The organism is Pseudomonas aestuarii (assembly GCF_027988105.1).
GTDB classification, from domain to species: domain Bacteria; phylum Pseudomonadota; class Gammaproteobacteria; order Pseudomonadales; family Pseudomonadaceae; genus Aquipseudomonas; species Aquipseudomonas aestuarii.
Window position 1 is genome coordinate 112,461 of the sequence record NZ_JAQJZJ010000010.1, and the last position, 57,671, is coordinate 170,131.

The window sequence follows — 57,671 nt, forward strand, 5'->3', positions numbered from 1 at the left end:
AGCTCGGCGCCTTCCTCCTGGGCGATCTGCAAGTAGCTGAGGATCTTGTCGTACTGCTGCTCGGAGGCCTGGGCGCCGACCATGGTCTCGGTGTCCAGCGGGTCGCCGCGCTTGATCACCTGGATCTTCTTCATCACCTCGACCATGAAGGCGTCGTAGATCGACTCCTGCACCAGCGCACGCGATGGGCAGGTGCACACCTCGCCCTGGTTGAAGAACGCCAGCACCAGGCCTTCGGCGGCTTTTTCGATAAAGGCCGGCTCGGCGTTCATGATGTCTTCGAAGAAGATGTTCGGCGACTTGCCGCCCAGCTCCACGGTCGACGGGATGATGTTCTCGGCAGCGCACTTGAGGATGTGCGAGCCCACCGGGGTGGAGCCGGTGAAGGCGATCTTGGCGATGCGCTTGCTGGTGGCCAGGGCCTCACCGGCTTCGCGGCCGAAGCCCTGGACCACGTTGAGCACGCCCGGCGGCAACAGGTCACCGATCAGTTCCATCAGCACGGTGATCGACAGCGGCGTCTGCTCGGCCGGCTTGAGCACGATGCAGTTACCGGCGGCCAGGGCCGGAGCTAGTTTCCAGGCGGCCATCAGCAGCGGGAAGTTCCACGGGATGATCTGCCCGACCACGCCCAGCGGCTCGTGGAAGTGATAGGCGGCGGTGTGCTCGTCGATCTCGGCGGCACTGCCTTCCTGGGCGCGGATGCAGCCGGCGTAGTAGCGGAAGTGGTCGGCGGCCAGGGGCACGTCGGCATTCAGGGTTTCGCGCACGGCCTTGCCGTTGTCCCAGGTTTCGGCCACGGCCAACAGCTCGAGGTTGGCTTCGATGCGATCGGCAATTTTCAGCAGCACCAGCGAGCGGTTCTGCACCGAGGTCTTGCCCCAAGCATCGGCAGCGGCGTGGGCGGCGTTCAGGGCCAGCTCGATATCTTCGGCGCTGGAACGGGGGAACTCACCGATCAGCGAGGCATCGACCGGGCTGGTGTTGCTGAAGTACGCGCCATTGACCGGGGCAACGAATTCGCCACCGATGAAGTTGCCGTAGCGCGGCTTGAGGGTGATAACAGCGCCTGGCGTGCCGGGTTTAGCGTAAATCATGATGATGACCTCTCTTCTCTTGTCGGAGCCTGTCCCCGGAAACGTGGAACAGGTCATGGTTCGATATTAGGAAGCTGCCGGCTCGACCGGTATGCGCCCATGGCACAGAACGTCTCGTTATTTGGTAGTAGATGCGCAGGTTGTCTATGCCCGGCGTTTGCCCGTCCAGTTGGAACTGCCGTTGGAAAATTCAGCGTAGCTGCTTCTGCTAGTGCATGCCGTCGATATCCGGCCAATGCAGCTGCACAGACGCGCTGGGCAGAGAGCGGCAATCCACACCTGCACAGCTGTATGGTGTTGGCAGCCAAGGCTGCATGAGGTTCGATCCTGCATGGATGGCTCGATCCCACCGCACCTGAGCGCTTGTGAAATAACGCTCGCCTACTGCGCTAGCCTGCAATCGCCCTCTGCCCCGGCCAATTAGCTCGAGCGATCCGCGACTCGCAGGGCTCACAGCCGCCGTGCCGCGGCATAGGCGACTGCTTGTGTTCGGCGACGTTTTTACATCAACAGAAACTTGCCGAGTACATTTCCCTTTCACTCAAGCGGGTAACCAAACACATCGGCCGAGAGAAAAAAGGCACTTATGTTACGGGCCAACTGCACATTCACCCTTGATTACAATCAACAACCGAACAGCTTACTGCAACTATTACAATCAGGTAGCAAACGTACTACCAACTGCCCGTACATTTAACCCTAAAGTTCTATTAGTGTACGCCAGGACCTGACTGTAGCCTCGACTTGCAACATCGCAAACAGTGAACTTACCGCCTAATAGGAGATAGACCATGCAGTGGATAGATCCGGACTTTTGTGACCTGCGTCTGGGCTTCGAAGTCACCGCGTACGTTTACGTACGCTAAGCCGTTAACCCGGCGGAGCGCCTGCGCTGGCGCCTCGCCGCACCAGACGCGAGGCAGGCCATGACAACTGTTCCGATAGACCTGGCAGACCGTTTCGAAATTCGCCCACCCTTCATGTTCCGCTGGGAACACTCGCAACATGCCCATGTTCTTCTGTACCCCGAAGGCATCGTCAAACTGAATAAAACTGGCGGCGACATTCTCAATTGCTGCGATGGTCACACTAACGTGGCCGAAGTGCTCGAGCAACTTGGCGCACTGTATGAAGTGGCCGATGCGAATGTCATTCGCAATGGTGTCCTGCGTTTTCTGGAGGTGTCCCGTGGCAAAGGCTGGATCCGAATTAAGACTTGATGGTAATGGCAACCCGGTCTGGTTGTTGCTGGAATTAACCTACCAGTGCCCGTTGCAGTGTGTGTTCTGCAGTAATCCGCGCAACTTTGCCGACTATCGCCGCAATGAATTGAACACGGCCGAGTGGATCGAGGTGATGCGCCAGGCCCGCGAACTTGGCGCCATGCAGATCGGTTTTTCCGGCGGCGAACCGACGTTGCGCAAGGATCTGGAAATCCTGGTGGCCGAAGCCGATCGCCTGGGCTACTACACCAACTTGATCACCTCCGGCATCGGCCTCACCGAGGCCCGCCTGCGCGCACTCAAAGACGCCGGCCTGCGGCATATCCAGCTCGGCTTCCAGTCTACCGACCGGGCCACGGCGCAACAGCTGGCCGGCGTCGATTGCCTGGAGCGCAAGCTCGGCATGGCCCGCGCGATCAAGGCGCAGGGCTTCCCGATGGTGCTCAACGTGCCCATCACCCGGCAGAACATCGGCCAGATCCCGCAGATCATCGACTTCGCCGCCGAACTCGGGGTGGACTACATGGAGCTGGCCAACGTGCAGTACTACAACTGGGCGCTGCTCAATCGCGAGCAATTGATGCCGACCCGTGAGGAACTGCAACGCGCCGAAGCTCAGGTGCAAGAAGCCCGCGAGCGCCTGGGTGATCGCCTGACCATCTTCTTCGTCATCCCCGATTATTACGAAGGCCGGCCCAAGGCCTGCATGAACGGCTGGGGCGCCATCCACCTGACCATCGCACCCAACGGCAACGTCCTGCCCTGCTCCCAGGCCAGCAGCTTCAAGGACCTGGATTTCCCCAATGTGCGCCAGCAGCGCCTGGGCGAAATCTGGCACGACTCGCCGGTATTCAACCTCTACCGCGGCGATGCCTGGATGCCGCAGCCGTGCCGCAGCTGCGACGAAAAGGAAAAGGACTTCGGCGGCTGCCGCTGCCAGGCGCTGCTGCTCACCGGCTCCGGCGCCAACACCGATCCGGCGTGCAGCAAGTCGCCCCATCACCAGCTGATCCAGCAGGCGGTGGCCCTGGCGCAGCAACCACACACCAATCGGCCGCTGATTGCGCGCCACGCCAGCCAGGGGGTGAACCTTGAAACTACCCCATGACTCCTTCGCCGGCAGCCTTGGCGCCGGCCTCATGCTGACCCTGGGCTGTTACTTGCTGCTCAGGTTCTGGCTGGTATAGGGGTTGCCCATGAGCGTTATCGACCTGCTGGCTCGCTACGCCCACCTGCTGTTCGCCCTGGTCTGGGTGGGCCACAACTATGCCAGCTTCATCCAGAACCCCAGGTTCGTGCCACTGCAGAACGGCATCGACACCAGCGCCCTGAACCGCGACCTGGAACAGCGGATGAAACGCGAGCACGGCATCTTCCGCTACGCCTCGCTGCTGGTCTGGCTCTCCGGCATGCTGATGCTCTGGCAACGCGGCTGGCTGGAAGACGCCCTGCTGCTGCAAGGCCCGCTGGCGGTGATCGGCCTCGGCGCCTGGATCGGCACCCTGATGCTGCTCAACCTGTGGCTGGTGCTCTGGCCACACCAGAAGAAGCTGCTGGGTTTCGTCCCGGCCAGCCTGGAGGAGCGGGTGCGCTGCTCACGGATTACCTTCCTCTCCTCGCGCAGCAACACCATCCTGTCGATGCCCTTGCTGTTTCTGATGGCGGCCGGTGGTCATGGCCTGCACCTGTTTTCCTGACGGCGCGCCCGTGGTTGATAGCGGCGAGCGCTACAACTTCGCCGCCGGGCCGGCGATGTTGCCGGCGGCGGTGCTCGCACAGATCCAGGACGAGTTGCCGGACTGGCGCGGCAGCGGCCAGTCCATGCTGGAACTGCCGTTCACCGGCGCGCCGTTCAAAGGCCTGATGCACGAGGCCGAACAGGACCTACGCGAACTGCTGGCGATCCCGTCAAACTACCGTGTGCTGTTCATGCATGGCGGCGCGACCTGCCAGTTCGGCCTGCTACCCCTCAACCTGCTCGCGCCCGGCCAGTCGGCAGACTACCTGAACAGCGGCTACTGGGCGGCCAAGGCGATTGCCGAGGCGCGCCGCCATGCGCCGCTGAACATCATCGCCAGCGCCAGCGAAGACTTGCGCGCGATTCCGCCCCCCGAGCAATGGCGCCTGGATCCGCGGGCCGGCTACTGCCACGTCACCAGCAACGAGACCGCCAACGGCCTTCAGCTGCAGCATTTCCCCGAATTGTCGGTGCCGCTGGTGGCGGACATGAGCTCGGACTTGCTCACCCGTCCGCTGCCGGTCGAACGCTTCGGCCTGATCTACGCCAGCGCGCAGAAGAACCTCGGCATCGCCGGTCTGTGCCTGCTGATCGTACGAGACGACCTGCTCAAGGCGCCCCGCGCCGGCTTGCCTTCGCCATTCAGCTACGCCCTGCAGGCCGAGCAGCAGAGTCGCCTGTGCACCCCGCCGACCTTCGCCACCTACTGCGCCGCCCTGATGCTGCGTTGGATTCGCCAACAGGGCGGGCTCGAAGTCATGGCCCGCGCCAACGAGCACAAGAGCCAACTGCTCTACCAGCACATCGATGCCAGCGACCTTTACCAGTGTCACCAGCAGCCGGCGGATCGCTCCGCCATCAACGTCTGCTTCCACCTGCGCGACCCACGCCTGCTGCCGGACTTCTTCAGGGAGGCCGCAGCGGCCGGCCTGCTCAACCTGCAGGGCCACGCGGCCAGCGGTGGCGTGCGCGCCAGCCTGTATAACGCCATGCCGCTGGCGGGGGTCGAGCGCCTACTGACGCTCATGCGCGACTTCGAGCGCCGGCATGGCTGAAGCCACGCTGAGCACCGGTCATAGGCTGACCCTGCAACTGGCCTGCATCGCCGCCCGTTGCCTGACGCCACCCGTCTTCGAGCGCCCCGTCGAGGTGATGGGCCTGCACTTCGCGGCACCGCTGAGCATCGCCGCCGGTTTCGACCGCTTTGGTCGACTCGGTCGGCGGGCCGGCGCACTGGGTTTCGGCTGCAACGAAATCGGCAGCCTCGATCTCGCCGCGATAGCCCAACTGTCGGCACGGACGCTCAGGCCCGGGACGGCGCGCCTGGGAATCAACCTCAGCCTGACCCCGGACATTAGCCTCACGGCGTTGCGCGCCGGCCTGGCCCGCGCCTGGCCGCTGGCCGACTACCTCACCCTGAACCTGATCGGCCCGCGCAGTACGGCGCTGCTCGGCGCCGAGCTGCGGCCTCGACTGCGCCAGCTGCTGGCCGCGGTGCGCAGCGAGCAGCAGCACCTGGACCGGCCCGAGCGCCGGGTACCGCTGGCGGTCAAACTGCGCTGCCTGCCCGGCCAGGTGCCGCTGGAGTTGGCCGAACTGCTGCTGGAGTTGGGCTACGATGGCCTGCTCGTCGCCCATGATCCCGGCCCACCGGCGACCCGCCAGCGCTACCACGCCTGGCAAACCGATGTCCGCCAGGCGCAAGCCTGCGCACAGATCGAGCAATTACGGCGCTTGTGCGGTGGGCAGATGGCGTTGATGTCGGTCGGCGGCATCCAGAGCGCCGAACACCTCCAAGCCCGACTTGCCGCCGGCGCCGAACTGCTACAGGTGCACAGCGTCCTGCTGCATGCCTGGCCCTGGCATGTGCAGCGTCTGCTCGACGGCGGCAAACCTGCCTAGGTTGTGCCGTGCCCACCACCGCTTCGGCGTGTAGCGGAGGAGAGCAGCGCGCAGCACAATGGATTGCGCCGGGCCTTATCCAGTGCACTATGTCGTGCGGGCCATTTGAGGGACCGCCCGACAGTGTAGGCCTTGCATATGCTCGTAGGCTCCAGGCAAGCGCGAAAACCTGGACGACAGATAGCACAAGGCCGGCTCATGAGCCGGCCTTGTGCCTCATTGGTACTTCAGGGGTAGCCGATCAGTGCTTGGCCACCAGATCCTTCGGCAGCTTGAAGGTCCAGAGCATGCCGCCCTGGTTGAAGTTCTTCACCCGCTTGGCCACTTCGCCGCCCCACAGCGGCACCGCGCCGCCCCAGCCGGACAGCACCGAGACATACTGCTCGCCGTCCATTTCCCAGGTGACCGGGGAGCCCAGCACGCCGGAACCGGTCTGGAATTCCCAGACCTTCTCGCCGGTCTTGGCGTTGAAGGCCTGCAGGAAGCCCTCGGGGTTGCCGGTGAACACCAGGTTACCCTTGGTGGTCATCACCCCGCCCCACAATGGCGCGTAGTTCTTCTGGCGCCAGACTTCCTTGCCGGTTTTCGGATCGATGGCACGCAATACGCCGATGTAATCCTCATTCAGCGGACGGATGGTGAAGCCAGCGCCGAGGTAAGCCGCGCCCTTCTTGTAGGCGATGCCTTCGTTCCAGATGTCCATGCCCCACTCATTCGATGGCACGTAGAACAGCCCGGTGTCCTTGCTGTAGGCCATGGGCATCCAGTTCTTCGCGCCGAGGAAGGCCGGGGCGGAGAACACGCTGCTGCCCTTGTCGGCACTACCCGGCGCGCCCGGACGGTTGCTGTCGTCGTAGATTGGCCGACCATTCTTGTCCAGGCCCTTGGCCCAGGTGATCTTGTCGACGAACGGGAAGCCACGGATGAACTTGCCATTGGTGCGATCGAGTACGTAGAAGAAGCCATTGCGGTCCGCGGTAGCCGCGGCCTTGATGGTCTTGCCGCCGTCCTGGTAGTTGAAGGACACCAGTTCATTGACGCCGTCGAAGTCCCAGCCGTCATGCGGGGTGGTCTGGAAGTGCCAGGTGATGGTGCCGTCGTCCGGATTCAGGGCCAGGCGCGAGGACGAGTACAGGTTGTCGCCAGGACGCAGGTGCGAGTTCCACGGCGCCGGGTTGCCGGTGCCGAACAGCAGCAGGTTGGTTTCCGGGTCGTAGTAGCCGCCCAGCCAAGGCGCCGCGCCGCCGGTCTTCCACAGATCGCCCGGCCAGGTCTTGCCGGCTTCGCCGCCGGAAATGCCGTTTTCGATCTTCTTGCCGTCCTTGTAGATGTAGCCCATGTGACCTTCGACGGTCGGCCGACTCCACAGCAGTTCACCGTTCTTCGGATCATAGGCTTCGATCTTGCCGACCACGCCGAATTCGCCACCGGAGACGCCGGTAATCAGCTTGCCGTTGACCACCAGCGGCGCCGCGGTGATCGAATAGCCGGCCTTGTGGTCGGCGACGTTCTTGCGCCACACCACCTTGCCGGTGTCCTTGTTCAGGGCGACCAGCTTGGCATCCAGGGTGCCGAAGATCACCAGGTCGCCATACAGCGCCACACCACGGTTGATCACGTCACAGCACGGACGGATATCGTCCGGCAGGCGTGCATCGTATTGCCAGAGTTCCTTGCCGGTGCGCGCATCCACGGCAAACACCCGCGAATAGGAGGCAGTGACATACATCACACCGTCCTTGATCATCGGCTGCGCTTGCTGGCCGCGCTGCTTCTCGCCACCGAAGGACATCGTCCAGACCGGGCGCAGATCCTTGATGTTGTCGGTATTGAGGATATCCAGGGTGCTATAGCGCTGACCTTGCAGGCCCATGCCGTTGGTCACGACCTGGTCAGTGGTGTTTACGTCGTTGAGGATTTCTTTATCGGTGACCGCCCACGCCGACACGGCGGGGAGGAGCATGGCGGCGCACAGTGCACTCAGCACGAAGGGCTTGCGTAGACCGGAGTGTTTCATTGCGGTTACCTCTGCGGGTTAATTGTTATCCCCGGGAAGTTTTCCCGGTCTGGCGTTAATTCTTCGCCGCAGGGCCTTACACAACAATTGCACGCAGTGCCGATTTAACTACTCCCTTGGTAGCAATACCCACAGTGAGAAAACGCCTGCATTCGGGCGACCGGCTCAAGGGTCGACTCAGCGTCGGCAACAGGCCGGCCTCTGGCATCAGCCGGCCGTTACAATCCTGAGAAAACCCTGCCAGGCAAGCCAGTCAGGGGCTGGCGACAGAGCAAGAGCACGCGAAGAGCAGCGAACTGCAGCTTGTAGAAATTGGCAAGGCCGTGATCATGCGCGTTCTGATCACCACTCAGCACAGGCATGGTGATGAAGGACGGCAGCACTTTCATCTCCTCCTACGCTCGTGGCAAGCGGCTCCAAAGCCGTGCTCGGCAGCGACCGGATAATCAATGGCTGGAATCAGGGTCGGATGGGCTGGCGGCAAGCGCAAGCTGTTCGTACCGGCGCACCTGGGCGATGAGGAGAGGAAGACCGGCGAACACATCAAGCCGCACTCCAACCTGACCATCGAGACCGAACGGCTGGAAGTGCTGACGCGCAACGATTGATCGCTGCGCGGATCTGACACCTAAGTCCTTGGCTGACGAGCGCCCCATGACTGGCAGCCCTGCGGCCTGCATGTACCGTTGGCCGCACCTGCCATGAACCCTGGAATGGTTCGATAGTGTAGATAAACCAATAAACTGCCCAGTTGACTACGCAGTCGATAGCCGGACGAGCGAGTACTTTAGCCAAAACCCGACTAAATCCTCCACAGCAATGCTTGCCCTTCGCGACCGGAGTCAAGTGTATTTGCCATGGCCAAACCCTCGAACTCCACCAACGGCATAGGCCGTCCAAACAGATAGCCCTGATAACGCTGGCAGCCAGTATCCCGCAAGGTCGAGAGCTGCACTTCGGTTTCCACGCCCTCGGCAATCACCTCCAGTTCGAGGCTGACTGCCAAGGCGCAGATGGCCCGGATGATCGCCAGGCTGCTGCCGTCCTCCGGCAACTTGCGCACGAAGGACTGGTCAATCTTCAGTTGATCCAGCGGCAACTGCTGAAGGTAGGCCATCGACGAATAGCCAGTACCGAAGTCGTCAATCGAGAAGCGAATGCCATGGCTCTTCAATGCCAACATGCAGGTACTGGCGCCTTGCAGATCGTCGAGCAGCAGCGATTCAGTCAGCTCCAGCTTGAGCCGACCCGGATTGGCACCCGTTTCCCGCAGTAGATCCAGCAAACGCTCGACAAAATCTACCTGGTAGAGCAGGCGAGCACTGATGTTCACCGCCAGGCTGAGCCGTTCCAGGGCCGGTTGCTGTCGCCACAAGGCCAATAACTCGCAGGCACCGCGCAGCATCTGAAAGTCCAGCTGCTCGACCAGCCCGGCGCGCTCGGCCACCTCGATAAAGCTTGCCGGCCCTAGCAGACCGCGCTGCGGATGCTGCCAGCGCGCCAGCACTTCAGCCCCCAGAAGGCCATGGGCTTCGTCCACCTGCGGCTGCAGATAGCCGATGAACTCTCCCGTCAGGAGACCGTGGCCAATTTCCTCCTCGAGGCGCAAGCGCGAACTGACCGCATCCTGCATTACTGGATCGAAGAAACGCACGGCGCTCTTACCCGCAGCCTTGGCCTCATACATCGACAAGTCGGCGCGCATCATCAGCTCTTCACAACTGCAAGACTCATCGTTGAACAACACCACGCCGACACTGACGCTGCTGCGCAGCTCCGCAGTGCCAATCCGGTAGGGTGCGGCGAGCGCCGCCAGTACCTTTTGCGCCGTATGCTCGGCCTGGGCCGCAGCTTCTTCGGGTAACCTCTCCAGGCTTTCCAGCATGACCACAAACTCATCCCCCCCCAGACGCGCGACCGTGTCACTGGCCCTGACCGCGTTGCCCAGACGCTCGGCCGCCAGGCACAACAGCCTGTCGCCGGCCTGATGCCCATAGCGATCGTTGACGTTCTTGAAATTGTCCAGATCGAGGAACATCAACGCGGCAAACTGGCCACTGCGCGCGCTGCTGGCCACGGCATGCTGCAATCGATCAAGCAACAGGCGACGGTTGGGCAGTGTCGTCAGCGCATCGTAGAATGCCAGTTGTTTGATCCGGTCCTCGGCCGCCTTGCGCTCGGTGCTGTCGGTCAGCGAGGCGACATAGTTGATGACCTGCCCCTGACCGTTGCGTACCGCACTGATAGACAACCACTCAGGAAACACTTCGCCGTTCTTGCGCCGGTTCCAGATCTCGCCTTGCCATCTATCCGTTTCGCTGAGGCTACGCCACATGTCCTGGTAGAACTCTGGGCCCTGGCGCCCCGAGCTAAGCATCCGGGTTTTCTGCCCAAGGACATCCTCCGCACTGTAGCCGGTGATCGCACTGAACGCCTTGTTGACCCTTAGAATGCGGCTGTCCAGGTCGCTGATGATCATGCCCTGCTGCGATTCGAAGGCGATGGCGGCGATGCGCAGCTCGCGCTCGGCACTCATCCGTTCGGTGATGTCGCGGGCCAGGAATACCACCGCCCGCTTGCCGTCGATAGGACCATCCAGCCGCTGCGCCCGCCCCTCAAGCACCATGAGACCTTGCGGTCCCTGAATCGAATATTCGATTTTCTGTGGGTAGTCGCTCGTCAAGGTATGTTGGATAAAATTCAGCAGGCGCCAGGCATCATTGTGCGGCAGCACCTCAAACAAAGACTGACCGACCCGCCTCGGGCAAAGGGAATGGAGCCGGTTGTCTTTGGGATAAACCACCTCCAGATAACGGCCATCCTGATCCAGCACTAGCAACAGATCTGGAATCGCTTCAGTGATTGCACGCTGGCGTGCCTCACTCATTTGCAGCACCAGATCCATACGCTTGCGATGCTCGATATGCTCAAGCATCGAGCCGAGCAGCACAGTGGCGACCGGCATCACCAACAGCATAGGCAACGCTGCCTGCGCCAGAAGGACTAGCACATATTCACTAGGCAGAAGCACCAAGAGCAACAGCCCCTGAGCCTGCACCAATAAACCGAAGAACCATAATGGCAACAATCTACGACTGACCTTGCCTTGCAGATAGAAAGACCGATAAGCCAACCCCAGCAGCACGGTCAGGACTATCTCGACCACCCCACCCATCGCCCCGGCGCCGCCAAGCCAGAGTCGGGAAGCGCCGGCTAGAAAGGCCGCAATAGCAGCGACTAACGGGCCGCCAAACAAACCGGCCATGCTGAGCACCACAGTGCGGGCGTCATAGATGATCCCGGGCTGTATGGTGGTCGCCATCAGCATGCCGATCACGCAGGCACCACCAAATATCAGGCCTGATACAAGCTGCGCGGTCAGCCCGCGCGAGCGTAGAAGATGTGCATTAACCGCCTGCAACCAACATAAGGACAGCAGCAGCGCAGCACTCTGGAATAGATTAATCATCATGTTGGAGTAGTTCCTTTACCTCGACAGCTGATCTGCCGCCTCTGTCTGCACACGCTACGATGTCGTCAGATCAGCGACATGCAACTGCACCAGTCGTGCAACAGTCCCCCATGGGAAGCTGTCATTGAACCAATCCTGATCCGGTTATCTTCACTCATGCTTGTCGATACGTTGCGCAGGTAACCGCCGTGAAGACTCACTTGGCGGCAGACAGTTTAGATACACGGCGGCCCCATGGCAGGGCCTTTTTCTTTTTTTTGGGGGGGTTGATGCGGCAAGCCACTCCTCACAGCCCGCAGGGGGAAACCGCTATCGATTGAACCGTTCAACCAGCGAGTGCAAGCCACGTGATGCACGCTCCAGTTCGCCGCCACGCAGCACTGCCGCATTGGCACTTTTGGCCGTTCCCTCAACTGTTCCTGCCACATTATTGATCTGCCTGGCGATATCCTCAGCCACATGGCTTTGCTCTTCGGAGGCGGCGGCCATTTGCTCACTCATGCCGCTGATCCGCTCAACCGCTTGACGAATACCTTGCAGCGCAAGCTGAGTCTCGACCACTTGCTGGACGCCGTGATCTGCTTCACTAATACCCAGCCTGGCAATACCCACCGCCTCATCAGCCCCCCGCTTGAGGGTTTCAATGATGCCTTGAATCTGTTGAGTGGATTCGCGCGTCTTGCTCGCTAAGGCGCGGACCTCATCGGCCACTACAGCAAAACCACGCCCCTGCTCACCCGCGCGTGCGGCCTCAATGGCGGCGTTTAGCGCCAAAAGATTGGTCTGCTCTGCAATGGACTGGATGATCCCAGCCGCACTCATGATTTGCTGGGTTTCGCCGGCCAGCTTATCGACCGCGCTACTGATATTACTTACCGTGCTGGCTAACACTTGAATCGCCTCACGGGACGCTTGCGCCACCTTGTCACCCTGCTGCGCCAGCTCATTTGCAGTGCGTGCCTCGGTGGCGGTCAATTGCACATGCCCCGCCACTTCGGCGATTGAAGCCGCCATCTCGGTCATGGCAGTCGCGGTCATGTCCGTTTCTGCACGCTGCTCCAGCAAGGCGTGCTCGGTGCGAGCGGAGAGTGCGGATGAGTCGGAGGCAGCTACAGCCACTTGGCCAGCCAAATCACTCAAACGCGTCAGAGCTGTCTTGAGACGCGCCTCCTCACTGATCAAAACCATTTCCAATTGTGCCGAGGTACCCCTTGCATCGCTGTAAGCAAGGGCACTAATCGGGTCGGCAAACGCATGGGATGCACTTTTAAGAATATTATTCGCATGGCTATCTTGGCGCGCATGCGACCACAGCCCAACGGCAATAAACAGCCCAACTGTTATTACTTGGGATGCCGTATCGGATAATAAAGCAGCTGCACCAAGCGCCACCCCGGCCGCCAGCACTATCGGCGCCAAACTTCCCAACACAGCGAAGTACTTACGCGCCATTGGTGCCGCTTGTTTTCCTGCCTTGATACGCCCATAAAGCGCTGTCGCGCGCTCCACCTGCTCGCGACTGGGCTTGACCCTGACCGACTCATAACCAACCAGGCGACCACCGTCCAGAATCGGCGTGACATAGGCACTGACCCAGTAATAATCGCCATTTTTGCAGCGATTCTTCACCACCCCCATCCAGCTCTTACCCGCCTTCAGGTAGCCCCACATCACCCCGAATACTGCGGCCGGCATATCGGGATGGCGAACCAGATTGTGCGGACTGCCGATCAACTCAGCCTGGGAAAAACCGCTTATCTTTGTGAACTCGTCGTTGCAATAAGTTATGTTTCCACTTGCATCGGTGGTGGAAATCAAACGCTGTTCGGCGGGAAATGTTCGTTCTACGGTGGTGATATTCCGATTCATGCGCATGCTGAACCTCCCTGTCTGTAAACCAATTACACAATGTTACATGACGGATTATTTCATTCGTTAGTTAATCTTGATCAACCATGACCACTGGGCCAGCACCACATACTACTTTTCTCCAGAACAAGAATACCTAATTACGACCAATAGCTTCTAAATACCGACCAATCCGACGCACACAAGAGCAACTGCGACGCTATGCAAGGACTTATTAGACCTTGGCTGTAAGTTGCATGTATTGAGCTACTTTAAACCGCCTGAGTTGACTGATCGTCCCGCACTCATTGCCCACCGCTCGTAGCGCGGATACAAGTGACTGACGCTGCGCATCTGCTCATTCAAGCAGCACTAACTCGAGATCATCCAGCACATGGCCGACGACCCGGCGGTGCGCAGCCTGGATGACTGGCAACAGGGCCTCGACGCGGCCCTGTACCGGCCATAAGCGGCTGTCACCAGCGCCCCACGAGAGCGACCGCCGCGTCTAGCGCGGCCGATCAGAAGCAGGTACAGATGGCCTGGACGCATTAATATCTGGTCTACTCTGTGGACAGTGCGGAGCGCATATAGGGGCAAGGGAATGTTAAGGGAATCGCTCGACCCAGCACCGGTGATACTGATCATCGATGACCAGGCCAGCAATATCAGGATACTTAGGGAAGCGGTTCGCGACTTGGGTGACGTGCATTTCGCCACAAACGGCGAAACGGCCTTGCAGATAGCGGCCAAGTGTCTGCCGGACGTTGTCCTGCTCGACATAGAAATGCCGGGAATGGATGGTTACGCCGTTTGCCGCGCGCTCAAGGCCGACCCGAAGCTGGCCGATGCGGCGATCATCTTCGTCACTTCGCACACCCGCAGCGAGCACGAACTGCAGGCCCTCGATCACGGTGGCGTCGATTTCGTGCAAAAGCCGCTCAATGTGCCTATCGTCCGCGCGCGGATCAAGACCCATATCGCCCTGCGCAGCGAGTCGAAGAAGCTCGCCCTGTCACAACGCAACCTGCAGGACGTCATCCACAACCTGCCCGCTTTCATCGGCTACTGGGGCGCCGACAGCTGCAGCGTGTTCTGCAACGACACCCGGGGCCAGTGGTTTGGCCTGACGGCCGACGCCATGCACGGCCAGCACCTGCGCCGCGTCATGGGCGAAGGCAACTTTCTCGCCGTCGAGCCCTACCTGGCGGCTGTACAGGCAGGCAGCTCGCCATCCTTCGACATCAAGCTGCGGCGCCGCGATGGCGACGTGCAGTATGGCCAGGTCACCCTGGTCTCGCGCCAAGCCGACGGCCGCTGCGTCGGCTTCCTGATGCTGATTACCGACATCACCGCGCGCAAGATCGCCGAATCGGCCCTGCACGACGAGAAGGAACGCATCCGCGTGACGCTCAACTCCATCGGCGACGCGGTGGTCGCCACCGACCCTCATGGCATTGTGACCTTCGTCAATCCCATCGCCGAGTCGCTGACCGGCTGGCTGGCCAGCGAGGCGGTGGGCCAGCCGATCGAGGCGATCATGCCGCTGAAAGATGGCGGCGATCAGCGCCCCCTGCAGAACCCCATCTACCTGGCCCTCAAGGAGGAACGGGTAGTCGGCATGGCACTCAACTGCCAGCTGCGTCGGCGCGACGGCCGCGATTTCGACGTGGAAGACTCGGCCGCGCCCATCCGCGACCAGGAGGGACGGATCACTGGCGCTATCGTGGTTTTCCACGACGTCAGCGAAGCTCGCGCCATGGCGATCAAGATGACCCACTTGGCCAACCATGACGCCCTGACCAACCTGCCCAACCGCATGCTCCTGCAAGATCGTATCCAGCAGGCGCTGCAGCAGGCCCGGCGCAAGCAGGAGCGGGTCGCCTTGCTACTGATCGACCTGGACAACTTCAAGACCATCAACGACTCGATCGGCCACTCCACCGGCGACCTTCTGCTGCAGGAGGTCGCCCAGCGCCTCAAGCGCTTGTGCCGTTCGATCGACACCGTCAGCCGCCAGGGTGGTGATGAGTTCATCCTGCTGCTGCCCGAGCAACAGAGCATCGAGACGGTCGTCGACATTGCCGAGAACCTGCGCCAGGTGATTGCCGAACCCTTCACCGTCGACCAGAACCGTTACGAGCTGTCGGCCAGCATCGGCATCAGCCTCTTTCCCGACGACAGCGATACCGTCGAGGCGCTCTACCGGCATGCCGACTCGGCCATGTACCAGGCCAAGCAGGAAGGCCGCAATCGCGTGCGCTTCTTCTCCGCCGATATCGAGCACAACATGCGCGCGCGCCACCTGCTCGAGCAGCATATGCGCGCAGCCCTGGAACAGGGCGTGTTCACGGTGTTTTACCAGGCCAAGGTCGACGCGCGTGCGCAGCGCATCGTCGGCGTCGAGGCGCTGATCCGCTGGCGCACGGGCGACGGCAGCCTGGTGTCGCCGGCCGACTTCATACCGCTGGCCGAGGAAACCGGCCTGATCATCCCCATCGGCCGCTATGTGTTGCAACAGGCCTGCGCCGATGCCCGCGCCTGGCACGAGCAGGGCCACCTGATCAGCGTCAGCGTGAACATCTCCGCGGTACAGTTTCGCGAGCAATCGTTCCTGCGCATGGTCAAGGAGACACTTGCCGAGACAGGAATCCGTCACGACCTGCTCGAACTGGAGATTACCGAAGGGGTGCTGGCCCGCGACCTGGAGAGTTCGCGCGATACCCTGCAAGCCCTGCGCAAGCTGGGCGTGCGGGTGGCCATCGATGACTTCGGTACAGGCTACTCGAGCCTGGCCTACCTCAAGCGCTTGCCGATCGACGTGCTGAAGATCGACCAGAGTTTCGTGCGCGACATGGTGGCGGATGAAAGCGATGCGGCTATCATCGAGGCGATCATCAAGCTTGGTCATACCCTCAACCTCGAGCTGGTCGCCGAAGGGGTCGAGACCCACGACCAGGTACAGGTATTACTCGCCTTGGGCTGCGAAGTCATTCAGGGCTATTTTTACTGCCGCCCCATCCCGTGCATCGAGATGGAACAGTTACTGGAGCGGGGCCTGCCCGGTTCCACCTGACGCACCCTCGAAACGGAACTGCCGACCGCATGCCAAGCACACAGAAGCGCTCACAGGTTGTACTCTGGTCCGCGGCGACACTGCTCTGCGGCCTGCTGGTCAGTGCCCTGCTGGCCTGGCAACTGGAACGCTCCAATCAGGCGCGCATTCGCAGCGAGATGGCGGCGACCGCCGAACAGACCTCGGCGCGCGTCCTGGAACGCATCCGCCTCTATCAGTACGGCCTGCGCGGTATGCGCGGCGCCATCCTGACCGCCGGCGCGGAGCTCAGCCGCGACCTGGTCATCCGTTACAGCCGCACTCGCGACGTCGACCGGGAGTTTCCGGGGGCACGCGGTTTCGGTTTTATCCGGCGCGTGGCGCAAGGCGACGAAGCGCGCTTCCTCGACCAAGCCAGGGCGGATGGCTGGCCCGCATTCGCCACTCGCCAGCTTGCCCCGCACGCGGGCGAGCGCTTCGTCATCCAGTACATCGAGCCGGTCGAACGCAATGTAGCGGCTGTGGGCCTGGACATCGCCTCGGAACGCAACCGCCGGGAGGCCGCCCTTGGTGCCCTGCGTAGCGGCGAAGTGCACCTGACCGGCCCGATCACCCTGGTCCAGGCAACGGGCAGCCCGCAGCAGTCCTTCCTCATCCTCATGCCGATCTATCGGGGCGGTGTCGTGCCGGCAACCGTCGCCGAACGCGAAGCCAGGGGCTTTGGCTGGAGCTATGCGCCGTTGTTGATACACGAGATGCTGGCCGACCTGGGCCTGGAGCGCGCCACCTTCGGCCTGCAACTGCAGGACAACAGCGACCCCGAGCAGCCGACGCTCTTCTACGACAATCGCCCCCAGGCAGCGGACGCACCCGGGCTGTATCGCATGCAGCTGCAACACGAGGTGTTTGGCCGGCACTGGCAGGCCAGCTTCATCGCCCTGCCCGCGTTCGTCCAGAGCCTGCACCTGCCCTCCCCTCCATTAGCCCTGGCACTCGGTGCCCTGGTCAGCCTGTTGCTGGCCGCCCTGGCAGCTGTCCTGACGGTCAACCGCCTACGGCGCCAGCAGTTTCATGCCGATCAGGCACGGCTGGCGGCCATCGTCGAAAGCTCCGCCGACGGCATCATCGGCAATACTCTCGAGGGGGTTGTCACCAGCTGGAATCGCGGTGCCGAACAGCTGTTCGGCTACAGCAGTGAACAGGCCGTGGGGCGCCGCCTGCTCGATCTGCTGGTGCCGGCGGACCTGCAGGACGAAGAACAGATGCTGCTGGAGCAGGTCAGCCACGGCGAGCGGGTACCCAACTTCGAGACGCGCAGGCTGCGCAGCGACGGTAGCCTGGTGGATGTGTCAGTCACCGTGTCACCTATCCGCAATGCCGAAGGACGGGTAACAGGGGCATCCAAGACCGTGCGCGACATCACTGCACAGAAGGTCGCCGAGGCGCGCATCCATGAGTTCAATGCCAGCCTGGAGAGCCAGGTGGTGCAGCGAACCGAGGAACTCAACCAGCTCAACCTGCTGCTCAACAGCGTGCTGCGTTCGGCCTCCGAGGTCGCCATCATCGCCACCGACACCCAGGGCACGATTCGCCTGTTCAATGCCGGGGCCGAGCGCATGCTCGGCTATCGCGCCCATGAACTGCTGGGCAAGTCGAGCCCCGAGCGCTTCCACCTGAGCAGCGAACTGAGTACCCGGGGCGCCCAGTTGAGCCTCGAGTACGGCAGCCCGGTCGAGGGTTTTCAGGTGCTGACCTGTAAACCGCAGGCCGAGGGCGCCGAGGTTCGTGAGTGGACCTACCGGTGTAAGGACGATACGCGCCTGACCGTCAGCGTGGTGGTCACGGCGATGTACGACGACGCCGGCACGCTAACCGGCTACCTGGCGATTGCCATCGATATCAGCGAACGCAAGGCCGCCGAGCAGGAGTTGGCTGCCAGCCTGGAAACCACCCGGGCGATCCTCGATACAGCCGTCAACCCGATCATTACCATCGATGACAAAGGAGTGGTCTGCTCGTTCAATCCGGCCGGCGAGCGGGTATTCGGCTATGAGCGCAACGAGGTGGTGGGGCAGAACGTGCGCGTATTGATGCCCGAACCCTACCGCAGCGAGCACGATGAGCACCTCGAGCACTACCTGCATGGCGATCAGGCCCGAGCAATCGGCGTCGGCCGCGAGGTCTTGGCCCAGCGCAAGGATGGCAGCATCTTCCCCATCCAGATCAGCCTGGGCGCAATGCAGGTGTCCGGCCAGCGCATGGTGGTCGGCATCATCACCGACATCACCGCACAGCAGAAGCAGCGTAGCGAGCTGATGGCCGCCCGCGACCAGTTGCTGATGGCCGCCGAGGTGGCCGAACTGGGCATCTGGACCTGGGTCCTGGCCGACAACTCGCTGCAGTGGAACGATCGCATGTTCGAACTCTACGGGCAGCCGCCAAGCCTGCAAGTCAGCGGCCTGGACTACCAGCACTGGCGCTCGCGGGTGCACCCCGACGACGTCGAGGCCGCCGAGGCCAAGCTGCTCGCGGCGGTCGACGGGCACGACAACTATGACCCGATCTTCCGGGTCGTGCGCCCCGACGGCCAGATCCAGCATATCCAGGCCGGCGCCCAGATCGAGCGCGACGCCGCGGGCAAGGCGCTACGGGTCACCGGGATCAACCGTGACATCACCGCCCAACTCCAGGTGGAGACCCACCTGCGCCAGGCCAAGGAGCAGGCCGACGCCGCCAGCGCCGCCAAGTCCTCGTTCCTCGCCAACATGAGCCACGAGATCCGCACGCCGATGAATGCGGTGCTGGGCATGCTGCAACTGGTCGAGCAGACCGAACTCAACCTGCGCCAGCGCGACTACGTGACCAAGGCACAGGGCGCGGCGAAATCCCTGCTCGGCCTGCTCAACGACATTCTCGACTACTCCAAGATCGAAGCCGGCAAGCTGCAGCTCGACCCGCATCCGTTCGAGCCGGAGAAGCTGATGCGCGATCTCGGCGTGGTGCTCTCGGGGAGCAACGGCCAGAAAGAGGTCGAAGTGCTGTTCGACCTCGACCCACAGCTACCCGACGAATTGCTCGGCGACAGCCTGCGCCTGCAGCAGATTCTCATCAACCTGGCCGGCAATGCCCTGAAGTTCACGGCCATCGGCCAGGTCGTGGTCAGCATCGGCGTGCAGGGCAAACAGGCCGACGGCGTCAAAGTGCGCATCGAGGTCAGCGATTCGGGCATCGGCATCAGCCACGAGCAGCTGCAGCGCATCTTCGATGGTTTCACCCAGGCGGAGGCCTCGACCACCCGCCGCTTCGGCGGTACCGGCCTGGGCCTGGTGATCAGCAAGCGCCTGGTCGGGCTGATGGGCGGCGAGCTGCAGGTGGAGAGCGAGCCAGGTGCCGGCAGCCGCTTCTGGTTCGATATCCTCCTGCCGCTGACCACCACGACGCGGGCCAAGCCACCCAGATCGGCTCTGCACAGGCCGCTGCGCGGGTTGCTGGTGGACGACAACAGCGTGGCGCTGGAAATACTGGCGCGCAGCTTCGCCGCGTTCGGCTGGCAAGCGGACCTGGCCAGTGACGGTCAGCAAGCCCTGGAGCAGGTACTGGCGGCGCACCAGGCGGCGCAGCCTTACGACGTCGTGATGCTCGACTGGAATATGCCCGGGGTCGACGGCATCAGCACCGCGCGCATGATCCGCCAGGCGCTGGCAGGCGACCAGTGCCCCAGGCTGGTCATCCTTACCGCCTACGGCCGGGAAGTGCTCGCTCAGGAAGACCCCAACGACATGCCCTACGACGGCTTCCTGAGTAAGCCGGTGACGCCCCAGCAGCTGGCCAGCGCAGTCAGGCAGGTGATGAACCTCGAGGAACCGGAGCCCGACGTAGTGGCCAAGGTCGATAGACCCCAGCGCCTCGCCGGGCTGCGCCTGCTGGTCGTCGAAGACAACGCGTTGAACCGCCAGGTCGCCTCCGAGCTGCTCGCCAGCGAAGGCGCCCTGGTAACGCTCGCCGAAGGCGGCCTGGAGGGCGTCAGCCGGGTGCTGACGGCCGATTCGCCCTACGACGTGGTGCTCATGGATGTGCAGATGCCCGACATCGACGGGCTCGAGGCGACCCGACGCATCCGCGCCGACAGCCGCTTCGCCCAACTGCCGATCCTCGCCATGACCGCCAATGCATCACGCAGCGATCGCGCGGATTGCCTGGCGGCGGGCATGAACGATCACGTCGGCAAACCGATCGACCTCGACGAGCTCGTCCGGCCCCTGCTGCAGCTGACCGGCGGCGCACAGCCGGCAATGCGGCCGGCAACGCCGCCAGCAGCTTCGAGCACCGGTGCCATCGAAGATATGGACTCCATCATTGCCCGCTTCGGCGGCAACCTCGGCCTGTTCCGCGACGTGCTGCTGAGCTTCCGCGCGGAGATGGGCAAGATCCTCGCCACGCTCGCCGCGGCCATTGGCGAGCAGGACCTGGCCGCGAGTGCAGCGGCACTGCACACCCTCAAGGGCAGTGCCGGCACCCTGGGAGCCAGCCGGTTGTCGGCCCGTGCCGGCGAACTGGAGGATCAACTGAAAAGCACGCCTGCAGACGCCGCGCTGACGCTGCCCGGCAGCGTCAGCCTGGACGAGTTGACTGTCATGGTGAGCAGTGCGGCCGAGGCTATCGAAGCCGCGCTGGCGGACGTGCCAGCGCCCCTGCCCCCAGCCCCGGCAGCAGCGGACCTGGCTTGGCGCGAGCAGCTGGAGACGATACTGCCGCTGCTCGAGAGCGGCAATCTCGAAGCCTTGGAGCGTGTCGAAGCGCTGGTCGTGGCACCGAGCGCGACGCAGAGCGAATACTTCGATCAACTCGTCATCCAGGCCCGGGCTCTGGACTTCACCGCCGCGGCGCGCAGCATCCGCCTGCTGATGGCGAATCAGCAGGCCTGAGGCACCAGGCCAGTCTATTGCCGGGCGCCGCCGGCCCTGGCCTGACACTTCATCTGCGGCGCCTCATGGCCCCACACCACGGTGACTTCACCCTGGTGCTCCCAGAACGACTCGTTGCGGCCCTGGTACCTGCTGCCACTGGCCGCAGGCTGCTGGTACATCAGCGAGCTACTGTCGCCGAACTCGATCACTGCCGTTGGCGGCTCGCTCGGGTAGTAGGTGGCAAGCACTTGCTTGGTCGGTATCCCATCGCACTCGAAGAACAGCGGACCAGTGCCCTTGAGCAAGGCATAGCGGGCCTGCAGTTCGGCAATCCGCAGGCGATAACTAGCGGTCACGCATTGGCCGCGGTCTTCCGCTTTCCAGCACTCGTTGCGCCCCTTGATCCAGCCCCGCTGCTCCGCCTTGAGCAGCGGCCGATGCGGATTGCCGGCCTTGGCGGATGCCTGGCGGTATACCGCAGCCAACTGCTGGTCCAATTTGGCCAGAGCGGGTGTCTGGCAGATCATTTCCGCGATACTGCCAGAGCGCACCCGGGCGCAACTGAACGAGGGGTCGGCCGGCTCAGAGGCCAGCGCAGGCAGGCCGGCGAGCACCAATACCATGGGCGTCTTGAAATGGGGCATGGGGCCTACTCGCCGGTATCAGGGCGCCAGCTTGACCTCGCTGATCTGGATCATCGGCTGGCTGTCGGTGAAGTTGGACAGATCCGCCATGATCCGCTCTGCATGGGGCGCAAAGCTCTTCTGGAAGCTCTCCACACTGTCGAAATACAGGTGACTCATGGCGACGAAAGGTGCCGGGGTGTTCGGCCCGGCGCTGCTCAAGCCCTGGTCAACGGCGATGGCCTTACAGGCATCGCCCAGGCACTTGCGCACGATGTCCATATGTTGGCTGCAGTAGTAGCCGAAGTCGAAATGCACGCCTGGGTTGTTCGGGTAGAGCACGCTGACTTTGATCATGCTGGTTGTCCTGGTGGTGATTGACCCATTCGCGACTGTGGCCGCGCCTACAGAATGGCGCAGATCGCAGCCAAGTGCTCTACAGCGTCGTCTTAAACTTATTACCGTTGTTGTCACGCGGCCCCGAGCAACGCCCTAGTCGACGTCCTGGTACAGCCCCGGTAATTCGTATTGCAGGCCGTACTGCTGGTAAAGGCTCTTCACGTGGCCATCGAGGATCAACTCCTCGAGTTTTTCCTCCAGGGCGTAGGCCAGCTGCCGGTTGCTTTCGTGCACCACCATGCCGATATCCCAGACCTGCTTGCCCATCTTGGGATAGGCGTTCTGCGCCAGGGCCAGATGGCTGTCTGCGGCCTGCTTGACCTGCCAGTCGATCTCGCCGCGCAGGGCCATCACCGCATCGACCTCTCCCTTCTTCATCCCGGCGAAGGCGGCCTGGGGATTGCGGAAGTGATGGGTCTTGCCACTGAGCATGCCGTCGAACACCGAGGACAGGTAGAAGGACGGCACGCTGTCGACCTCGACGCCAATCGGATGCTGCTGGAACACCGCCACGCTGGGCACGGCCTTGAGCCGGCGCTGGTCGTAGGCGACCTGCCAGCGCTCGCGCTGGTAGGGGCCGAACATCACCACCCGCTCGTTGACCAGTTCGCCGAACTCGTTGCTCATGTTGGCAAACTCGCGATCGTAAGGTACGCGCAGCATCACGTCAGCCAGCACATCCGGACGCAGGTAATGCCCGCGCCAGATGTAGTCGCGCAGATCGTCGTCGAGCTTTTCCCCCGGTGGCGCCCAGATCAGCTCCAGCTTGAGGCCCAGGCCTTTGGCCACTGCCTGGGCCAACTCGTAATCGACGCCGCGCGGCTGCCCATCCTGCTGGAAGCTGTAAGGCGGGAAATCCTCATAGAGGGCAACCTTGAGCACACCGGACTCGATGATCGAGTCATAGCTGCGTACTGGCGCCTGGGCCTGGGCCGGCGCAGCCAGCCCTCCCAAGGTACAGAGCAACGCAGTCAACAGCAGGACATTCAGGCGCATGGCCATTACTCCTCGATGTGCACGCTCTCCAGGTAGCTGCGCACGGCCCACAGCGCTTCCTGGCTGAGGTAGTCGGCCATCTTCGGCATATACACCCGGCCGTCACGCACCGCCCCGTTGATCACCCGCTCCTTGAACCACTCGTCGCCCATGGCGCCGGTTTCCAGCAGGCGCAGGTCGGGGGCGATGCCGCCGGACTTGGCTTCCAGGCCGTGGCAGGCCGCACAGTTCTGGTTGTAGGCCGAAGCACCAATTTCGATAGCGTGCTCGTTGCCGCGATAGGGATTCTCCTCCAGCCACTCCTCGCCCAGGGGCTCCAGCCCCTTGGTCTCCACCGCTTGCGGCACCACATTGCCATGCGCCCATAGCGTGGTCGAGAAAGCCAATAGCAGCAGGGCGAAACCGGTTTTTTGTTTGATTTTCATGATCCAGACCTCTTCGAATACACGCAGGACAGGCTTTATTGAGCTTGCTTGTAGCCATCTTAGAAAGACCTGGGCGCACACCGAATGCTGCTTTGGTGGCTCGTGGCTAGTCCCTTGGTAGTAGAGCTTGTGGTGGCCGCCAGGCAAGACTTGCGCAGCACGGCTGCTGGTATCGACGGCTATCGGGCAGCAAACAGCCGGGCTTAACCGCGGCATCGTGCACCACGCGAGCGCGACAAGGGCATTGCTGTTTGCTGCAGCGGGCCAGCCGCATGGGCTAAAGCACGCTGCGAGAACACCGTCGTTTGAACCCGCGGCCAACCGGCAAAGCGCCAAGGCTCGTGCGCGGGGTAGCTGAAGACCGAAGCCGCATAGTTGCGGATGGCCTTACTTGACCATGAAGTAGCCGAGCATGCCCTTGCCTTCCAGGCCCTTGGCATAGAAGCGGTACTTGCCGGGCTTGATCGGCACGAAGAATATTTGCGCCTCGCCGGCATCCTCGAACTCGAGCTCGGTGAGGGTGATCGCCTTGATCTCCACGCCACCGGCTTCGACCTTGCGCAGGAAGATCGAGGTGGCGAACTCCGGCGCCTGGAACGCGTATTCCTTCTGCCCGCTGGCGATGATCTTCAACTGGTAGGCCTTGCCGGTTTCCAGCTGGTATTCCAGCTGCGACATGCTGTAGTCGCTCTCCTCGTTGCCCAACACCAAGTCCGGCAGCGCGGTACCGCGACGGGTCAGGTCGCCGGCGGCGTAGGCATAGAGCGTGTCGAAGCCGATCAGGCTGCAAATCAGCAACACGGGAAGAAACAGCGCTTTAAGAATACGCATGGCGAACACCTATTATTGTTATGGGTCGATGCGGCCATGCTAAAACCCCTTGCTGCACGCGAAGTTACTACCTTGGTACGGGCCGACTGGTACTTTGGGCATATTCCCCCGGCGGGCTGCGCTTTCTATGCTGGCAACACCTACTCAGGAGTTGCCCATGCGCCAGATCAGTCGTCATCTCTTGTTCTGTGCCGCCGTCACTCTCGGTTATGCGGCCATCAGCCAGGCCGGCAGCCCGGCAGCCGAGCTGCAGGTGCGCATCGCTTACCTGGCCTACACCCCAGCCACCGGACCTCTGCTGTCCAATGTGATTGGCGAACCTGCGGACGCAGGCCTACGCGGCGCCGAACTGGCAATTGCCGACAGCAACAGCACCGGGCGCTTTCTCCAGCAGGCTTATAGCCTCGAGGTCGCCGAGCATGCCGACAGCCAGAGTCTGCTCGAGGCGGCCAGCGCGCTGCATGGCCAAGGCGTGCGCCTGTTCGTGATCAACGCCCCTGCCGCGACCCTGCGCAAGCTCAGCCAGGCCCTCGCCGACAGCCTGCTGATCAATGCCGGCAGTCGCGACGACAGCCTGCGCCAGAGCGAGTGCCTACCTAACGTGCTGCACACCCTGCCGAGCCGGGCCATGCTCGCCGACGCCCTGGCGCAGTTTCTTGCCGTGCGCAGATGGACGCACTGGCTGCTGATCAGCGGCCCCACCGAGGATGACCAGGCCTATGCGGCGGCCCTGCGGCGGGCGGCCAAGCGCTTCGGCCACAGCCTAGTCGCGGAGAAAGCCTGGAGCTTCGACAACGACCAGCGCCGCAGCGCCCAGGCCGAGATGCCGCTGTTCACCCAGACCACCGAATACGATGTGGTGCTGGTCGCGGACGAGCGCGGCGACTTCGGCGAATACCTGCCCTACCAGACCTGGTACCCGCGCCCGGTGGCCGGCACCCAGGGCCTGACCCCGACCGGCTGGCACAAGACCGTGGAGACCTACGGTGCCGCGCAATTGCAGAAGCGTTTCGAGGCCCACGCCAAGCGCTGGATGAACGACCGCGACTACGCGGCCTGGATCGCCGTGCGCAGCATCGCCAGTGCGGTGAGCAAACTGGGCCAGGCCGACGCCAGGGCCATCCGCACGCTGGCCCTGAGCGATCAACTGCCGCTGGACGGCTTCAAGGGCCGCAAGCTGAGTTTCCGCAGCTGGAACGGCCAGCTGCGCCAACCCATCCCGCTGGTGCATCCCCGCGCCCTGGTCAGCAACTCGCCGCAGGAGGGCTTTCTGCATCCCACCAGCGAGCTGGATAGCCTCGGCTACGACGCACCCGAGGTCAGCTGCAAGCTGACCGCCAACTGACAACAAGAGGAATAATCCCATGCGTTTCGCCTTGCTCGCCGCGAGCATCAGCCTGGCCCTGGCCAGCACCTCGGGCCTCGCCGCCACCGCCTATGTGTCCAACGAGAAAGACGACAGCATCAGCGTGATCGACCTCACCACCATGGAGGTGACTGCCACCCTGGACGTCGGCCAGCGCCCGCGCGGCCTGCTGCTGTCCAGCGACAACAAGCTGCTGTACATCTGCGCCAGCGACTCGGACCGGGTCCAGGTGATGGACCTGGCCACGCGCAAGATCATCAAGGAACTGCCCTCCGGCGCCGACCCCGAGCAGTTCGCCCTGCACCCCAACGACCGCTGGCTGTACATCTCCAACGAGGACGATGCACTGGTCACCGTGGTCGACACCCAGACCGATCAGGTGCTCGGCCAGATCGACGTCGGTGTCGAGCCCGAAGGCATGGCCGTCAGCCCCGATGGCAAGTGGGCGGTCAACACCAGCGAAACCACCAACATGCTGCACTGGATCGACACCAGCAGCCACACCCTGGTCGACAACACCCTGGTCGACCAGCGCCCGCGGCATGTCGAGTTCGACGGCGACGGCAAGCGTCTGTGGGCCTCGGCGGAAATCGGCGGCACGGTCACCGTGATCGACGTCGCCAGCCGGCAGATCGAGAAGGTGCTGACCTTCCAGATCAAGGGCGTACACCCGGACAAGGTGCAACCGGTCGGGGTCAAGCTCAGCGCCGACGGCAAGTACGCCTTCGTCGCCCTGGGGCCGGCCAACCACGTGGCGGTGGTCGACGCCAAGAGCTATGAAGTGCTCGATTACCTGCTGGTCGGCCGGCGGGTCTGGCACCTTGCCTTCACCCCGGACCAGAAGCGCCTGCTGACCACCAACGGCGTCAGCGGCGACGTCTCGGTGATCGATGTGGACAACCTCAAGGTGAGCAAGTCGATCAAGGTCGGCCGCTATCCCTGGGGCGTGGTGGTCACCCCGTGAACGCCCTCGAGGTTAGCGCGCTAGGCTTCGCCTACGGTGCCCGCCAAGCCCTGCAGGGCATCGGCTTCAGCGTCGCGCCCGGCACCTTCGCCGCGCTGCTGGGGCCCAATGGCGCCGGTAAGTCGACCCTGATCGCCCTGCTCACCCGGCTCTACGATCTGCAGCAGGGCGATATCCAGGTGATGGGCTGCAGCCTGCGCCAGCAGCCGCGTCAGGCCCTGCGTCAACTCGGCGTGGTGTTCCAGAAGAGCACCCTGGACCTGGACCTGAGCGTCGAGCAGAACCTGCGCTACCACGCCGCCCTGCATGGCCTGGCCAAGCCATTGGCGCACGCACGGATCGACGAGGAACTGGCCCGTCAGCAGCTTGGCGAACGCCGTCATGACAAGGTCCGCGACCTCAACGGCGGCCACCGTCGCCGCGTGGAAATCGCCCGCGCCCTGCTGCACCGCCCACGCCTGCTGTTGCTGGACGAAGCCAGCGCCGGCCTCGACCCGGCCAGCCGCCTGGCGCTCAACCAGCATGTACGCCAGCTCTGCCGTGACGAAGGTCTGGCGGTGCTGTGGACCACCCACCTGCTCGATGAAGTGCAGGCAAGCGATCAGCTGCTGATCCTCAACCGTGGGCGCCTGGTCGCCCAGGGCCTGGCCAGCCAGATCGGCGCCGACGACGCCAGCCTGGCCGCCACCTTCGCCCGCCTGACCACCTGCGAGGCGCGCGCATGAACCCTTCATGGCCAATCACCAGCGCCACGCTCCCCCGGGTATGGCGCAATAGCGTAGGAGCGGCCCATGGCCGCGATCCACTCGACCATTCGACGCCAATGCGCGGACATAGCCCGCTCCTACGAACGCCTCGCAACGTGGCAACGGCCTCGACCGTTCCTACAGGTTCAGCGCTGACCCGGCGACTCGTGGGAACGGCCTTGGCCGAAACGCTCTTCGCTTGCCCCCCTCCCAGGGAGACTCGTCCATGAACGCCTACTGGTACTGCCTGCAAGGCATCGTGCAGCGCGAATGGCTGCGTTTCGTCCTGCAGCGTTCGCGCTTCTTCAGCGCCCTGGTGCGCCCGCTGCTGTGGCTGCTGGTGTTCGCCGCCGGCTTTCGCGCCGCCCTGGGCATCGCCATCATCGCCCCCTATGACACCTACATCACCTACGAGACCTACATAGTGCCGGGCCTGGCCTGCATGATCCTGCTGTTCAACGGCATGCAAGGCTCGCTGTCGATGGTCTACGACCGGGAGATGGGCAGCATGCGCGTGCTGCTGACCAGTCCGTTGCCGCGCGCCTTCCTGCTCGCCAGCAAACTGCTGGCCATCGCCCTGATCTCGCTGCTGCAGGTCTACGCCTTCCTCGCCATCGCCTGGCTGTATGGCGTGCAGCCGCCGATCTGGGGCCTGCTCAGCGCCCTGCCCGCGCTGCTACTGGTAGCGCTGCTGCTCAGCGCTCTGGGCTTGCTGCTGTCCAACGGCATCCGCCAGCTGGAGAACTTCGCCGGGGTGATGAATTTTGTGATCTTCCCGCTGTTCTTCCTGTCCTCGGCGCTCTACCCGCTGTGGAAGATGCGCGAAGCCAACGAATGGCTGTACTGGCTCTGTGCGCTCAACCCTTTCACCCATGCGGTGGAACTGGTGCGCTTCGCCCTCTACCAGCGCCTGAGCCTCAGCGCCCTGCTGATCTGCCTGGGCCTGACCGCGCTGTTCGCCGTGCTCGCGGTCCTCACCTTCAACCCGCAACACGCCGCCCTGCGCCGGGCCAACTAACCCCGCCTGCTCGCGACTGAAGCGCCGCGCCGCCCGGTCGCCCCTGCCCACGCAACCTGCGCGAACGCCCTCGCCAATTACCTGTGCCTCGATAAAACAGCCACTTACGCTCATCCTTCTACTACTTTGGTACTACTTATCCTCTCCAATGTAGAATTCCCAAAGCAGGGGTATTGCTCTGTAATACGCACACAAAAAGAATCGAGACTTAAGGTGATGAAACATTGCCTAGCCCTGTCCACGGGCTCTTCGCTGATCGCACGCCTGCTGCTGGCCACCCCGGTCCAGGCGGAAACTGCGCGCCTGGCTGCCGACGGCTATCGTCTCAGCCGTTATCGCAGCCCCACGCCCGACCAGGTAAGGCCTGGCGACAAAGGCGGCCCGCTGGTGTTTAACTGCCGCGCCGACTGCAGACCTGACAGGAAGGTGCTCAAGCGTGGCCACCCCCTGGGTGACCACAACCGCAACCGCATCGATGGCTGGCCTGCCGCCAGTCCGCACACAACCGCTCGTCCCGCCATAACCGTGCAAGCATTTCCCTAAGGCTGTAGCCACACCATAATCAAAACAATGAGGTGAAAGGCCATGTACAAGATTCTGATTGCCGACGACCATCCGCTGTTTCGCGAAGCCATCCACAACGTTATCAGTGACGGCTTTCCCGGATGCGAAATCATGGAAACCGCTGACCTCGACAGCGCCCTGGCCATGACCCTGGAAAACGACGACCTTGACCTGATCCTGCTCGACCTGAACATGCCCGGCATGCACGGCCTGAACGGCTTGATCAACCTGCGCAATGAAGCGCCGACCATCCCGGTGGTGATCGTTTCCGCCGAGCAGGACAAGCAGATCGTGCTCCAGGCCATCACCTATGGGGCGGTCGGCTTCATCACCAAGTCCTCGCCGCGCGCGCAGATGACCGAGGCCATCCAGCAAATCCTCAACGGCAACGTCTACCTGCCGCCGGACATCATCCGTAGCCAGGGCAACAGCTCGCGACGCAGTCACCCGGAGAACCCCAGCCTCTCCGCCGAACTGCTCAACGCCCTGACCCGCAAGCAGCTGCTGGTGCTGGAGCGCATGACCAAGGGCGAGTCCAACAAGCAGATCGCCTACAGCCTGGACATCGCCGAGACCACGGTCAAAGCCCACGTCTCGGCGATCCTGCGCAAGCTCAACGTGCACAACCGGGTGCAGGCCATCCTCTCGGCGGGCGACATCGACTTCGCCGCCTACCTGCGGCGCTGAACTGGAGCATGGATCAGCCGCCCCCACTCCCATCGGCCAGATAGGTCCTGTGGCGATGTAGCGGGCCAAGATCCCTCTTGGGTATCGCCCCGCTCAACACCATCCCATGGATAGGCCGCGCTTGACCCCTTGCCCGACAGATACCCTATTGCCCTCTGAAGTCTCACCGGCGGTACCGACCTGTCGCCCAGCTCGCGCATCTGCTTGAGATCGTGCGGCAGTCGACGGCGATAGTTCACGCCACATAGACTTCTTTGGTGCACGTCGAATAATGTCGAACGCGGAAATGCTCACGCAGTTGATCCGGTAGTCTCGTCTCGCCGCCTTTGGTGCAAAACTCGCCCAGAAGCACCAGCCTCCAGCTGGAGCTCCTGGTATAGACAGGGAGCTCCACAGTCGATAGGGAATGTTATGCACCAAATGGTGCGTCTGAAGGCACCATTTGGTGTCTATGAATCGCCCCACAAGCAGTGAGCAATAGCGTTTCAAGCCTGTCGTCAGCGCGGTTGCATTCGTATATCCGGCCTGTTGTGGGCGCGAGCGCCCTGTCCATTCTGTAGTTCGCGCAGCGGGGGCCAAGCGTTCAATCGATCACCCGGATCATGATTGTTATCGGCCTTTTTCCGCTGCAGGACTCGCCTGTTCCGACAGTGCTGCTGCTCACCACAACCGCAGACAAACCTTCGCTTGCTCCTGATCACTGCCGCCAGGCGGGCCTTGCGCTGCGCCAATCGCCGCTGAAGCGGTGTTCGTGGCACCACACCGCCCAGCAGATTCGCACCAGCTTGTTAGCCAAGGCCAGCGCCGCCTTAAGAAGCTTGCTGAGTTGGGAGAACCTATAGCTGGAATGAATTTCCACTAAGATCCGAGGGAGAAGATCGGATATCGTTAAATCGGTACTCGAATCTGTACGCTTGGTTTGAATTCTGGAGCACGTTGCGATTTTTCAATTCAGGCCCGAAGAAACCGTTGACCATGCCATACCGCTTTGAAGAATTTGAGATCAACATCGAGCAGGCCTCGTTAACACGCGGGGACGAGGAAGTTGCGCTTGAGCCGCGTGCTTACGCGTTGTTATTGCTGTTGATCCGTAATCGTGAGCGGGTGGTGAGCAAGGACGAGATCATCGAGCAGCTCTGGCAGGGGCGCTTTACCTCGGACTCGGCGGTCACCACCTGCCTGAAGACCCTGCGCAAGGCCTTGCAGGATGATGGTGAAAGGCAACGTTTTATTCGCACCCTGCGCGGCAGGGGATTTCGCTTCGTGGCGCAGGTGAGCGAAGTGCTTGCCGAGTCGCCTGTCATCGTCAGCATCGAAAGCGAATCTCCGCCTGACTGGTCGAGGATCGAAGTGCCCGACACTCAACCCTCCGCGCTGCAAGGAAAACCGTCGCTGATCGTCCTGCCGTTGCAGAATCTTGGCGATGATCCGTTTAGCGCGCTGATGTCGGAAGCGATGGCGCATGATGTTATTCAGGAACTTTCCCGACTGCGCTGGCTTCGGGTGATTGCCCGCGGCACAGCGTTTCGTTTTCGCTTTCCCGATACCGACTTGCGTCTGCTGGGGCAACAACTGAAGGTGCGCTATGCCTTATGCGGCACGATCTCAACCTGGGGCGCTCGGCGGGAGTTACATCTGGAACTGTCGGATTGTCAGCTAGGTGATCTGGTCTGGGCGGATCGTTTCGATGTGTCTCAGGATCGCATGCACGGGGCGCGGGAACAGATTCTGGCGCGGGTTATTTCCTCGCTTGAAATCTATGTACCGATGCATGAGGCCAGTCAGGCCTCTCTGACGTCAACACAACGTCTCGACTCCTGGGGCAATTACCATCTTGGTCTTCGGCACATGTACCGGTTCACGCCGCTGGCCAACCAGCAGGCCGCTCAGTATTTTCGCGAAGCGATAAGGCTGGACTCGCGCTTTGCCCGCGCCTATGCCGGGCTGTCATTCACCCGTTTTCAGGATGCCTTCCTCAATTACGATGACGATGTGAATGGCGCGATTGCCGATGCCCGGCGCTTTGCCGAAACCGCTGTCGAACTGGATGGGCTTGATCCGTTTACCAATTTCAACCTGGGGCGTTCGTTGATGCTCGAAGGCGAAGCGGATATCAGCCAGAGCTGGCTGGAGCGCTCCGTAACGCTGAGCCCGAATTTTGCCCAAGGCCATTATTCGCGCGCACTGGTCAATACGCTCCAGGGACAAACCGAAGACTGCATCGCGAATTCAGAACTGGCGCTGCATCTGAGTCCGCTTGATCCGCTGCTTTACGCCAACTATGCGGTTCGCGCCTTGAGTTATTTGCGAATTGGCGACATGGAAAATGCCATAAAGGCGATTGAGAAGGCTGTCCGCACACCCGGCGCGCACTATCTGATCCAGATGATTGCTGCATTGCTCTATGCCCTGAATCAGCAGATGGACAAAGCACAGTACTGGCGTCAGCAAGCCTTGCAACGTCACCCGAGCGCCAGTGCCAGACACTTCTTTGTCGCGCTGCCGTTCGCCGAAGAGAGTTTCCGACAAACCCTCAGCAAAGGTCTGCGCCTGGCGAACTTCTAGGCCAGGCGACAGGTGCAGCCAGGGTTATCAAAGTCCCTGCATCAGGCTTTTTTCGTGATCACGACTTCCAGGTAGGTGGAAGGCACGATCAGCGTCCCGTCGGTGGCGACGTTGCATTTCTCCAGCAGGCTGAGAATTTCATTGGCCAACTCAACCTGTTGCTCACTTGCCAGCGCGTTAAAGGCTTTGTGCGTTGGGCCGTAGTAAGTGCGGAACTCTTCCAGCCAATGCTCGGCAGACAGATAACGGAACAGAAAATCACGACTCTGGATGGCAATGTTCTGGGCCTGTGGCGCGAAGTTCGCCTCGATGAAGGATTCAGCCCCCCAGTTCGCCGGTGAGCTGACTCCCGCCGGTGGCGGCACATAGCGGCCGATGATCTTGAATAGCTGGCCGATAAAACTGTCCGGTGTCCAGTTGGCCAGACCAATCCTGCCGCCCGGCTTGCAGACACGCAGCAATTCCGCCGCCGCCTTGACCTGATTCGGCGCGAACATCACCCCGAAGGTGGAGACCACATTGTCGTATCGGTTGTCGGCAAAGGGCAGATTCTCGGCATCGGCCAGCTGGTAATTCACCTCCATCCCTTCGGACAGCGCACGGACCATGCTCTGATCCAGCAGATCCTGTACGTAGTCGGTCGAGGTGACCCGGCAGAAGCGGCGCGCGGCAGCCAGCGTCGCATTGCCATTACCCGCCGCGACATCCAAAACGGTCTGACCTGCGCTCAACGCCATGCTTTCGCACAGCAACTCTCCAGACAGCTGCAAGGTACTGCCGACCTTGGCGTAGTTACCCGAAGCCCACATGAGTTTCTGCTTGCTCTTGATGGCATCAAAGTCCGGGGTGTTGATCGTTGTGTCGGCGAGTGCAAGTGACATGGCGGCATCCTCTTGGCAACAGCACCTGGGTGGCGACTGCATGAGGCCAGACTACGGACCTCTGGAGAGGGGCGCTTGAGGGGTGTGTGGGGAGTTCGTGGGGATTGGGTGAGGGGCAGTATTTTGCCCAATACCTAATAAACCTATATGGGCTCTCCTCCAAGCAGCGAGCAATAGCTTTCCCAGCACTGTCGTCAGCGTGGTCGCATTAGTTAAACCGGCCCGCGTTGGGCGCTATCGCCCTACCCTCCCTGCGCGCCCCGCTCCAGCAGATGACTCATGGCGGTCTTCAGCTTCATCGGCCGCACCGGCTTGTGCATCAGGGTGTGGCCCAGGGCGCGCATCTGCTGCTTGAGCTCGTTGCTGTAGTTGGCCGTGATCATCAGCGCCGGCAGCGGCGTGCTGCGCCTGGCGTTGATCAGGGCCACGGCGTCGACGCCGTTGCGGCCGTCATCGAGGTGGTAGTCGGCGATCAGCAGGTCGGCCTCGGCGTGATAGTTGTCGACCTGGCGCGCTAGGTCCTCTTCGGAGAGCGCGGTGACCACCTGGCAGCCCCAGGCTTCCAGCAAGGTGCGCATGCCGGCGCAGATCGCCGCGTCGTTATCCAGCACCCAGATGCGCGAACCGCTGAGGCGCTCGAGCAGCAGATCGGGTGAGTCATGCACCACCCGAGCCCTGGGCGCGAGGGTGGTCAGCGGGACTTCGATGGCGAACATCGAGCCCTGGCCCAAGTGCGAGGCCACGCGGATACGGTGGCCGAGCATGCGCGCGATCTTGTCGACGATGGCCAGACCCAGGCCCAGGCCGCGATCCTGTTTGCGGTGGGTCACGTCGCCGCGCTTGAATTCCTGGAAGATCTCGCCGAGCTTGTCCTCGGCGATGCCGATGCCGGTGTCCCAGACTTCGATCGACAGGCTCTGCCGGTGCCGGCGGCAGCCGAGCAGGATGCGCCCGCTGGTGGTGTAGCGAATGGCGTTGCTCAGCAGGTTACGCAGGATCCGCGCAAGCAACTGGATGTCGCTGCGCACCAGCGCCGAGCTCGGAATGAAGTCCAGGCGCAGGCCTTCGCTGCCAGCAATCTGATGGTATTCGGCGGCGAGGTTTTCCAGCAGTTCGCTGACGGCGAAGGGCCCGATATCCGGCTTGATCACCCCGGCATCCAGCTTGGAGATGTCGACCAGGGTGCCGAGTAGGCTTTCCACATCCTCCAGCGAGTTGCTGACGTTGCGCACCAGGGCCGCGCTTTCGACCAGTTCGCGCTTTTCCAGCAGCGCACTGGTGAACAGCCGGGCGGCATTCAGGGGTTGCAGCAGGTCGTGGCTGACCGCGGCGAGGAATTTGGTCTTCGACAGGTTGGCCTGTTCGGCCTCGCCCTTGGCTTCGCGCAAGCGCGCTTCCATCTGCGTACGCTCGTCGATTTCGCTGCGCAGCTGGGCGTTGAGGTCGGTCAGTTCGGCGGTGCGCTCGCGGACCCGTTGTTCCAGGTGCTGGTAGGCCTGATGCAAGGCCTCGGCGGTGCGCCGGCGCTCGGTAATATCGCGGATCAGCACGAAGATGCCGACCACCTCGCCGTTGGCCTGACGATTGGGTACATAGGAGCGCAACATGTAGCGCTCCTGGCCATTGTGGTTGGTCTCGGCGAACTCGAAGGTCACGCTTTCGCCGGATAAGGCCCGCTCGATGTAAGGCTCCAGGCGCCGGCAGTGTTCTTCGCTGTGCACCTCGCGCAGGCTCTGGCCGAGCATGGCGCCGCGCGGCCAGCAGTACCATTCCTCGTAGACCTTGTTGGTGAAGTCGTAGACCAGATCGGCATTGAGGTAGGCAATCAGCGCCGGCACGTGGTCGGTGATCAGGCGGATCCAGCGTTCGCTTTCGCTCAGGGCTTCGGCATGCCGGTAGCGCTCGGTGATATCGGTGAAGGTGTTGACGAAGCCGCCGGTGGGCAGTGGATGGGTGCGCACCTCGAGCATGCGGCCGTCGTACAGGCGCAGCTCCAACTCCTCGATGGACTTGCCGTTGGCATCGCGACTGGCGGGGGTCAGCAGCTGCAACTCGCTGTCGGCCATCACCTCGGCGAAAGGCCGATGGGCATTGATCGGTGCCAGGCCGCAGAGGTCGAGAAAGCGGTGGTTCCACAGCTCCAGCTGACCCTCGGCATTGACCATGGCCATGCCTTGCGACAGGTTGTCCATGGCGCGCTGCAGCAGCCGCGATTTCTGCGCCAGGGCCTGCTCGCGGCGCAGGGTTTCGTTGAGTTTGACCTCGGTAATGTCGGTGTAGAGGATCACCAGGCCGCCCTCGCGGGTCGGCCGCTCGCTGACCTGCACCCAGCGCCCATCGCGCAGGCGGTAGAGCATGTGCTCGTCGCGGTTGCCGCGCTGTTCCTCGACGACCAGGCCGGTGCTCTTGCTCAGGCGCTTGATCTCCGCCAGGCGGGTACCGGCACCGATGCGCGCCCGGCTGTGCGCCCAGAACGATTTGAAGCGGCTGTTGAACAGGACGATGCGTTGTTCGCTGTCGAACAGCACGAAGCCATCGGAAATACTCTCGATGGCATCGATCAGGTGCTGGTGGGCGGTTTCCGCGCGCAGCCGTGCATCGCTGAGCAACTGGTTGCTCGACTTCAGCTCGGCCATGGCCTGGTTCAGGGCATCGGTGCGTTCGCGCACCTGTTCGGCCAGTACCACCGAGTGCTGGAAGGCCGCATAGGCGTCGTCACCGCGCGAGTGGACCGACTCGACCCGCTCGATCAGCGCGCTGTTGATCCGCTTAAGCTTGTGGTTATCCCTTTCCAGCGCCGCGCAACGGGCTTGCAGCTCGGCGACATCAGCCTCGACCGGGACGGCCAATGGCGACTCCGGTGAAGGTTTGGTTGATGTGCATACCATTGAACTGCTCCCCGTAGGTATTGAACCCTATGACTTGCTGGCTACGCAGGAAAGCCGAGACCGGCTCGACCCCGCCGCCGTCCTCGATCTCCAGGCGCCGCAGAAAACAATCGCAGCCAATGGTCAGCAGCAAGGGGCCGAGGCGCTCGCGCAGACCGTCGAACAGGCTTTCCAGGTTGGGCAACAGCGGCCCGGGACGCATGGCGGTCAGGACGATGCCGTTCTCCACCGCACAATAGAAACTCAGGCTGAGGTCGTCATTGACCCGCTGGATCGAGCGCACGTAGTACTGGTCGCTGATGCGCACGGCCAGGGGGTTGGCGGCGAACACCCGATGGTCGAGGGCCTCCAGCGGCACGCCGATCAACTCGGCGTATTCCTGCGCCGCCGGCGCTGCGTTCAGTTCGAACACGCGCCGGCTGGCGCTGTCGGCCCGGGTCACCACCAGTTTCTCGGCGCAGGGTTCGATGTGATGGGTGCTGAACACCTCGAAATCCAGCCAGGTATTGAACAGCACCACCACCGCCGCGCCGGTGTGGAACTGGCCGCCGTAGTAGACGTGGGTGTGGGTCAGGTGGTTGTCGTCGCCGGCCGAGCCGCCGAAATGCGGGATGCTGCCGAATGCCGCACTGAGTGCGCCGAGCACCACCTCCTCGCGGCTGGACAAACCATCGAGCAAGGTCAGGGCGAAGCTGTGGCCCTTGATCGAGGCCAACTCGTTGTTGCGGCAATCCTTGGCCAGACGTTCGACCAACTGCTGGGCGTCGATCAGGCTGAAACGCTCCATTTCGTCGATCAAGGCACTGGCAATCGAGAAACTGCGATGATCGAAACCCACCGCACTGACGCAGCCACGGCCGTAGCCCTGGGGGGTGATTTCCCCGGCGCTGGTGCAGCCGATCAGGTTGATGCCGCCGAAGTACTGATCCAGCGATTCGCCGAGGCTCTCCAGGTCGTATTCCGCCGAACAGAAGAACAGCACGAAACCCAGGTGCGGGTGAATCAGCTGGCGTGCCAGTTCCTGCGCCACCAGCTCCACATCGGTGGCGCTCGAGGTCGCGGTGACGACGCCTTCGGTCCGTTCCTGCTGCATAACTTGCCCCAATCAAAAACCCACCTGTCATGGGATGATTCTACGAAGCTCTCAGCGTATGCCCCATGCCACTTGAGTCGCGCCGGCCTACTCCCTAAGTAGCAGAGCAGGCGAGCCAGTACCCGTCACAGCGCCGGCTCATAGGCAGCGCATCAGGAAAACCGGCAAGGCCAGGAACAACAACGTCACCGGTAAGAGGATCAGCAAGAGATCCAGGCTGTAGAGTTCCATGTTCACCTCGCAAAAAACCACAATGGATTGCCCGCCGAATGCCATGCGCCCAGGCGCCAACCCCAGGTCCTGGGTTAATGGGCAAGACCTACAGGATCGGCGGGGTGAAAACCGCGTCATTCACCCCACTCCGGCGCTCTTAGTCCAACCACTTCAGAGGCTGGCGTTGCGCCGGCGCAGCCCGACACCGGGGCCAGGCATGCGGGCGAAAAAAATGCCGCTCACTCAGGCAAGTGAACGGCATGCAGCGCTAGCCGGGGCTGCTCGCGGTTTACCAGTTGAGCACGGCACCGACGGCGAAGGTGTCGGTGTCTTCATTCAGACCGCTGCCGGTCGCGGCATCGATCTGGTACTGGTTGTACTCGGCAACCAGCTTGAGGTTGTCGTTGATGGTGCGGAAGTAGGCGATGCCGCGAGTCTCGTAGTCGGCCGCAGTACCCAGACCGTTGCCGTCATCCTCGGTCTTGCCATAGGACAGCGCCACGCGGTTCTTGCCGAAGGTGTAGGAGCCCTGCAGCAAGTAGCCGTCGCTGTCGATTTCACGCAGGGTCGGCTCGCCGGCGTTGTTGGTGAAGAAGGGGTTCATGCCTTCGGCCTGGAAGCCCGAAGCGGTCAGGGAGACACCACCCATCTTGGCCTGAACGCCATAGCCGACGCCCTGTGAAGTCACGGTATCGACGCTGTTGTCGGTGCTTTCCGAGGACTGGTAGGCACCGTTGAGCCAGGAATAGATGGTCGCGCCACCCAGATCGAACTGGTAGCTGACTTCGGACTCGAAGCGCGGCTGATCCTGATAGGACTTGCCGGCGCCATCATCACTGGTATCCACCGGATCCATGATGCCAACGGCAAGATTCAGGCCTTCGGCCAGACCGTTGTTGCGGTAGGTGATCTGCGCGGTCGGGAACGGGTACGGGTAGCCGGTGCCTATATTGCCGAACGATACGCCGCCGCCATCGACCAGACCCAGGGTATCGCTGACGTTGCCGTAGCCAGCCAGCATCTCGTCGCGGAAGATGTTCGAGCGCGAGAACAGACCGAAGTCCTTACCCACCAGCACTTCGCCCCACTCAGGGCTGGCAACGGTACCGTAGAACTGACGCACGTCGATGGCGGTGGCGGTGCCATTGGTTTCGCTGTCGTTGATCGTCACCCAGAACGAAGAGCGGCCACTGACCTTGAGGTCGTCGATCTGCTTGCCGAAATTGAAGCCGATCCAGTTGGGCAGGAAGCCCATCTTCACCCGTGCCTGGCGGCGGTCGAACTGCTCGCCCTCGCGATCGACATCGCTGTTCACATAGAAGGCGTTGACGTAACCGTCGGTGGAGAAGGTGGTGCCGTCCTGGTCATACAGGACGATTTCCGCGGCCGCTTGCTGGGCTGTTGCCAGGGCAACGGCGGCAGTCAGTGCCAGGGGCAGGAATCGGGTGTTGGCGATCTTCTTGTTGTTGTGCATAACGCTCTCCGCTTGGGGGGATGACCACAAGGTCTGTCGTGTCGGAGGCGATTATCGAAAAGCATGGCGCTCGGCCATACGCTGCTATGGCGCCGCTTAGCTGCTGCTTTGGCCGGGCTCAGGCGCGCACACAATTAGGCGTAAGACCTGGCCAGACCACGGAGCACGCCAAAGGTCGTAGGCCTTTACGCCGAGGCGCACGCGGACTAGCAGGCCGTTTAAAAACGTTGGCGAGGCGGCCAGCGCAATACCGATGGCGGCCCGCAAAAACAGGCGAAAAAGCGACTGGGGTCGCACTCGACTTTAGGAGCCGTAAATGAGCGTTTTGATGGAGGCGCCTAGCCCGGACTCGCGCTCGAGCCTGTTTTTAACGCCGCGATGGCAACGCAGGTCGTTGTTCAACGGCCTGCTAGATCATCTGCTCGACGACAAGCCGGATACTGGTTAAGAGAAGGGAGAAGTGGTGCAGTTGATCAGCGCGGCGATGACCAGCCTGTCGCCGGTTTGGCGGCAGTGGCCAGCACTCGCCAACTGCCCTGGGCCTGGCTCAGTTGACCATAGGCAGCGAGCAACTGCGGCCGCTTGAGCGCGGCCAAGGCCTGCAATACGGCTGTCTCGTGCGCCGCAGGCAAACCGGCAAGGTGCGCGTGCCAGTGCTGTTCGGCCAGATCCTGCGGGCTACTGGGCGTTTGCCGACTGAGTTCGCTGGCGATCAGCGCCAGCGCCTGATCATCCAGGGCGGCCAGGCGCTCACCCTGGGTCTTGAGAAACGCCTCGATATGCCCGAGGATCTGCTCAGCCGAGGCATGCGGCGACTGCACGGCAAACAAGATACCGCGCTGCGCCTGCACCTGGCGGAATCCGCAATACACCGCATAGCCCAGTTGCAACTCACTGCGCAGACGCCGGTAAAACGCACCCTGGCAGAACTGCGCGAGCAATCGCCATGCGGCCTCGGTCGCTGCATCCGCGGCCGGCAACGGGCAGAACATCAGCAACGCCGTGTCGCTGCAATCGATGCCGGCGTCTTGCCAGTAACGCCCTGCGGGGCCCATTGCCGAAGGTTCTGGCGTGTTCAGCGGCGCGACCGAGCTGAACAATCGTTCGATCTCGGCTTGGCCGGCAGCATTCACTCCCACGCCCAGGGCGTCAAATCGCGCCTGTCGGTAGCACTCATGCAGACGTTGCGCGGTCAACGCGGCGCACTCGGCCCTGGGCGCAGCGAACAACTCGGGCAAACGTCCGAGCAGCTGCCTAAATGGCATCTCGGCTTGCGCCTGAATGGCGGCCTGCCGGGCTTCGCGTGGCCCTTGCTGCCAAGCAGCGGGGGCAGGAGCAAGCAGCGCCGGCAGCACCTGTTGCACGACCGTAGGCAACAAGCCGGCAGATCCTTGCAGCGACAGTTGCCAGCCATCGTCCCAGGCAGTCAATTGCACTACGATCCCGACCTCCGCCGCATCGGCTGCGATAGTTCGCAGCGCCACCCGTAACAGCGCCTGCAACTCGCCAGCGTCGACCCGCTCGACCAGCCAGCAGCGCCAATAGAGCGTGGCTGGCCCGCCCGCCCCCGTGGCGGGAACTGGCAACCAACGCACCCGGGCCGCGATGCCAAGGGCAGGCATTGCGGCGGCTGCAGGCTCGAGAAATGGATTGGCCGGCGGCAACTGCCATGCCCAGGAGCAAGGCGCTGCGCTCACCGGCGGCGCCTCCTGCATCTGCAAGGTAAAGCCGGGAGCCGGCCAAGCGGGCATTGGCCGGCTGCTGCCGAACAGTCGCAGCAGACGCCGGGCGTCCTGCATCTGTGCCAGCAGTCCCGCCACTGCAGCCTGCCCTGCCCCGTTCAAACCAGCGCCCGGACTCCAGCCAGCCGCCAGACAATCCTGCCAATAACGCGCCAGGGCCAGCGCCGGCAAGCTGTGCAGGCGCTGGCACTGGATCGCCCGATAGCGCTCGCACAAAGCCCCACGCTGATCGGCAACAGCAAAGAACTCCAACCAGCCGAGCACGGCGGCCACAACCTCTGCCTGGGTTGCTGGCGCCTCATCGACGCCAGCAATGCTCAGCAGCAACATGGCCTGATCGGCGTAGCGGTACACCAACCGAACCTGCAGCCCGTGGCACAGTTGCGCCTCACGCAAACCGGCGAGCAAGCCCCCCGGCGCCTCGGAGCGCAGCCAGCTCTGCAGAAAATCCAGTGCGGCGTCCATGCCAGGCTCTGTCCACTCGAGGACGAAAGCCAACTGCAGGGATGGCGCGCCGCCAGGCAGGGTCATGCGCAACTGCTGCACCCGCAGTGGTAATAATGCTGCCGGGGACGACTGCCGCTGGTGGCCGCGCCCCGGCAACGGCGCAGCGTGACGCTGGGCTAGCTCATCCAACTCAGCGATTGTCTGCGGGCCAACCACCAGCAGCGATAGTTGTCCGGCCTGGTAAAAACGCTGGTGAAACGCCTGCAGCGCCTGCTGGAATGCGGCCTGCTCGACGGCCAGGGTGTCTCGGTTGCCGGCCTGGAAAGCCGCGAAGCGGTGCCCGACCGGCAACGCCTGACCCAGCGCCACCGCCACCAGGGTGTCGGGATCCTGGCCGCGGGCGAGGAACTCGGCATGCACCACCTCGCGCTCGCGCAACTGCGCCGCCTGATCCAGCAGCGGATGGGCCAGCATGTCGAGCAAGCGGGCCAGCGCCTCGCCGAGCCGATCGGCCGGCACCTCGCAGAAATAATCGGTGTGCCGCGCCTGGGTCGAGGCATTGACCTGCCCGCCGCAGGCCTGCACAAACGCCATCAGGCTCTGTTCGACGGCATACCCACTGCTGCCGAGAAACAGCAGGTGCTCGAGAAAATGCGCCATGCCGGGGTATTCAGCCGGCTCATCATGGCTGCCCACCGCCACCCGCACGCTGATCGCCGCCTTGGCCGTATCCGGCAGGCTGAGCATGGCCACCTGCAGCCCATTGGCCAGCTGCCGACACTGCGGCTGGGCAACATTGAGCGACGGCAAGGTACAGGCGGCTGGCATAACAGGATTCGACTCTGGCAGGTTTCGGCACTCCAGCATCAAACACTCGCCAACTGCAGGGCAATAGTGCTTTGGGAGTAGTTGTAACCCTAGGGTGCGCTACCAATGGCCGGGGCTTAGCCTGTTCGACTCTACTTCCGAGGAGTATTCCCCCGTGTATAGCCCTCGCCAGAAGTAGAGATCAGGTCGCGAGGGCCAACGTCTGTATCGGGATGATGCCTTCCAGGGCCATGTTTGGTTGGACACAGCAAGATCCGCATCCTGCAAGCAAGTTTCACGACTCTCACTCAAGGGCTGCCTCAAATCACCAGCTACTCCTCCATTGATTCCACCCCCATCTCGTCCCATACCTCCTCGGCCAGGTGGAAGGTGGCGTTGGCCGCCGGTATCCCACAGTAGATCGCGCTCTGCATCAGCACTTCCTTGATCTCGTCACAGCTCACACCGTTGTTCTTCGCCGCCTTGAGGTGCAGGCGCAGTTCGCCTTCGCGGTTCATGCCGATCAGCATGGCGATGGTGATCAGGCTACGGGTATGCAGCGGCAGGCCAGTCCGGGTCCAGATATCGCCCCAGGCATGCCGCGGGTGAGCAATTCATCGGCCTGCCCTACGAGACAATTGAGTAGGTTGGCGGCCATCGCCGCCGCAACCGCCTGGCTGCGAGGGAAAAATCACACGAAAATGCCGTTGGGCGCCGGTAATGGGGTGGCTTCTGCCTGTTACGGCTGGCGCTAGTCGCCCCGTTGCGGCCGGTGGCACCAGACAGTTCCCGGTCAGAAGCGGCCACTCGGCTCATACTCCTTGCGCCCCCCCTCATATACCCCCGGTCACAAGGCATTCATTTCAGCAATATCACGCACCACCTGATCTGCAGAGCGGTCGAACATCGCCTGCTCCTGCGCATCCAGAGGCAACTCGATCACCCGTACAATCCCCTGCTCTGCCAGCACACAGGGGACACCCATGGCAATACCTGTTCGCCCGTACTCGCCCTCGAGAATCGCGACCGCCGGCAAAATGCGGTTTCGCCCATGGGCGATAGCGTCCACCATCTGTGCAATTGCCACGCCCGGCGCATCGCAGGCGCTCCCCAGCTTCTTCAAACCGAGAATCTCGCCGCCCCCCTGACGTGTGCGCTGCACAATCCGCTCTATCTGCTGACTGGACAGGAAGTGAGACAGCGGCACCGAACCGACCGCACAGTAGCGCATCAGCGGCACCATGCTATCGCCATGCCCTCCCAGCACCAGCGCCGTGATATCCCGAGCAGAAAACCCAGTCTCCTCGGCAATGAAACACTTCATGCGCGCCGTATCCAGCACCCCCGCCTGCCCGAAAACCCTGTCGCGTCCCAGCCCACTGAGAGACCAAGCCCGATAGGTCAGCACGTCGACCGGATTCGACACCACCAACACCGTCGCCGCCGGCGCATGACGATTTATATCCAGCATGATGCCATCGAGAATTGGCAGATTGATGCTCAATACATCCTGGCGCGACTGACCAGGCTTGCGGGGCACACCCGCCGTAATCACCACCAGCTCAGAATCCTGCAGCAATTCGGCATTGGATCCGCCGTAAACCCGGGTATCAGAACCTGACTCAACTGCCGCCTGCCAGACGTCCAGCGCCTTGCCCTGGGCCAACTCACCTTGCACATCAATCAACACCAACTCACGACAGAACTCTTCCCGGGCGATGATCTGAGCCGCCGCCTCACCCACCATACCGACACCCACAATTGATAGCTTGTTCACCTCACACCTCCCCGCAGCACGCGCCACTAGGAATCCGCCCATCTTTGTAGAAAAGTATTACCCACTAATGCAAAAAGACCACCCGAAGGTGCAGTCCGGCGAGTTCGGGCGCGAGCCCAGTTGCGCTAGTTGTGCGTAAGCCGGATCAGGTGATCGGCGATCTCGGCATTTCCCGATGACAGCCGTGGCTGGTAGTGATAGCAGGTCGTACTGATGCTGAACGACAAACACGCCAGCTTGATGCTGGCCTTGCCCGAACGAACCGTCTGCTGCGCCATCTCGCGCCGCTGAGATGGCTTCACCACTTTTTTGCCATGGCTTTCTGGATGACCTCGGCCTTCAGGCGCTCTTCGGCGTACATCTTCTTGAAGCGGCGGTTTTCTTCCTCCAGCTCACGTGCCGGGCCATCAACGAGGCGTCCATACCGCCTAATTTGGCGCGCTACGTGTAGAAGGTCGCAGAGCTGATGCCGTTCTCGCGGCACAGCTCCGGCACTGGGCTGCCGGTGCCGAACAGGGCGGTGACGAAAACCGCTGGCCTGATGATGTACACCTAGACTCCCCACGCGAGGCGCCCGCCTATGTTCAGCGCCACTCGCCCATTACGGCTTCGAAGGGGGTTTCGCCGACGTTGGTCAGCGTCAGGGTGGTGGGGCCGTCGCGCCACACATGGTCGCCCGGTTCGTAGGACACGACCTGGCTGCCGCCAGTGGCCTCATCTATATTCAGGCTCGACTGGCTCAGCACCACGGTCAGGGCGGAGAAGCCGTAACGGATCTCGCCAGTGGACATGCCAGGGGCCAGCTTGATGCGGTACATGCGCACCCGGTCGACGTCGAACATGTTCGGCGCCAGTTCGTGATGCGGGGCTTGCAGCGGCGCTTCAGTGGTGACCGCTGGGCGCTTACGCACCTCGGCACCGATCATGCGCATCGGGCTATCGCCAGTGTTGCTGACCTGATGGATCAATGGCTCACCCAGGTGACCGCGGCACATGCTGAAACCTGCTGGAAGGTCGTGTTCAAGCCCTTGCTCGGCACCGAACACCTGGTCGTAGACCTTCGCTGCATGTACCGCTACGTAGAAAGTGTCTTGGCTATGACGGTGATAGAGCGATTTCTCGCCCGACGCGAAACGCACGTCGTACACCCGCGCGTAGTCATTTTCGAAGCGATGGACGTGTTGCGGCTCATCAGTTACCTCGACCCACTCCGGTTTCAACATAGCGGTCTCCTGGGTTTGGTTCGCCTGGACCTGAACTTGCGCCAGCAGGGATAGCGCCACGGCTCCTCCCAGGTTGGCAAAAAACGCACTGTTGCTCATGGTGTATTTATCCAAGATCGATGGGCTTGCGCCGCTGTGCAGTGGCAACCCTCGCTTAGCCCTTCAGCCATGTCGCCGGCTAGGCCGCCACCGTAAAAATCGCACGACAGCAACGGCTCATGCGATGCGCCCTGTGTGCCCGAGATCCGACACGCCACTATCAGGCTCAGCGCGCCAGGCGCAGGCTGATTGCGCTCCACAGCATGCCCAGCAACAGCAGCCCGGCGATCACCAAAAAGCCTGGCGCCAGGCTGCCGCTGAGATCGCTGAGCTTGCCGGTCAGCACCGGCGCAACAAAGCCGCCCAGATTGCCTACCGAGGCAATGATGGCGATGCCCACGGCTGCCGCAGAGGGCGTCAGCATACGGGTGGGGATGGTCCAGCTCATCGGCACCCCGGCGAGAATGCCGGCATGGGCGATGCTCAGGCCCAGCAGCATCCCCGGCACGCTTCCCAACTGGTTTGCCGTGACGATGTAACCGAGGGCGGCCAGGGCAAAGCAGCCGGTCAGATGCCAGCGGAACTCCTGAGTCTTGTCCGAATGCCGGCAGACCAGCAGCATCGTCACCACACCGACCAGGTTGGGCACAGCCACCAGCAGGCCAATGTGCACATTCGAGACGACGCCGGCCTTGCTGAACAGGCTCGGCATCCAGAATGTAAGACCGTAACCACCGCACACCAGCAGGAAGTAGATCCAGGCGCTATTCCAGCTCCAGAAGTTGACGAAGCCGGCCCGCAGCGAAGCCTTGGGCCGTTCGCGGTTGCCCAGGCTGGCCTTGAGCACGGCCCGTTCACGCTCGCTGAGCCAGCGCGCCTGGTCGGGATGATCGGTAAGCAGAAGGTAAATACCCACGCCAACCAGCAGGCAAGGTACCCCTGTGGCAATCATCAACCACTGCCAACCCGCCAGGCCGATGCTGCCATCGAGAAACTCCATGATCACCCCGCATAGCGGCCCACCCACTACCCCGGAGAGCGCCAGCCCGGTCATGAACAGCGCCATCATGCGGCCGCGGTGCGAGGCGGGGAACCAGTAGGTCATGAACAACACCGCCCCTGGGAAAAAGCCCGCCTCGGCAAAGCCGATCAAGAAGCGCAACAAATAGAACTCCAGCGGCGTGCTGACAAAGGCCAGGGCGGCAGTCGCCAGCCCCCAGGCCACCATGATGATCGGCACCCAGCGGCGCGCGCCGATACGTTCCAAAATCATGTTGCTGGGTACTTCAAAGAAGAAGTAGCCGATGAAAAACATCCCGGCACCAACGCCGAAAGACACATCATCGAGGCCCAGGGCCTGGCCCATCTGCAACTTGGCGAAGGATATGTTGATCCGGTCGATGATGTTGATCAGATAGGCGACAAATAGGATCGGGAGCAGGCGCCAGGCGGCCTTACGCACGACGGCATCGAGTTCACTGGGGAGATGAGCGGGAGCCAGGAGCTCGACGTCAGTCGTCACGGCAATGGGCGTGTTCATATTATTGTTCTCCGGGGCGTGACCGGCAGGCACTGTCCAGCCTGCACGGGTCGCCCCTGTTATAAGAAAAACCTACGCCCGCTGAATGGGTATCAGTGCTTGTAGCTTGAGTCGAGCCTATCCAGCTTGCGCAGCAGCGCCGGCCAGGCGATGTCGGCCCCCATGCCACTGGTTGCCTGCTTGAATACCTCGTCGAGACCGCGACGAATGGATGGATCGACCTCGATCAGCTTGCCGCCAGCCTGGGCATCGATCTGGATCCGGCAGCTGTTCTCGAAGGTGTACATCTTCAGAAAGGCGTCCGCCACGCTGCGCCCCACGACCAGCAGACCGTGATTGCGCAACATCAGGTAGTCCGCCTCCCCTAAGTCGGCCTGCAGTCGCGGCTTCTCGTCCGCGCGCAGGGCCACGCCCTCGTAGTGGTGATAGGCCAGCGAATTGAGCACGAAGATCGACTGCTGACTGATCGGCAAAATCCCGCACTCCTGCGCACTCACCGCAACGCCGCTGCGCGTATGGGTATGCAGCACGCAGTGGGCATCTTCGCGCACGGCGTGGATGGCGCTGTGGATGGTGAAGCCGGCCGGCGTCACCGGGAGCGGCGAGTCGCTGAGCTTGTTGCCCTCGGCATCGATCCTGATCAGGCTGGACGCCGTGATCTCCTCGAACATCAGGCCATAGGGGTTGAGCAGGAACTGCTCCTTCTCACCGGGTGCCGTGGGCAGGCGCACACTGATATGGGTAAACACCAGATCGGTCCAGCCATACAGGGCGACCAGGCGGTAACAGGCAGCCAGGTCCACGCGCAGTTGCCACTCGGCGTCACTGACCTTGCCTTTCAGGGAATCGATTTGCATGAAGTTCTCCAGGGCCAAGGGTGGGTTCAGATCTGCTTCATAACGTGTTCCAGCGCCGCCTTGTACAGGGTGTGCTTGGGCTTGGTGAACACGTTGCGCAGCATCGGCTCGAAGAACTCGATGGGCAGGATTTCCCCATTCGGATCGAACGCAGGGTTGTCGTAGAGGTCGACGAATTCGCGGGTGTACTCGTAATGCGGATGATCGGCAAACATGTCGCGCATGTTGCGATCCATGCCGATGTAGTGGAAAAAATTGTAGCCCTGGAACACCCCGTGGCTCTGGATCATCCAGTGGTTGGCCTCACTGACGAAGGGCTTGAGGATGGCCGCCGCCACCTCCGGGTGGTTGTAGGAACCCAAGGTGTCGCCAATGTCGTGCAACAAGGCGCAGACCACGTACTCTTCGTCGCGGCCAGCCCGATAGGCCAAGGTGGCTGTCTGCAGGCAGTGGCTCAGGCGATCGATGGGGAAACCGCCATAGTCACCTCCGAGCAACTTCAGATGGGCAATGACGCGATCAGGCAATGCCTTGACGAAATGCTGGAATTCCGCGCCGATCAGGTCCCAGTCGGCCTGGACGCCCTCATCCATGCGGGTAAAGGTGGCGTGTTGGTTCATGCTCTGTCCTCACGAGGGTGGCACCGTGGCGGTGCACATTGTTGTTAATAGTGTGGCCATCGCGGCGGGCGCTGGCTCATCCTGGAACCCTGCGCTCGCCTGCCGGAAAGACCGGGCCCTGCAGGTACTACGCCTGCCGAATGATGGGCACCGATGGATCAGCTGCCCGGACTCCATGCGTGGCATTTGCCAATACACTAGTGCCGGCCTAACATCAGCGTCCAATGCATGTTTATTCGGTAACTTATGTGCCCAGAGCATCAATTGACTTGAAGCGGCTTCAGCATCTTGTGCTGCTGGCCGAGGAGCTGAACTTCTCTCGCGCGGCCGAACGGGCCCACCTCTCACAGACTGCCTACAGCCGCAGCATCCAGTCGCTGGAAGCCGACTTTGGCCTGCGTTTGTTCGACCGCAACACCCGCTCGGTACGGCCGACGGCCGCCGGCCGGCATCTGATCGCGCGAGCCAAGTCCCTGCTCGGCCGGGCCCGTGACATGTCGGACGAGATCTACTACCTGGCCCACGCCGAGGCCGGACAGTTGAACTTCGGCACCAGCCTGCTGGCCATTGACGGCTTGCTGCGCCAGGCCCTGATCGAGCTGAAGCAGCAGTGCCCGAACCTGAAGCTGCATATCGAGGCCAGCCAGACGCCCAACCTGCGCCAGCATCTGGAGCAGGAGCACATCGAGTTTTTCGTCGCCTACCCTGGCGCTCTGGAGCAGGACGAACGGTTCTTGCTGACCTGGCTGCCCGCAGAACCCGCCTCCATCTACTGCCGAGCGGGCCATCCACTCCTCCACCAGGATTCGGCCCCTGCACCCAACCAGGTGGCGGACTACCCCTGGGCCGCCGTATTGCTCGACGAAGCGATGGCCCCGCGCTTGCGCACGCTATTCGGCATGCCACCCAACCAGGCGCTGCCAGTGGGGCTTTCCTGCGACAACCTCTCGCTGCTGCGCGACCTGACCCTGTGCAGCGACAACCTGCTGTTTACCTGGAACTCCTGGCTCAAGCGCGGCGGTCGGCACGACGGGCTGGTGAACCTTGGGGCCTTGTTGCGCCCGGCGCTCTCACCTGCCGACCTGCGCATCGACTGCGCCATCGTGCAGTTGGCGGACCGAACCCTGTCGCCCCCGGCGCAACGCCTGGTAGATCTGATCCTGCGCCATGCTCAGGGGGCGATGGCATAGCAGACGCCCGGCCAGATCGCCGGGCCTCAATGGCCGTGTCAGGTCAGTGCGGCGCAGTACCTCGCTGGTGACCTCATCAGTCTTCATCAGCACCACGGTCAGGCCAGAACACTCGTGGCACTGGTCTCGCGGGGCCGCTCAGCAGCGACCCTCAGACCGTCGTCCTTAGAAATGTCAACTTTTCGGCGTGATCTGCCAAGTTCGTCCCGGCTCATCTACCTAGGCTCAATCCCACCCGGCACAGCCTTCTGGCTGGGGCTGCATGTCTTGCTGCCCCAGCCAGCCCAACAACTGGCCCACCAGCGCATCAAGAACGTGTCGCTAGGCGCGCAGCCGGGAGCCATTGAGCCCCTCCCCACCACAAAAAAGGAGATCCCCATGGGATTGCTGAACAATAAGAGAGCGATTGTCACCGGAGGTGCCTCGGGCATCGGCGAACAGGCTGTGCGCCTGTTTCTGGAACAGGGTGCCCGTGTCGTGATTGCCGATATGAACGCCGAGCGCGGTCAGGCGCTGGCCGACGAGCTGGGTGACAATGTCATCTTCTGCGAGGTCAACCTGAGCGAGCCGGCGCAGATCGAGACCCTGATCAAGCAGGCAGTGGAGGCACTCGGCGGGCTGGACATCCTGGTCAACAACGCAGGCTACGGCATCTACGGTCGTACCCATCTGATCGACCCGGTGGATTGGTACAAGATCATCGAAGTCAACCTCAACGCCCTGTTCCACACCTGCCGCCACGCCCTGCCGCACCTGATGAAACAGGGTGGCAGCATCATCAATACCGCCTCGGTATCCGGCACTCGCGCCGACTATGGTTTCAACGCCTATGCCGCGGCCAAGGGTGGCGTGCTGAACTACACCCGCAACCTGGCCCTCGACTATGCCGAGGACGGCATTCGCGTCAACGCCATCTCCCCCGGACTGATCGAAACGCCGTTGACCACGCCACTGCGTGGCCACCCTGGTGCCCTCGAGGAGTACCTGCACAACATCCCCATGGCACGCGCCGGTCAGCCGATCGAAATCGCCAAGGTCATGCTGTTTCTGGCCTCTGACCTGGCCTCTTATGTAACAGGGCAGGAAATCGCCGTGGACGGTGGCGTGACCGCCTGGAACGGCCAGCCGCGCTTCTCCCGCCACTTCGGTGACACCGTCATCCGCTGAGTCAGCGACTCGCCCGACCAGTATCCCTGGATCGAAGCCCTGGCCCACTCACAAGGTGGGCCAGTTGCATTCCAGCTGCTTTACGGACAACACAGCAAACCCACGCCAATCCCCCAAAAGACTCGCTCGCAACCACCAGCAGCAAGAACCAATCGCAGAGCAGCCCTGCCCACGCTAAGGTCTGCGGATCATGGGCAGCCAGATCTTTCATCACTGGCAAGTCCAACTCGGTAGCAATTAGAGAAGTTCGCGCTCCATCAGGCCTTGAATCAGCCCCCAGTAGGCCGGGATCCTCGCGGGTGATGCGACACTCTGCCTGGAGTGACTCAAGCGGCGATGCTGGCTACTCCATGCTGGTGGCGTCAGCATCACGCAGGCGCACCGGCAACCACCAGATCGCCGCGATGGTCGGGCGCGACCGCCTTGGGCTGCGGATCCGCAAGCGCGCTCCATACCCACAACCTCAAGGTCTATCTCAGCCGGATCAAGCTCGGGATGAGCTGTCTTCATGGCCAACCGCTGTCTGCTCAACCAGCTAGGCTGGTGGCGCAAACCGGAGCGCTAGCGGCGAGGCCCCCAGCCTGTCCTCTGCGATCAAGGAAGCCGTTGGCGCCCCCTGCAAAACCTAACAGGCCGTTTAAAAACGTAGGAAGTGTTTCAACAGCCTGCTAATGGTTACATGGCCAAACAAAAAGCCCCGGGGCTAGGGCCCGGGGCTTAGTGAAGCAAGCCTTAGCTGAACGCTTAGAGCTCGACCAGCAGTTTGCCCTGATTATCGCCATTGAACAGCAGGTTGACACCTTCTATGGCGCTCTCCAGGCCTTGCAGCACGTGGGCGCGATATTTGATCTGGCCCTTCTGCAGGTAGCCGGTCAGCACCTCGACAGCCTTAGGTGCCTTGTCGTAATGGTCGACGATCACAAAGCCCTCGACACGCAGTGCCTTGAGGTTGATGTCCACCCAGCTCGGACCAGGCGCCGGCACCTCACGGTTGTAGTCGGCGATCATGCCGCAGACGGTGATCCGGCCGAAGCGATTCATGCGCTCGAAAACCACCTGCTGGATCGGCCCACCAGTGTTCTCGAAGTAGATATCCACGCCATTCGGCGCGGCCTCGGCCAGTTGCTCGGCCAGGTTGGCGGAGCGGTAGTTGATGGCGCGATCGAAGCCGAGCTCATCCTCCAGCCAGCGACACTTCTCGTCGCTACCGGCAATACCGATCACCCGCAGACCCTCGGCCTTGGCCATCTGCCCGACCAGCGAGCCCACCGAACCGGCGGCGCCGGAGACCACCAGGGTCTCGCCAGCCTTCGGTCGCAGCACTTCGAACAGGCCGACATAGGCGGTCAGGCCTGGCACGTGCAGCACGCACATCAGCGCCTCGACTGGCAGGTCGTGCGGCACGACCTGCATGTCCGCGCCGCCCAATACATATTCGGCCCAGCCGGTGTTGCCAATAACACGGGCGCCGACCGGGAAGGCGGGGTTCTTCGACTCGACCACCTCACCAACACCGAAGGAGCGCATCACCTCACCGATAGCGATCGGGGGAATATAGCTATTGGGGTTGTCCTGCATCCAGGTACGCATGGCCGGGTCGAGCGACATGTGGGTCTGCTTGACCAGGAATTCGCCATCCTTGAGGACCGGAGTCTCCAGGGTGACCAGCTCGAAGGTATCCGCGGTGATGTCGGCAATAGGACGTTTTACAAAGGTAATGGCTTTGTACTGCATTAGGTTCTCGCTCGCTAGGTATGGGAACGGCAAAGGAGGAAGCCGGCATGCAGGCACATTTCAACTGCCGCCGAGCGACGGATGATCAACCAGTCGATGGTCATCACCTGGATCCACCCGATTCATGCAGCAGCCTAATAAGCCCCCCAACCCAATACTTACCATTTCGCGCCAGTTAATTGGTATTTCATACAGCGCATCGCTCATTTAGCCGCCCTGCTGGCGCCAGCCAATCCAAGGGGCCGGCCGCTGTCATGGAATGCACGGCCATTGACGCCATTTGACAAGTTAGCCCCGGCGAGTCGCCGAATAATTCGTTGACCCGCAGCTTGACGTGGGTACGGGCAGACCCATTCATCACAACAACAAAGGTCAAATCCATGAGCCAGCGGCTTTCTCAGATCGCCTTCAGCGTCAGCGACCTACGACGCTCTCACCAGTGGTACCAGGACCTGTTCGGCTTCACCCCTGCCGGTGGTACCGAGTCGTTCAAGGGCAAAGCATGCTCCACGGTGCAGGGCATACCCGGAGCTCGCACCACCTGCTGGTGGCTGCTGGATACCCAGGAACAGTTTCAGATTGAGCTCTTCGAATATGAGCGGCCGCTAAGTCGTCCGCTCCCGGACGATTGGCGCATGTGCGACATCGGCTACAACCTGGTCGGCATCCATGTGCCGGATTTCGATGCTGCCCTGCAGCGCGCCGAACGCCTGGGCGCGAATCTTTATGGTGACGTGGTTGGCCAGCCCGGCCAGCGCCGCGCCTGCCTGCGCGACCCCGATGGCGCACTGCTGGAGCTGATGGAAGACGATCCGCGCGCGCCGAACCCGCGTTTACGTCCACGCGGTGGCCAGCGTCCGACCGTGCGCTTCATTACCCTGTCGGTGGCCGATCTGGAGCAGAGCCGCGACTTCTTCCGCAATGCCCTGGAAATGGAAGAAGCCAAGGGTGTGCGCCTGCATGGCCCCGAGCACGAAGCCCTGTGGGGCCTGGCCGGTGCCGAGCGCAAGAGCGCGCTGTTCTGGGCCGATGACATGCTGATCGAGGTGGTGCAGTACCTCAATCCGTTGGGCCGTGCTTTACCGGCCGACTACCGCATCAGCGACCTGGGCATTCTCAATATCGCCTTCGGCTTCCGCCAGGAAACCGAGCTGCGCCGCGTCTTTAAACGCACGGTCAACGCCGGCGCCAAACCCAACTTTCCGATCCCGATCAGCGTGCTCAACTGGGCGGTGATGTACGTCAACGACCCGCAAGGCTTCTCCATCGAGTTGCTCAGCGTGCGCCCTTACTACGACGGCCAGATGGGCTTCACGCCCAAGCACTTCGACACCCTGGTCCACCATCAGGTTCGAGTGAACGCTCCGCGCGAAGTGATCTGGGACGTACTCGCCGACCACGCCAACATCGGTGACTGGTGGTGCTACCAGGGCAAGTTGGTGCGCGAAGGCCGCGAGCATCCCGCCGGCGTCGGCGCCCTGCGCGAGCTGACTCGTCTCGGCGAGAAAGTGGTTGAGGAAGTGATGACCTTCGAACCGCTGCAGCGCATGGACTATCGCCTGATCAGCGGCGCACCGGTGAAGTTTCACCTCGGCCGTATCGATCTGCGCGAAACCGCCGATGGCCGCGTCTTCGTCGATTACAGCATCCGCTTCAAGGCCAAGATCCCCGGCACCCAGTGGCTGATGCGCCTGCTCATCGGCGGACGTATGAAGCAGGCCACCGAACGCCTGAAAACCCTCTGTGAACAACGCAGCCGCCAAGCCTCGCAGGCGTCGGTTAGCCACGCGGCCTGATAGTTCGACGGTCCGGTAACGGGCCGCCGACACGGTCGCCACTCAACCCAAGGGAGACACCTCCATGCAAGCATCCCACGACCAGCTGCTGTGGATGTACCACCGCATGCTGCTGATTCGCGAGTACGAAGACACCCTGGCCATGGTGTACTTCGAAGGCAAACTGCCGCCGCACATCCAGAAAGGCCTGGCCTTCGACATCGGCGCCGGCACCATTCCCGGTGAGATGCACCTGTCCGCCGGTCAGGAAGCCGCCGCCGCCGGCGTCTGCGTGCACCTGGAGCCGCAGGATTCGGTGTGGGGCACCCACCGTGCCCACCACTTCGCCATCGCCAAAGGCGTCAACCTGGACCGCATGACCGCCGAGATCTTCGGCAAGGTCGACGGCCTGTGCCGCGGCAAGGGCGGCCACATGCACCTGTACGACCCCGAGGTCAACTTCGCCTGCAACGGCATCGTCGGCGCCGGCATCCCGCATGCCGTCGGTGCGGCGCTGGCGGCCAAGCTCAAGGGCAACGGCGCCGTGGCCATTGCCGAGTTCGGTGAGGGCGCGGCCAACCAGGGCTCGTTCCACGAGTCGCTGAACCTGGCCAGCCTGTGGCAGCTGCCGGTGGTGTTTGTCTGCCAGGACAACAACTACGGCATCTCGGTAAGCAAAAAAGCCTCGACCGCCGTGGAAAGCAACGTCGAACGCGCCGCTGGCTATGCCATGCCGGGCATTCGCGTGGCCGAAAACGACGTGGTGGCCATGCACGTCGCCGCCGGTGAAGCCATCGCCCGCGCCCGTCGTGGCGAGGGCCCGACCCTGATCGAGATGAAGGTCGACCGTTACTACGGCCACTTCCAGGGCGACCCGGAAGGCTACCGCCCGAAAGGCGAAGTGCGTGCCCTCAAGCAGAGCGACCCGATCATCCGTCTGGAAAAGCAGCTGCTGGAACAGGGCGTACTGAACGAAGATCAGGTCAAGCAGGCCCGCAGCGCCGCCAGCGAGCGGGTCCAGGTGGCCATCGCCTTCGCCCGCGCCAGCGCCTACCCGGACGCCGCCGAAGCGCGTCAACACCTCTTCGCCGAATAGCATCAGGAGCCAGCCAATGAGCAATGCCAACACTGCGGCCGAAGTCCGCAAGCTGCCCTTCTACATGGCGATGGTTGAAGCCATCCGCCAGGAAATGGCCCGCGACAGTTCCGTGTTCTGCCTGGGCGAAGACGTCGGTCAGATCGGCGGTGTGTTCCAGTCCACCGTCGGCCTGCACAAGGAGTTCGGCGCCGAGCGCGTGCGTGACACGCCGATCTCCGAGACCGCCATCCTCGGTACCGCCCTCGGCGCCGCGGCTCAGGGCATGCGCCCGATCGCCGAACTGATGTTCGTCGATTTCATGGGCGTGTGCTTCGACCAGATCCTCAACAATATTTCCAAGACCACCTACATGTCCGGTGGTGCGGTGAAGCTGCCGCTGGTGATCACCGCCTCCACCGGCGGCGGCATCTGCGATGCGGCCCAGCACTCGCAGACCCTGCACGGTTACTTCGCCCACACCCCGGGTATCAAGGTGGTGATCCCGTCCAATCCGTACGACGCCAAGGGCCTGATGACCACCGCGATCCGCGATGACAACCCGGTGGTCTACCTGTTCCACCGCGGCCTGCTGGGCCTGCCGGTACTCAACTTCATTGACGCCCAGTTCGCCACCGACGTACCGGAAGAGCCCTACGCCATTCCCTTCGGCGAAGCGCGCATCGTCCGCAAGGGCAGCGACGTGACCATCGTCGCCTTCGCCCAGATGGTGCACAAGGCTCGTCTCGCCGCCGCCGAACTGGAAGCCCAGGGCATCAGCGTCGAGATCATCGACCCGCGCACCCTGGTGCCGCTGGACATGGACTCGATCTACACCTCGCTCAGCAAGACCGGCCGCCTGCTGGTGATCGACGAGGATTACCTGAGCTTTGGCGTGACCGGCGAGATCATTGCCCGGGTGGCCGAAAACCTCGGCCGCTTCACGCTCAAGGCCGCCCCGCGCCGCCTGGCTATTCCGGACGTCAACATCCCCTACAGCCCGGCCCTGGAAAACCAGGTTATCCCGCAGGTCTCGAACATCGTCGAGGCCGTGGAATCTCTGATGAACAACCCCCTTTGAGGTGCACACCATGACCGCAATCCATCTGCAAGACGACGCTTGGGAAGACATCGAAGAAGGCACCGAGGCCCTGCTTGACGAGTGGCATGTCAAGGAAGGCGACGTGGTCGAGGCGGGCCAACTGGTGGCCAGCGTGATGGTCATCAAGACCAGCTTCGACGTGCTCGCCCCGGCCGCCGGCACCATCGGCAAGCTGCTGGTCGCCGCCCAGGACAACTTCACCCGCGGCCAGGCCCTGGCCGAGCTGAACTGAACTGAGAATCGAACATGAGTGAGCAAGCACAGGCACCGGATCGTACCCTGGTGCCACTGACTGGACTGCGCGGAATCATCTCGCGCAGCATGACCCAGGCCTGGCAGGCGCCCCGCGTTGCCCTCGGCCTGGACGTCCCCATGGACGCGCTGCTGGCACGGGCCAAGGCCATCAGCGCCGAGCGTGGCGTCAAGGTCACCCCGACCGCGCTGATGTTGCAGGCCCTGGCACTGACCCTCAAGGAGCATCCGCGCCTCAACGCCCTGCTCACCGACAAGGGCATCGAGGAAATCCACGCGGTCAACCTGGCCGTGGCCGTACACACCGACAAGGGTCTGGTGACTCCGGTGATCCGCGACGCCGGAACCAAGGATGCGGTGCAACTGGCCGAGGAACTGGGGCAGATGGCGACGGCGGCACGCACCGGCAAGCTGGCGCCGGCGGCCTACCAGAAAGGCACCTTTACCCTGAGCAATCTGGCTACGGCCGGGATCGACTGGGTGACGCCGATCCTCAACCCGCCCCAGGTCGGCATCCTCGGTGTCGGCCAGACCCGCGAAGCCGTGGTGGTGCGTGATGGCGTCCCCGCTGTGGCCAAGGTCGCCACCCTCAACCTGGTGTTCGACCACCGCGCGGTGGATGGCTACCCGGCCAGCCTGTTCCTCCGTGACCTGGGTGCCCGCCTGCAAGCGGCCGAGCTGTAAGCCCATGACGACCCGGGTCAGGATCAGTCGACTGCAAAGCGGCCAAGCCGAACAGTTGTGGATCGACCAGCACCTGGCCACGGGCCTCACGGCCCCGGCACTGGCCTTCATCGACTATCGCAGGCCCTGCCTGATTTACGGTCGCCGCGGTGGCGACAACGAAGCCGCGCAGGGACGAGCCGCCCTGCTCTACTGCGGCGTGACCCAACGCCGCAGCGGCGGCGGTGCAGTCCTCGCCGGCCCGTGGATGCTCGGGCTCAATCTGCTGTTGCCCGCCGAACATCCCCGCGCGGCACTCAGTCATGTGCAAGCCTTCAGCTGGTTCGGCCGCTGCTGGCAACACGCATTGGCCGATCTCGGTATCTCCACCCACCTGGCCACACCCGATGTATTTCAGCAGCACCAGGACCTGGTCCGCCAGCACAGCCTGGACTGGGTCTGCTTTGCCGGTATTTCCCACGGCGAACTGCTCGACGCCGACGGCCGCAAGGTGCTCGGCCTGGCTCAGTACCGCGGTCGTTGGGGCACCTTGCTCAGTGCCGGCCTGCTGGTGGGCCAAACGCCCTGGGAACAACTCGAATTTATTCACTCGGGACACATGCCCGAGTACTCACACCTGCATGCCCTGACGGCACCCGTTCCTCTCGG

42 protein-coding genes and 5 pseudogenes (2 of these 47 cut by a window edge) are annotated in these 57,671 nt (G+C 62.6%); 24 read left to right on the forward strand and 23 right to left on the reverse strand.

Annotated features, from left to right (window positions below; all coding sequences use genetic code 11):
• Nucleotides 1–1,097, reverse strand: the 5' portion of a protein-coding gene (gene exaC, locus PH586_RS19530; protein ID WP_271349470.1) for an acetaldehyde dehydrogenase ExaC. The gene continues 424 nt to the left of window position 1, outside the view; only the first 1,097 of its 1,521 coding nucleotides appear in the window; it begins with the start codon at nt 1,095–1,097; its stop codon lies off the left edge, out of view.
• A 791-nt stretch (nt 1,098–1,888) separates the two neighbouring features.
• On the opposite strand from exaC, the gene pqqA reads away from it, so the two are divergent.
• The 6 genes from pqqA to PH586_RS19555 all read left to right on the forward strand — a co-directional run bounded on the left by pqqA (nt 1,889) and on the right by PH586_RS19555 (nt 5,960).
• Entirely contained in the window at nt 1,889–1,963 is a 75-nt protein-coding gene (gene pqqA, locus PH586_RS23750) for a pyrroloquinoline quinone precursor peptide PqqA (RefSeq protein ID WP_003282509.1), read from the forward strand.
• Nucleotides 1,964–2,023: 60 nt separating this feature from the next.
• Nucleotides 2,024–2,317 carry a pyrroloquinoline quinone biosynthesis peptide chaperone PqqD gene (pqqD, locus tag PH586_RS19535; protein WP_271349471.1) on the forward strand — a complete coding sequence of 98 codons (294 nt, stop codon included), beginning with the start codon at nt 2,024–2,026 and terminating at the stop codon, nt 2,315–2,317.
• A complete protein-coding gene (gene pqqE, locus PH586_RS19540; protein ID WP_271349472.1) occupies nt 2,286–3,428 on the forward strand; it encodes a pyrroloquinoline quinone biosynthesis protein PqqE in 1,143 nt (380 codons plus the stop codon). Before pqqD ends, pqqE begins: the two co-directional genes overlap by 32 nt.
• 88 nt (nt 3,429–3,516) lie before the next feature.
• Nucleotides 3,517–4,017 carry a urate hydroxylase PuuD gene (locus PH586_RS19545; RefSeq protein WP_408637005.1) on the forward strand — a complete coding sequence of 167 codons (501 nt, stop codon included), beginning with the start codon at nt 3,517–3,519 and terminating at the stop codon, nt 4,015–4,017.
• Complete coding sequence (gene serC / locus PH586_RS19550) at nt 3,995–5,113, forward strand: 3-phosphoserine/phosphohydroxythreonine transaminase (RefSeq protein ID WP_271349474.1); 1,119 nt, start codon at nt 3,995–3,997, stop codon at nt 5,111–5,113. The genes PH586_RS19545 and serC overlap by 23 nt, the downstream gene beginning before the upstream one ends.
• Nucleotides 5,106–5,960, forward strand: coding sequence for a phosphoserine aminotransferase (locus tag PH586_RS19555; RefSeq protein WP_271349475.1), 855 nt, complete (start codon nt 5,106–5,108; stop codon nt 5,958–5,960). The genes serC and PH586_RS19555 overlap by 8 nt, the downstream gene beginning before the upstream one ends.
• A 241-nt stretch (nt 5,961–6,201) precedes the next feature.
• Here the strand turns inward: PH586_RS19555 and PH586_RS19560 are convergent, their stop codons facing one another.
• Nucleotides 6,202–7,977 carry a methanol/ethanol family PQQ-dependent dehydrogenase gene (locus PH586_RS19560; RefSeq protein WP_271349476.1) on the reverse strand — a complete coding sequence of 592 codons (1,776 nt, stop codon included), beginning with the start codon at nt 7,975–7,977 and terminating at the stop codon, nt 6,202–6,204.
• A 329-nt stretch (nt 7,978–8,306) separates the two neighbouring features.
• Between PH586_RS19560 and PH586_RS19565 the strand changes: the two are divergent.
• Nucleotides 8,307–8,585: pseudogene (locus tag PH586_RS19565) on the forward strand (FKBP-type peptidyl-prolyl cis-trans isomerase).
• Between the two features lie 194 nt (nt 8,586–8,779).
• Here PH586_RS19565 and PH586_RS19570 read toward each other — a convergent pair.
• From PH586_RS19570 to PH586_RS23760, 3 genes and pseudogenes are all read right to left on the reverse strand, one after another.
• Nucleotides 8,780–11,449, reverse strand: coding sequence for an EAL domain-containing protein (locus PH586_RS19570; RefSeq protein ID WP_271349477.1), 2,670 nt, complete (start codon nt 11,447–11,449; stop codon nt 8,780–8,782).
• A 309-nt stretch (nt 11,450–11,758) separates the two neighbouring features.
• A pseudogene (locus PH586_RS23755) lies at nt 11,759–12,700 on the reverse strand (methyl-accepting chemotaxis protein); the annotation flags it as partial.
• Between the two features lie 306 nt (nt 12,701–13,006).
• Nucleotides 13,007–13,324, reverse strand: a pseudogene (locus tag PH586_RS23760) (PAS domain-containing protein); the annotation flags it as partial.
• Between the two features lie 577 nt (nt 13,325–13,901).
• Between PH586_RS23760 and PH586_RS19580 the strand changes: the two are divergent.
• Entirely contained in the window at nt 13,902–16,373 is a 2,472-nt protein-coding gene (locus PH586_RS19580) for a two-component system response regulator (protein WP_271349479.1), read from the forward strand.
• A gap of 29 nt (nt 16,374–16,402) precedes the next feature.
• A complete protein-coding gene (locus PH586_RS19585) occupies nt 16,403–21,277 on the forward strand; it encodes a PAS domain-containing hybrid sensor histidine kinase/response regulator (protein ID WP_271349480.1) in 4,875 nt (1,624 codons plus the stop codon).
• A gap of 14 nt (nt 21,278–21,291) precedes the next feature.
• Here PH586_RS19585 and PH586_RS19590 read toward each other — a convergent pair whose 3' ends face one another.
• From PH586_RS19590 to PH586_RS19610, 5 genes are all read right to left on the reverse strand, one after another.
• Nucleotides 21,292–21,903, reverse strand: a complete 612-nt coding sequence (locus tag PH586_RS19590; protein ID WP_271349481.1) for an MliC family protein — start codon at nt 21,901–21,903, stop codon at nt 21,292–21,294.
• An 18-nt stretch (nt 21,904–21,921) separates the two neighbouring features.
• A complete protein-coding gene (locus PH586_RS19595; RefSeq protein ID WP_271349482.1) occupies nt 21,922–22,239 on the reverse strand; it encodes an EthD family reductase in 318 nt (105 codons plus the stop codon).
• Nucleotides 22,240–22,374: 135 nt separating this feature from the next.
• Nucleotides 22,375–23,277: a substrate-binding periplasmic protein gene (locus PH586_RS19600; protein WP_271349483.1), complete on the reverse strand. Its 903-nt coding sequence runs from the start codon at nt 23,275–23,277 to the stop codon at nt 22,375–22,377.
• 5 nt (nt 23,278–23,282) lie between these two features.
• Nucleotides 23,283–23,702: a cytochrome c-550 PedF gene (pedF, locus tag PH586_RS19605; protein ID WP_271349484.1), complete on the reverse strand. Its 420-nt coding sequence runs from the start codon at nt 23,700–23,702 to the stop codon at nt 23,283–23,285.
• 387 nt (nt 23,703–24,089) lie between these two features.
• The gene (locus tag PH586_RS19610; protein ID WP_271349485.1) at nt 24,090–24,533 is read right to left on the reverse strand and encodes a cupredoxin domain-containing protein; all 444 of its coding nucleotides are present in this window, start codon (nt 24,531–24,533) and stop codon (nt 24,090–24,092) included.
• A 157-nt stretch (nt 24,534–24,690) separates the two neighbouring features.
• Here PH586_RS19610 and PH586_RS19615 point away from each other — a divergent pair, with 157 nt between their 5' ends.
• The 7 genes from PH586_RS19615 to PH586_RS19645 all read left to right on the forward strand — a co-directional run bounded on the left by PH586_RS19615 (nt 24,691) and on the right by PH586_RS19645 (nt 32,443).
• The gene (locus PH586_RS19615) at nt 24,691–25,878 is read left to right on the forward strand and encodes an ABC transporter substrate-binding protein (protein WP_271349486.1); all 1,188 of its coding nucleotides are present in this window, start codon (nt 24,691–24,693) and stop codon (nt 25,876–25,878) included.
• 19 nt (nt 25,879–25,897) lie between these two features.
• The gene (locus PH586_RS19620; protein ID WP_271349487.1) at nt 25,898–26,863 is read left to right on the forward strand and encodes a YVTN family beta-propeller repeat protein; all 966 of its coding nucleotides are present in this window, start codon (nt 25,898–25,900) and stop codon (nt 26,861–26,863) included.
• Complete coding sequence (locus PH586_RS19625; protein WP_271349488.1) at nt 26,860–27,588, forward strand: ABC transporter ATP-binding protein; 729 nt, start codon at nt 26,860–26,862, stop codon at nt 27,586–27,588. The genes PH586_RS19620 and PH586_RS19625 overlap by 4 nt, the downstream gene beginning before the upstream one ends.
• A gap of 247 nt (nt 27,589–27,835) precedes the next feature.
• Nucleotides 27,836–28,627, forward strand: a complete 792-nt coding sequence (locus PH586_RS19630; protein WP_238043319.1) for an ABC transporter permease — start codon at nt 27,836–27,838, stop codon at nt 28,625–28,627.
• A gap of 216 nt (nt 28,628–28,843) precedes the next feature.
• On the forward strand, nt 28,844–29,170 hold the full coding sequence (locus PH586_RS19635) for a hypothetical protein (RefSeq protein ID WP_271349489.1): 327 nt from the start codon (nt 28,844–28,846) through the stop codon (nt 29,168–29,170).
• Nucleotides 29,171–29,212: 42 nt separating this feature from the next.
• Nucleotides 29,213–29,878 (forward strand): response regulator transcription factor, encoded by a 666-nt coding sequence (locus PH586_RS19640; RefSeq protein ID WP_271349490.1) that lies wholly within the window; start codon nt 29,213–29,215, stop codon nt 29,876–29,878.
• A 975-nt stretch (nt 29,879–30,853) separates the two neighbouring features.
• On the forward strand, nt 30,854–32,443 hold the full coding sequence (locus tag PH586_RS19645) for a winged helix-turn-helix domain-containing tetratricopeptide repeat protein (RefSeq protein WP_271349491.1): 1,590 nt from the start codon (nt 30,854–30,856) through the stop codon (nt 32,441–32,443).
• A 41-nt stretch (nt 32,444–32,484) separates the two neighbouring features.
• On the opposite strand, the gene PH586_RS19650 is transcribed toward PH586_RS19645, so the two are convergent.
• From PH586_RS19650 to PH586_RS19705, 12 genes and pseudogenes are all read right to left on the reverse strand, one after another.
• A complete protein-coding gene (locus PH586_RS19650) occupies nt 32,485–33,297 on the reverse strand; it encodes a class I SAM-dependent methyltransferase (protein WP_271349528.1) in 813 nt (270 codons plus the stop codon).
• A gap of 269 nt (nt 33,298–33,566) precedes the next feature.
• Nucleotides 33,567–36,212, reverse strand: coding sequence for a hybrid sensor histidine kinase/response regulator NahK/ErcS' (gene nahK, locus PH586_RS19655; RefSeq protein WP_271349492.1), 2,646 nt, complete (start codon nt 36,210–36,212; stop codon nt 33,567–33,569).
• Nucleotides 36,151–37,305, reverse strand: coding sequence for a nitric oxide-sensing protein NosP (nosP, locus tag PH586_RS19660; RefSeq protein WP_271349493.1), 1,155 nt, complete (start codon nt 37,303–37,305; stop codon nt 36,151–36,153). Before nosP ends, nahK begins: the two co-directional genes overlap by 62 nt.
• A 502-nt stretch (nt 37,306–37,807) precedes the next feature.
• Nucleotides 37,808–38,992 (reverse strand): porin, encoded by a 1,185-nt coding sequence (locus PH586_RS19665; protein ID WP_271349494.1) that lies wholly within the window; start codon nt 38,990–38,992, stop codon nt 37,808–37,810.
• Nucleotides 38,993–39,465: 473 nt separating this feature from the next.
• Nucleotides 39,466–42,009 (reverse strand): pyrroloquinoline quinone biosynthesis protein PqqF, encoded by a 2,544-nt coding sequence (gene pqqF, locus PH586_RS19670; RefSeq protein WP_271349495.1) that lies wholly within the window; start codon nt 42,007–42,009, stop codon nt 39,466–39,468.
• Nucleotides 42,010–42,320: 311 nt separating this feature from the next.
• Nucleotides 42,321–42,590 (reverse strand): annotated as a pseudogene (locus tag PH586_RS19675) (carboxymuconolactone decarboxylase family protein); the annotation flags it as partial.
• 245 nt (nt 42,591–42,835) lie between these two features.
• The gene (locus tag PH586_RS19680; RefSeq protein WP_271349496.1) at nt 42,836–43,765 is read right to left on the reverse strand and encodes a malate dehydrogenase; all 930 of its coding nucleotides are present in this window, start codon (nt 43,763–43,765) and stop codon (nt 42,836–42,838) included.
• A gap of 134 nt (nt 43,766–43,899) precedes the next feature.
• Nucleotides 43,900–44,317 (reverse strand): annotated as a pseudogene (locus PH586_RS19685) (transposase); the annotation flags it as partial.
• A 32-nt stretch (nt 44,318–44,349) separates the two neighbouring features.
• The gene (locus tag PH586_RS19690; RefSeq protein ID WP_271349497.1) at nt 44,350–44,988 is read right to left on the reverse strand and encodes a hypothetical protein; all 639 of its coding nucleotides are present in this window, start codon (nt 44,986–44,988) and stop codon (nt 44,350–44,352) included.
• A 265-nt stretch (nt 44,989–45,253) separates the two neighbouring features.
• The gene (locus PH586_RS19695) at nt 45,254–46,567 is read right to left on the reverse strand and encodes an MFS transporter (RefSeq protein ID WP_271349499.1); all 1,314 of its coding nucleotides are present in this window, start codon (nt 46,565–46,567) and stop codon (nt 45,254–45,256) included.
• Between the two features lie 92 nt (nt 46,568–46,659).
• Nucleotides 46,660–47,424 carry a class II aldolase/adducin family protein gene (locus tag PH586_RS19700; RefSeq protein WP_271349500.1) on the reverse strand — a complete coding sequence of 255 codons (765 nt, stop codon included), beginning with the start codon at nt 47,422–47,424 and terminating at the stop codon, nt 46,660–46,662.
• A gap of 26 nt (nt 47,425–47,450) precedes the next feature.
• On the reverse strand, nt 47,451–48,044 hold the full coding sequence (locus tag PH586_RS19705; protein ID WP_271349501.1) for an HD domain-containing protein: 594 nt from the start codon (nt 48,042–48,044) through the stop codon (nt 47,451–47,453).
• Nucleotides 48,045–48,313: 269 nt separating this feature from the next.
• Here PH586_RS19705 and PH586_RS19710 point away from each other — a divergent pair, with 269 nt between their 5' ends.
• Both PH586_RS19710 and PH586_RS19715 read left to right on the forward strand, forming a co-directional pair.
• Nucleotides 48,314–49,234: a LysR family transcriptional regulator gene (locus PH586_RS19710; protein ID WP_271349502.1), complete on the forward strand. Its 921-nt coding sequence runs from the start codon at nt 48,314–48,316 to the stop codon at nt 49,232–49,234.
• Nucleotides 49,235–49,612: 378 nt separating this feature from the next.
• The gene (locus PH586_RS19715; RefSeq protein ID WP_271349503.1) at nt 49,613–50,401 is read left to right on the forward strand and encodes an SDR family NAD(P)-dependent oxidoreductase; all 789 of its coding nucleotides are present in this window, start codon (nt 49,613–49,615) and stop codon (nt 50,399–50,401) included.
• Nucleotides 50,402–51,145: 744 nt separating this feature from the next.
• On the opposite strand, the gene PH586_RS19720 is transcribed toward PH586_RS19715, so the two are convergent.
• Nucleotides 51,146–52,135 carry an NADP-dependent oxidoreductase gene (locus PH586_RS19720; protein WP_271349504.1) on the reverse strand — a complete coding sequence of 330 codons (990 nt, stop codon included), beginning with the start codon at nt 52,133–52,135 and terminating at the stop codon, nt 51,146–51,148.
• 380 nt (nt 52,136–52,515) lie between these two features.
• Between PH586_RS19720 and PH586_RS19725 the strand changes: the two genes are divergently transcribed.
• The 6 genes from PH586_RS19725 to PH586_RS19750 all read left to right on the forward strand — a co-directional run.
• Nucleotides 52,516–53,931, forward strand: a complete 1,416-nt coding sequence (locus PH586_RS19725) for a VOC family protein (RefSeq protein WP_271349505.1) — start codon at nt 52,516–52,518, stop codon at nt 53,929–53,931.
• 64 nt (nt 53,932–53,995) lie between these two features.
• Entirely contained in the window at nt 53,996–55,006 is a 1,011-nt protein-coding gene (locus PH586_RS19730; protein ID WP_271349506.1) for a thiamine pyrophosphate-dependent dehydrogenase E1 component subunit alpha, read from the forward strand.
• 16 nt (nt 55,007–55,022) lie between these two features.
• A complete protein-coding gene (locus tag PH586_RS19735) occupies nt 55,023–56,066 on the forward strand; it encodes an alpha-ketoacid dehydrogenase subunit beta (RefSeq protein ID WP_271349507.1) in 1,044 nt (347 codons plus the stop codon).
• Between the two features lie 10 nt (nt 56,067–56,076).
• Nucleotides 56,077–56,319 (forward strand): lipoyl domain-containing protein, encoded by a 243-nt coding sequence (locus tag PH586_RS19740; protein ID WP_238041293.1) that lies wholly within the window; start codon nt 56,077–56,079, stop codon nt 56,317–56,319.
• A gap of 14 nt (nt 56,320–56,333) precedes the next feature.
• A complete protein-coding gene (locus PH586_RS19745; protein WP_271349508.1) occupies nt 56,334–57,023 on the forward strand; it encodes a 2-oxo acid dehydrogenase subunit E2 in 690 nt (229 codons plus the stop codon).
• 4 nt (nt 57,024–57,027) lie between these two features.
• On the forward strand, nt 57,028–57,671 hold the 5' portion of the coding sequence (locus PH586_RS19750; protein WP_271349509.1) for a lipoyl protein ligase domain-containing protein. Its footprint extends 67 nt past the window's final position; the window shows 644 of its 711 coding nt (coding positions 1–644); it begins with the start codon at nt 57,028–57,030; its stop codon lies beyond the right edge, outside the window.

Excerpts from the sequence above, each read along its gene's own strand:
- PH586_RS19620 (WP_271349487.1), top strand. The coding sequence starts at position 25,898 with ATGCGTTTCGCCTTGCTCGCCGCGAGCATCAGCCTGGCCCTGGCCAGC.
- PH586_RS19545 (WP_408637005.1), top strand. The coding sequence starts at position 3,517 with ATGAGCGTTATCGACCTGCTGGCTCGCTACGCCCACCTGCTGTTCGCC.
- PH586_RS19600 (WP_271349483.1), bottom strand. The coding sequence starts at position 23,277 with ATGCGCCTGAATGTCCTGCTGTTGACTGCGTTGCTCTGTACCTTGGGA.
- PH586_RS19560 (WP_271349476.1), bottom strand. The coding sequence starts at position 7,977 with ATGAAACACTCCGGTCTACGCAAGCCCTTCGTGCTGAGTGCACTGTGC.
- PH586_RS19720 (WP_271349504.1), bottom strand. The coding sequence starts at position 52,135 with ATGCAGTACAAAGCCATTACCTTTGTAAAACGTCCTATTGCCGACATC.
- serC (WP_271349474.1), top strand. The coding sequence starts at position 3,995 with ATGGCCTGCACCTGTTTTCCTGACGGCGCGCCCGTGGTTGATAGCGGC.
- PH586_RS19715 (WP_271349503.1), top strand. The coding sequence starts at position 49,613 with ATGGGATTGCTGAACAATAAGAGAGCGATTGTCACCGGAGGTGCCTCG.
- PH586_RS19730 (WP_271349506.1), top strand. The coding sequence starts at position 53,996 with ATGCAAGCATCCCACGACCAGCTGCTGTGGATGTACCACCGCATGCTG.
- PH586_RS19745 (WP_271349508.1), top strand. The coding sequence starts at position 56,334 with ATGAGTGAGCAAGCACAGGCACCGGATCGTACCCTGGTGCCACTGACT.
- pedF (WP_271349484.1), bottom strand. The coding sequence starts at position 23,702 with ATGAAAATCAAACAAAAAACCGGTTTCGCCCTGCTGCTATTGGCTTTC.
- nosP (WP_271349493.1), bottom strand. The coding sequence starts at position 37,305 with ATGCAGCAGGAACGGACCGAAGGCGTCGTCACCGCGACCTCGAGCGCC.
- PH586_RS19740 (WP_238041293.1), top strand. The coding sequence starts at position 56,077 with ATGACCGCAATCCATCTGCAAGACGACGCTTGGGAAGACATCGAAGAA.
- PH586_RS19595 (WP_271349482.1), bottom strand. The coding sequence starts at position 22,239 with ATGATCAAAGTCAGCGTGCTCTACCCGAACAACCCAGGCGTGCATTTC.
- PH586_RS19735 (WP_271349507.1), top strand. The coding sequence starts at position 55,023 with ATGAGCAATGCCAACACTGCGGCCGAAGTCCGCAAGCTGCCCTTCTAC.
- PH586_RS19635 (WP_271349489.1), top strand. The coding sequence starts at position 28,844 with ATGAAACATTGCCTAGCCCTGTCCACGGGCTCTTCGCTGATCGCACGC.
- pqqD (WP_271349471.1), top strand. The coding sequence starts at position 2,024 with ATGACAACTGTTCCGATAGACCTGGCAGACCGTTTCGAAATTCGCCCA.
- PH586_RS19690 (WP_271349497.1), bottom strand. The coding sequence starts at position 44,988 with ATGTTGAAACCGGAGTGGGTCGAGGTAACTGATGAGCCGCAACACGTC.
- PH586_RS19700 (WP_271349500.1), bottom strand. The coding sequence starts at position 47,424 with ATGCAAATCGATTCCCTGAAAGGCAAGGTCAGTGACGCCGAGTGGCAA.
- PH586_RS19580 (WP_271349479.1), top strand. The coding sequence starts at position 13,902 with ATGTTAAGGGAATCGCTCGACCCAGCACCGGTGATACTGATCATCGAT.
- PH586_RS19640 (WP_271349490.1), top strand. The coding sequence starts at position 29,213 with ATGTACAAGATTCTGATTGCCGACGACCATCCGCTGTTTCGCGAAGCC.
- PH586_RS19630 (WP_238043319.1), top strand. The coding sequence starts at position 27,836 with ATGAACGCCTACTGGTACTGCCTGCAAGGCATCGTGCAGCGCGAATGG.
- PH586_RS19555 (WP_271349475.1), top strand. The coding sequence starts at position 5,106 with ATGGCTGAAGCCACGCTGAGCACCGGTCATAGGCTGACCCTGCAACTG.
- PH586_RS19570 (WP_271349477.1), bottom strand. The coding sequence starts at position 11,449 with ATGATGATTAATCTATTCCAGAGTGCTGCGCTGCTGCTGTCCTTATGT.
- PH586_RS19705 (WP_271349501.1), bottom strand. The coding sequence starts at position 48,044 with ATGAACCAACACGCCACCTTTACCCGCATGGATGAGGGCGTCCAGGCC.
- PH586_RS19645 (WP_271349491.1), top strand. The coding sequence starts at position 30,854 with ATGCCATACCGCTTTGAAGAATTTGAGATCAACATCGAGCAGGCCTCG.
- PH586_RS19725 (WP_271349505.1), top strand. The coding sequence starts at position 52,516 with ATGAGCCAGCGGCTTTCTCAGATCGCCTTCAGCGTCAGCGACCTACGA.
- PH586_RS19615 (WP_271349486.1), top strand. The coding sequence starts at position 24,691 with ATGCGCCAGATCAGTCGTCATCTCTTGTTCTGTGCCGCCGTCACTCTC.
- PH586_RS19665 (WP_271349494.1), bottom strand. The coding sequence starts at position 38,992 with ATGCACAACAACAAGAAGATCGCCAACACCCGATTCCTGCCCCTGGCA.
- pqqF (WP_271349495.1), bottom strand. The coding sequence starts at position 42,009 with ATGCCAGCCGCCTGTACCTTGCCGTCGCTCAATGTTGCCCAGCCGCAG.
- PH586_RS19695 (WP_271349499.1), bottom strand. The coding sequence starts at position 46,567 with ATGAACACGCCCATTGCCGTGACGACTGACGTCGAGCTCCTGGCTCCC.
- PH586_RS19610 (WP_271349485.1), bottom strand. The coding sequence starts at position 24,533 with ATGCGTATTCTTAAAGCGCTGTTTCTTCCCGTGTTGCTGATTTGCAGC.
- PH586_RS19590 (WP_271349481.1), bottom strand. The coding sequence starts at position 21,903 with ATGCCCCATTTCAAGACGCCCATGGTATTGGTGCTCGCCGGCCTGCCT.
- nahK (WP_271349492.1), bottom strand. The coding sequence starts at position 36,212 with ATGGTATGCACATCAACCAAACCTTCACCGGAGTCGCCATTGGCCGTC.
- PH586_RS19585 (WP_271349480.1), top strand. The coding sequence starts at position 16,403 with ATGCCAAGCACACAGAAGCGCTCACAGGTTGTACTCTGGTCCGCGGCG.